The sequence below is a fragment of the uncultured Methylovirgula sp. genome, from assembly GCF_947646745.1.
Lineage (GTDB): Bacteria > Pseudomonadota > Alphaproteobacteria > Rhizobiales > Beijerinckiaceae > Methylovirgula.
Window position 1 is genome coordinate 1 of record NZ_CANSHK010000023.1, and the last position, 52015, is coordinate 52015.

Consider the following 52015-nt stretch of genomic DNA (forward strand, 5'->3'; position numbering starts at 1 on the left):
CCCTCGATAGGGCTTTACAACCCTATAACGGTTTAGCAAACCGCCGCCTTCAGCCTCTCGGCCACGTCTCCAAAGCGGTGCCGGTCCATATGCCCGAGGCGAGCGCATATGGCAAGGCGGCGGGGTCGGGCGGAGCCCGATTTCCAAACCTCAGCCCTTGTCCGCCTCGGCGACGAAGGCCGCGATCCGGGCGATCGTCGCCGCATCCGCCAGCAAAGGCGGATGGCCCTGGCCTTCGACGACATGCGTCGCGCAATTTCTGTGGCGGCGGGCCATTTCGACGAAAGTTTCCTGCGACAGGACATCGGAATTGCTGCCGCGGATGACGAGCAAGGGCACGTCGGCGAGCGCTTCGAACAAGTCCCAGGATTGCGGCAGCGGTTCGTCGAGGCGCAGCTTGTCGAGCGGCTTCACCAGATTGGGGTCGAAGGTGGCGCCGAACGTGCCGTCGAGCTTTTGAAACGAGGCGCGCGCATAAAACTCGAAATCGGCGTCGGAGAGCGCCGGAAACTGCGCGCTCATCGCCTTGCGCACATAATCGATCGCGTCGGGGAGCGAATTCGGCGCCGCGGGGTGGCGCAGATATTGGCGGATGCGGGTCAACCCTTGCAGTTCAACGACGGGTCCGACATCGTTGAGCACCGCGCCGCGCACCAGCGCCGGCCGCGCTGCGGCGAGCGCCATCGCGTGAAAACCGCCGCGCGAGGTGCCGACGAAGATCGCCGCGTGAATCTCGACGGCCGCCAATTGGGCGAGAATGTCGGCGGCCTCGACGCTCAGGTCGTAGTGGCGCCAGTCCCGGTCAAAGTCCGATTCGCCGCGGCCGCGGTAATCGAGGGCGACGACGCGGCGCTTGCGGCCGGCCGCGCCCGCCGCCAAAGCCTCGGCCAGCGGGGCGAAATCGGCGCCATTGCGGGCGAGCCCAGGCAGACAGACGACGGGCAGGCCCGGATCGAGGGGGCTACCGTAATCGCGCAGATGCAGCCGCAGGCCGTCTTCGGCGCTGACGAACCAATCGACGAACGTGGCGGCAGGCGTCTTGGGGGCGTGAGTCATGGCGAGACCGGTCGAAAACGCTTCTTTTACCATGCTGCGGCAAACGGGGAACTTATCTCGATTTTTAGCGATTTCCCCGCCATGAGCACATTCGATCCGTCCCGCTGCCGCGTTCTGATTGTCGAGGACGAATGGCTTGTCCGCGAGATGATGGCCGATGTGCTGGAAGAGACGGGCTTTACGGTCAGTCTGGCGGCGTCTGCCGCAGAGGCGTTACGCGTCTTGCGGCGCGACCCCCCGATCGATCTCGTCGTCAGCGATATCGAAATGCCGGGCGTCCTCGACGGCGTTGATTTGGCGCGGCTTCTGCGATCGCAGCGGCCGGAGATCGGGGTGGTGATGGTCTCGGGATGCCGCCCGCGAACGCTGCCGCCGGGCGTGCTTTTTCTCGCCAAGCCCTTTGTCCCCGCGGAGCTCTTGCGGGTCCTGAGCGACCTTGCCGCGCCGGTCCGCGCCGCCTCATAAACCGGCTGACGCTTCGAGCATCGAATCGATGCGGACCGGCGCCGTCTTGGCGGACATGCCGCCGGACGTTCCTGGCTCGGCCTTGGCCGAGCGCAGCGCGGCGAAGCTTGCCTGATACATGGTCCAATTCTCCATCACCCGCTGCACATAATTGCGCGTTTCGGTGAAGGGGATGCGTTCGACCCAATCGATCGGATCGACGCCCGGCGTCCGCGGATCGCCGTGGGCGTCGATCCATTCCTTCACATGTCGGCCGCCGGCATTATAGGCGGCGAAAACGAGGATCGGCGAGCCACGCTGCTCGAGCAGCAATTGGCCGAGATGGGCGGCGCCGAGCTTGGCGCTGAAAGCCGCATCGCTCAACAGCCGGCCGGCGTCAAAATCCATCTTGATGTGATCGGCGGTGCGTTTTGCCGTTGCGACGATCATCTGCATCAGCCCGCGCGCGCCAGCGCCGGAAACCGCATGCGTATCGAATTCGCTTTCTTGCCGCGCGATGGCGTAGACGAGCGCCGGCGGCGCCGAATTTTCCGCCGGCGTATAAGCGGGAATGCCATAGGTCGGGAAGGCAAGCGCGTCGATCAGGATGCCGCGCTGGGCGAGAAGCTTGCCGATCACGAGAGCCTCATGGGCGTCGCGCTGCGCGGTGATGACATCGGCCAAAGCGGCGACCTGGGCCGGCTCGGTCAGGTGCTGCGCCGCGCAACTCGCGAGCGCCATGGCCAAATCCTTTTCACCCAGCGCGAAAAAAAGCTCGACGATCCGGACCGCTTCGTTGCGTGCCGCGCCGCGCGCGGCCGGGGTTGTGACACTGCGCGGCGCAAGGCCGTGGAGGCCAAGCCGGGCGCCCGCCAATTGGCCGTAATAGGTCGCGGCGCGTGCAGCGGCCTTTTCATAAAAGGCCTTGGCGCGCTGATCGGCGTCGTCGGCCTGCGAAACTTCCGCCGTGCGGCCCTGCCAATAAGCGATGCGGGCGATCGAGATCGGCGTCTGCGCCAGCGCCGCAGCGGTCGCGAAATGTTTGGCTGCCCGTGCCGGGTCGTTGAGGAAACGCAAGGCGATCCAGCCGGCGTGGAATTCCGCGTCGATCTTGGCTTCCGTCGATTCCGCCGTATGTTCGGCGCAAATCCGATAGGCGGTGGCGAGATCGCCGGCGTCAAGCAGTTTGCGCGCCAGGAGCCGGCGCTCCGTCCACCAGGCGTCGCCGTCGACGAGCAGGGCAGGGTCGCGCGGCGCGGCCAGCATCAGCGCCGCGGCTGCATCGTCCTTGTCTTCGTGGCGCAGTCTATGGATTCGGGCAAAGAGAAACGCCGGGTCGCTGCGCATATCCGGCGGCACGGCATCGAACATTTTGTCACTGGCCGCCTCGTCATTGATCGCCGCATGCAATCGGGCGAGCACGACGTAATCGGGATTGACCAACACCGCGTTGCGCAGGCCGCCGGCATTGTCGCCTTCATAGAGCAGGTGGTCGGCGCGGGCCTTATAGTCGGCGGCCGAAAGATAGGCGCCGAATTCGCCGCGCACATGCGTCTCGAGTGAGGCGGAAAGCTGCGAATGCCGCCAGACGTCGCGCACCAGTGCCTGCGCTTCGGCGTCCTTGCCTTCGCTCTTCAGAGCCCGCGCCTCGGCCAGCTTGCCGAGGGCCGTCTGCGGCGCGGCCGTGGCGAAGAAACTGTCGATCAGCGCCGGATCGGCATGAGCCTGATAAAACCCGTCTTCGATCCGGTGGACGAGGAAATCGCGCGCTGGCCAATCGGGATGCGCGACGAGAAAGGCATCATATCGGTCCCGGCCGGCGTCGCGCGAATCGCGCAGGGCGACCCATTCGAGAGCGGTGCGGACGATCGGGTCGCTCGCGCGCGCCGCCTGCACATCGCCTTGGCTCAGATCGCCGGCTTTATAATAGGGCAGAGCTTCCCGCAGTCCGGTCGGGTTCAGGCCGAGCGCGACGATCGGATCGACCGGCGGGCTGCCTGCGGTTTCGCCGCGGTTGGCAAGCTGCGGATGGGCGCGCCCGGATTGGAAAAAATGCTCCAGCTCGGACGTGGCGTCATTGAACAAGCCGGCGAGCCAGGACACCATATGCGCGCGGGCTGGCTCGCTGCCGTCGAAATCGGGCGCCGGCAGAACCGAAACAAGCGCGAGCGCCGCGACAAAGCCAAGCCCGAGGCCGCCGAAAAGCCAGGGAACGCGAAAGGCCCGACGCCGGGCGGCGGCCTTGCCAGTCTTGCGCGGCTTCGCGCTGGCGCGAGCCGGCGGGCTTCGCGGAGCTTTGCGCGGCTTTGTCATTCTGTCGGCCGATTCGTTAACAAGCGCGAATCCTTTCCGCGCGCCGCGGCGCGAGCAGGACAAAACGATCTCCGGACTTTTATAATCAATGGCTTGCCGGAGGTTGCGCACCGGCGCCCGCAGGCCTTGTGCAAACGAGCGGCAACACGCACATGGACTTGACGGGCTAATTGTCGGAAGAGACAGGTGCAAAACTAAGGCAATCCCCATTATCGAAGAAGGAATCGCCCAGATGGGCAAGAAGGCCGCTTTCAAGGGCTCGATCACCGCCCTGGTGACGCCATTCGCAGCGGGCCGGTTCGATGAAGGCGCCTATCGCGCCTTGGTCGATTGGCAGATCATCAACGGCACGCACGGCTTGGCGCCGGTCGGTACGACCGGCGAGAGCCCGACGCTCAGCCATGCCGAGCACAAACAGGTTGTCGAAGTTTGCGTCGCCGAGGCACGCGGCCGCGTGCCGGTGCTTGCCGGCGCCGGCTCGAACAATACGCAAGAGGCGATCGATCTTGCCCGCCATGCCGAAAAGGTCGGCGCCGATGGCGTGCTCGTCGTCGCGCCCTATTACAACAAGCCGTCCCAAGAGGGGCTTTACCGCCATTTCAAGGCGATCAACGACGCGATCGGCATTCCGATCATCCTCTATAATATTCCGCCGCGCTCGGTCGTCGATATCTCCGTCGATACGATGAAGCGGCTCTTCGAGTTGAAGAACATCGCCGGCGTCAAGGATGCGACCGGCAATGTGGCGCGCACTGCCTTGCAGCGTGACGCGCTCGGCGCCGATTTTATCCAGCTCTCGGGCGAGGACATGACCGCGCTGGCGGTTCTGGCGCATGGCGGCGACGGCTGCATTTCCGTCACCTCGAACGTCGCGCCAAGGCTGTGCGCCGATTTTCAGGAGGCGGGCCTCAAAGGCGACTTCAAGACCGCGCTTGCCATTCAGGACCGCCTGACACGGCTGCATGCGGCGCTGTTCGTCGATCCCAATCCGGCCGGGCCGAAATATGCCCTCTCGCTGCTGGGCAAGATCGCCAACGAACTGCGCCTGCCGATGCTGCCGGCCTCGCCCGCCGCGCAGGACGCGGTCGCGGCCGCCATGCGGCATGCCGGACTGTTGCCGAAGTAACGGGCGATCGCATTGGCAGAAAAGAAAGAGACGCGCTTCAAGGTCGTGGCGGACAACCGCCGCGCCCGTTTCGATTACGAGATCGGCGAGACGTTTGAGGCGGGACTGGTGCTGACCGGGACGGAAGTGAAGTCGCTGCGCACCGGCAAGGCTTCGATCGGCGAGAGCTACGCGAGCCTCGACAAGGCCGGCGAACTTTACCTCGTCAACGCGACGATCCCGGAATATCTGCAGGCGAACCGCTTCAACCATGAACCGAAGCGGGCCCGCAAACTGCTTCTAAACGCTCGCGAAATCACCCGTCTCGCCAAAGGCCTCGAACGCGAAGGCATGACCCTCGTACCGTTGAAGATTTACTTTAACGCGCAGGGCCGCGCCAAGCTTGAACTCGCGCTCGGCCGCGGCAAGAAATTGCACGACAAGCGTGACACCGAGAAGCAGCGCGATTGGAATCGGGAGAAGAGCCGCCTGTTACGCGACCGCGGCTGACGGCTCGATGCGCGCGTTCATGAACGGCGCGAAGTCTCGAGTTCGGCGCAGACCTCCTTGAAGAGCGCCGCGAACATGTCCGCCGTCAGGACGCCAGTGTTCGTGTTGTAGCGTGAGCAATGATAGCTGTCGAAGAGAACGAACCGCTGTGTCTTGCTGTGGAACCGGTGCCGGCGGCCATGCGCGAAAGGGCGGGCGGCGAGCTTTTCGCCTGCAGCCCGGACGACCTGGTCGTGGGCGATGCGGCCGAGTGCGACAATGACCGTGAGGCGCGGCATGGCCGCGATCGTCGCGGCGAGAAAACCGCGGCAATGGGCAATCTCCTCCGGCAACGGCTTGTTTTGCGGCGGCACGCAGCGCACGGCATTGGAGATTGCGCAATCGACAAGGCGGAGCGTGTCGTCGGGCCGCTGTTCGTAAATGCCGGTCGCGAGGCCGCAATCGAGCAAAGTCGCATAGAGCAGATCGCCGGCGAAATCGCCGGTGAACGGCCGGCCGGTCCGATTGGCGCCGCGCAGACCGGGCGCGAGGCCGACGATCAAAAGCCGCGCGTCGCGCCCGCCGAACGTCGGCACAGGGCCGTTGAACCAATCCGGATGGGCGATGCGGTTGTCGTTGCGGAAAGCCACCAGCCGTGGGCAACGCGGGCAGTCGTGATCAGGCGTATCCGGCGCCGCCACGCGGTCTAAATCTGGCTCTAGGACGCTCACCGGGCAGTCCTAAAACATCTGCGCCAAAAGGCAAACGCGGCCGGGACGAAATCCACGACGAGACCCTGCGAAGCGGCGCCGAATGGGTCCGGCGCCGCGTTTCACTCAATCGTCGAGGACGTCCTCGTCATAGCCTGCCGGCACCGTACTCGTCTGCCGGCGCTCCTGATGGAATTTCTGCGCCCGCTCGGGCCGCTCGTTCGGGTCGCGCCCGATCTTTGCGGCGAGATGGACGAGGTCGATGAACTCATCGGCCTGGCGGCGCAATTCGTCGGCAACCATCGCCGGCTGCGTCGTATTGGTCGAGACGACCGAGACGCGCACGCCCTTGCGCTGCACCGCCTCGACAAGCGAGCGGAAATCGCCGTCGCCGGAAAAGAGCACGACATGGTCGAGATGCTCGGCCATTTCCATGGCATCGACGGCCAGTTCGATGTCCATATTGCCCTTCACCTTGCGGCGGCCCAGCGAATCGACGAATTCCTTCGTCGGCTTGGTGACGACAGAATAGCCATTGTAATCAAGCCAGTCGATCAACGGACGGATCGACGAGTACTCTTGGTCCTCGACCAGCGCGGTATAATAGAAGGCGCGGACGAGCTTCCCCCGGTTTTGGAACTCCTTGAGCAGCCGCTTATAATCAATATCAAAGCCGAGGGACTTCGCGGTCGCGTAGAGGTTTGCGCCGTCAATGAAGAGCGCAATACGTTCCTGGTCTGCCATTAAGGTGTCTCATGCTTCTTGGTTTTTGGTTGCAACTGCACTAAAGCGGCACGCGACGCGACAAAAATGCCCTTAGTGTCGGTACGGTTAGCCCGCCTAGGCGGATAATCACTAGATGTGGTTTCCAACGCTCCTCGCGTCAACCCCGCCCCATTGAAATTGACGGATATGCTATCATATAACGCAGATTAACCTGTTTTAAGCAAAGTCGTATGAGTGCGCGCTCAGAATGGCCCGAGCGGCTAAGGCGGTTGATGAGACTCTACGTATTTTGTAGAAAAACCCAAACCCTTACGACGGCATTTCAAGGAGAGTTGAACAAATGGCACGCGTCACGGTTGAGGATTGCATCGATAAAGTCGAAAACCGATTTGATCTGGTGTTGATTGCCGCTCATCGCGCGCGGATGATCGCATCCGGTTCGTCGATCACGGTCGATCGCGACAACGACAAAAACGCTGTTGTCGCGCTGCGCGAGATTGCCGAAGCGACGCTTACGCCGGAAGATCTTAAAGAGGATTTTATTCATTCGCTGCAGAAGCATGTCGAAGTCGACGAGCCGGAGGCCGAGGCTGTGCCGGCGCTGACGCCGGCGGTCGAGAAGGTCCAATCCGATGCGCCGGGCGATGTACAATTCGATCGTATGACCGAAGAAGATCTGCTTCGCGGCCTCGAAGGTCTCGTCCCGCCGGCGGAGACGGAAGACGACAGCGACTGAGTTATCGGCAGCGGGGCCGAACCGAATATTGGCGACCTCGGTTAGCGAGATTGCCGGCGCGAGGCGCTGAGACGGCTTTGTTCAGGAGCGTGGCCGCGCATTGGCGCCGCCGCGCCGGACTTCATGGAATCGACCCGAACCATGATGCGGCAATACGAACTCGTCGATCGCGTCCGGCGCTACAATCCGCATGCCGACGAGGAACTGCTGGACCGCGCCTACGTCTATGCGATGAAGGCGCACGGGGTCCAGAAACGCGCATCCGGAGATCCGTACTTTTCCCATCCGCTGGAAGTCGCCGCGATCCTGACCGACCTTAAGCTTGACGATGCGACGATCGTCGCCGCGGTTTTGCACGACACGATCGAAGATACCGGCTCGACACGCGAAGAGATCGACAAATTATTCGGCGCCGACATCGGCCGTCTCGTCGAGGGCCTGACCAAGCTCAAGCGGCTCGATCTCGTCTCTAAACGTGCCGTGCAGGCGGAGAATTTCCGCAAGCTGCTGCTCGCGATCGCCGATGACGTGCGCGTGCTGCTCGTCAAGCTCGCCGACCGGCTGCACAATATGCGCACGCTGCAATTCGTCCCGCCCGAAAAACGCGAGCGCATCGCGCAGGAGACGCTCGACATCTATGCGCCGCTGGCCGGGCGCATGGGCATGCAGAACATGCGCGATGAGCTCGAGGATCTCGCCTTCCGGCATCTGATGCCGGAGGCAAGCGCCTCGATCAGCAAGCGGCTCAACGAACTCAAAAAGAAGAACGGCAAGATCATCGCCAAGGTCGAGCAGGAATTGCGCGATCTGTTGTCGGCGCAGGGTATCGAGGCGACGGTCGAAGGCCGCCAGAAGCAGCCCTATTCGGTCTGGCGGAAGATGGAGCGCAAGTCGGTCGCTTTCGAGCAATTGTCCGATATTTTCGGCTTCCGCGTCTATGTGAATACGATCGAGGAATGCTACCGGGTCATCGGCGTCGTTCACACCAAATGGCCGGCCGTGCCGGGCCGGTTCAAGGATTATATCTCGACGCCGAAGGAGAACGATTACCGCTCGATTCATACCACCGTCGTCGGGCCGGGACGCCAGCGCGTCGAGCTTCAGGTGCGCACCCACGAGATGCATAAGATCGCCCGCTACGGCATTGCCGCGCACGCGCTCTACAAGGACGGCAAGGTCGATGACCGGGAGACTTTGGCGAGCGAAAGCCGCGCCTATCAATGGCTGCAGCGTACCATCGATATGCTGGCCGAGGGCGACTCGCCGGAAGAATTCCTCGAGCACACCAAGCTCGAACTGTTTCACGATCAGGTCTTCTGCTTTACGCCGAAGGGGCAGCTCATCGCCCTGCCGCGCGGCGCGACGCCGATCGATTTCGCCTATGCGGTGCATACGAAGATCGGCAATTCCTGTGTCGGTGCCAAGATCAACGGCCGCGCCGCGCCACTCGCTGCGCCGCTCGAAAACGGCGACGAGGTCGAGATCATTCGCGCCGAAGGCCAAGTGCCGCCGCCGGTCTGGGAGAGCCTGGTGATGACCGGCAAAGCGCGCGCCGCGATCCGTCGGGCGACGCGCGATGCCGTGCGCGCGCAATATACCGGGCTCGGGCGGCAGATTGTGGTGCGCGCCTTCGAGCGCGCCGGCAAGCCCTTCGCCGAGGACAAGCTGAAAGCCGCCTTGCCGCGCTTGGCGCGCGCCAGCGTCGATGATGTTCTGGCGGCGGTCGGCCGCGGCGAGATTTTCTCCGGCGACGTGGTGAAATCGGTTTATCCGGACTTTTCCGAAGAGCGCAAATTGGGGCCGCAGCCGCCTCTGCCGCCGCCAAGCGAATCCGGCTGGTTCGGCCTGCCGAAGGCATCGAGTCTTGTGTTCAAGTTTCCGGAACGCGGCGAAGCCGATGGCCGGCCGATGCCGATCTATGGCTTGCGCGGCGATTTGCCGGTGCGTTTCGCGCCGAACGGCGGTGCGGTGCCGGGCGACCGTATCGTCGCGATCCTGACGCCGGGCGAGCATATCACCATTTATCCGATCCAATCGCCCGACCTGACCGCGTTCGACGATCAGCCGGAACGCTGGCTCGACGTGCGCTGGGACCTTGACGCCGGCAAGCGCAATCTGTTCCCTGCGCGTATTCTGGTGACGGCCATCAACGAGCCGGGCACTTTGGGGCTCATCGCCAGTACGATCGGCGAAATGGGGGCGAACATCGATACGATCTCGATCAATGCCATCTCGCCTGACTTTCGCGAGATTACTGTCGATCTCGAAATCCCGGACCTGAAACATCTGAACGGTCTGATTACCGAATTGCGCACCAAGCCGGTCGTCAGCAAAGTCGAGCGGGTGAACGGATGAGCGCTCCGGCTCCGCGGCTTGGCGTCAACATCGACCACGTCGCGACATTGCGAAACGCGCGCGGCGGCGGCGCACCCGATCCGCTGCGCGCGGCGCAGATGGCGATCGAAGCCGGGGCTGACGGCATCACCGCGCATTTGCGTGAGGATCGCCGCCATATCCGCGATGACGACATGGCGCGGCTCAAGGCGCATATTGCCAAGCCGCTGAATTTCGAAATGGCTGCGACGGGCGAAATGCTCGATATCGCGTTGCGGACAAGGCCGCATGCCGCCTGCCTCGTGCCCGAACGCCGCGAAGAGCGCACGACCGAGGGCGGCCTCGACGTGATCGGCGGCCATGATCATCTGAAGCCTTTCACCGCCGAATTGTCGCGCGCCGGGATCGTCGTCGCGCTGTTCATAGAGCCCGAGGGCGATGCGATCGAGGCGGCGCGTTCGATCGGCGCCCCCGCGGTCGAATTGCATACCGGCGCCTGGTGCAATGCCGTGGCCGGCGGCCATCATGCCCAGGCCGAGGCCGAGTTTGCCCGGTTGAAGGCGGCGGCGGCGAAGGCCGTGGCGCTCGGCATCGAATGCCACGCCGGCCACGGCCTCGATTATGAGACGGCGCGCCAGATCGCGGCGCTGCCGCAGATCGTTGAACTCAATATCGGCCATTTCCTCATTGCCGAGGCGATTTTCGTCGGCCTCGAAGCCGCGATCCACAAGATGCACGCCGCAATGGCCGCCGGCCGGGCCGGGGCGCTCGTTCTATGATCCTCGGCTTCGGCATCGATCTTTGCGACATCCGCCGGGTCGAGCAGCTTCTGGAGCGGCACGGCGAGCGTTTCGTGCTGCGCTGCTTTACCGAGGCCGAGCGCGACAAGTCGGAGGCGCGCGCCGCGCGCGCGGCCTCCTATGCCAAACGATTTGCCGCCAAGGAGGCCTGCGCCAAAGCCCTGGGGACGGGCCTCGCCCGCGGCGTCTTTTGGCGCGACATGGGTGTCGTCAATCTGCCGTCCGGCAAGCCCAGCCTGCTGCTTACGGGCGGCGCGGCGGTGCGCTTGGCAGGACTGGTTCCGGCCGGTCACGATGCCGTTATCCATTTGACTTTGACCGATGAATATCCTTTCGCGCAGGCGCAGGTGATCATCGAGGCGGTAAAAATTTCAGCCGCGAACACGGAACTGCCCTGATTGCCCGTCAAGCGGGAGGGTGGGGCAAAGGCGTCCGCTCGCGTGCTTTTCATGACGAAACCGACACTTCACCCTCTCCCGGGCGCATGCTAAGGAGCCCGGCTCCCGAGTGCCCGCGCTCGACCGCGAGCTGAAAGAAACGGTCCATGACGACGACGGATGAAAAAGGCTACGGTGCAATGGAGCAGGGCAAGAAGGCCGGCGCTTTCGGCGAGTTTTTTAAGGTCATCATCCAAGCGGGCCTTATCGCGCTCGTCGTACGGACCCTGCTGTTCCAGCCGTTCAATATTCCGTCCGGCTCGATGATCCCGACCTTGCTGATCGGCGATTTCCTTTTCGTTTCCAAATATTCCTATGGCTATTCGAACCATTCGCTGCCGTTTAGCCCGCCTTTGTTCAAGGGCCGTATCTTCAGTTCGCCGCCGAAGCGCGGCGATGTCGTCGTCTTCAAACTGCCGCGCGATGGCCAGACCGATTACATCAAACGCGTTATCGGCCTGCCCGGCGACACGATCCAGATGAAAGACGGTCGGCTTTACATCAACGGCACGATCGTGCCGCGCGATCCCATCAGCAAGGTCAAGACGGAAGACCTATTCGGCCATGTCCGCGAAGTGCCGACCTATATGGAAACTTTGCCGGGCGGCGTGAAACATACGATCATCGAGATCGAGGGCGATACTGGCTTTTATGACAACACCGGCATCTACAAAGTGCCGCCCGACAATTATTTCATGATGGGCGACAATCGCGACAATTCGACTGACAGCCGCGTCCCGCCCGACCAGAACGGCGTCGGCTATGTGCCGTCGGAAGATCTTGTCGGTCGCGCCGAGATGATCTTCTTTTCCATCAAGCCGGATACGCCGGCCTGGGCGTTTTGGGAATGGCCGTGGACCGTGCGTTGGGACCGGCTGTTCAAACCTGTCAGATAATGGCGGGCAAGCTCGGCGACATCGCCGCGCTCGAAGCGAGCCTCGGGCATCAATTCGCCAATCGCGGGCTCGTCCAATTGGCGCTGACCCATGTCAGCGCCTCGGCGGCGCGTCACGACAGCTATCAGCGGCTCGAATTTCTGGGCGACCGCGTGCTCGGCCTCGTCGTGGCGGAGATGCTCTATGACAACTTTCCCGCCGCAGACGAGGGAGAATTGTCGCGCCGGCTCGCCGATCTCGTGCGGCGCGAGAGCTGCGCCGAGGTGGCGCGGGAATGGGGCCTCGAAAGCCACGTCCGGCTCGGCGACAGCGAGCGCCAGGCGCGCGGCACGGCCAAGGATGCGATCCTCGCCGACGCCTGTGAATCGGTCATCGGCGCGATCTTCCTCGATGCGGGCTATGAGGCGGCGAAAACGGTCATCAGCCACGTCTTCGCGCCGCGCATGCGAACACCGCGCCGGCCTCTGCGCGATCCCAAGACTGCTTTGCAGGAATGGGCCCAGGCACGCGGGCTTGAGACGCCGCTCTATCGCGAAACGGGCCGCACCGGGCCGCATCATGCGCCGGAATTCACTGTCGAAGTGGCCGTGACAGGTTTTGCGCCGGCCGCGGCGAAAGGCAGTTCGAAACGCAGCGCCGAGCAGGCGGCGGCGCTTGCCTTTCTGAGCCGCGAAGGGATTGGCGATGAACGAGCCTGAAGCGGCCGAGGCACAAAGACGCTGCGGTTTTGTCGCGCTGATCGGCGCGCCGAATGCCGGCAAATCGACACTGCTCAATCAGCTCGTCGGCGCCAAGATCTCGATCGTCTCGCGCAAAGTGCAGACGACGCGCATGCTCGTGCGCGGCATTGCCCTTGAAGGCGAGGCGCAGATCGTCTTCGTCGATACGCCGGGCATTTTTGCACCGCGCCGGCGGCTCGATCGCGCCATGGTGGCCTCCGCCTGGGGTGGGGCCGCCGATGCCGACGTCGTCGCGCTGCTTGTCGATGCCCGCAAGGGCCTCGACGGCGATGTTTCAGAGATTCTCCGCGCGCTCGAAAACGTCAAAGCCAAGCGCGTTCTGATCTTGAACAAGATCGATCTCGTCGCCCGTCCGGCCCTGCTCGAACTTGCGGCCGCGGTGAACGACAGGCTCGGCTTCGCCGAGACGTTCATGATTTCGGCGGCGACGGGCGATGGCGTTGCGACGCTCAAAGAGCATCTTGCGGCCATGATGCCCGCCGGCCCCTGGCTTTACCCCGAGGACCAGATTTCCGAAGCGCCGATCCGGGCTTTGGCGGCCGAGATCACCCGCGAAAAAATCTTCGAACGCCTCCACGACGAATTGCCCTACCAATCGACGGTCGAGACACAATCCTGGGAAGAGCGGCCGGACGGCTCGGCGCGGGTCGAGCAGACGATCTATGTAACCCGCGAGGCGCACCGCAAGATCGTGCTGGGCGAGGGCGGGCGCACGATCAAGGCTATCGGTACCGCGGCGCGCAAGGAGATCGCCGAAGCCGCCGAGCAGACGATCCACCTCTTTCTCTTCGTCAAAGTGCGCGAGAACTGGGTCGACGATCCGGAGCGCTATCGCGCCATGGGGCTCGACTTTCCGAAGAATTGAGACCCGGCAGGGGCGCCTTCGACGCGGATATAAAAAAGCGGCGGAGAAACTCCGCCGCTTGAACTTCTCGATGCTGTCCCGGCGATGAGGCCGGAAGGATAATCAGAACTCGCTCGACTCGTAAGCGGTGACTTCCATGCCGACGCAGACTTCGCAGATCGTGGGGGTCGTCCAAGCCATGGTTCTCTCCTATCTGACTTCCAAGCTGCCGGAGGCAGCCGCGAAACTTACAGGTTGGAAGATAGGTCATCGGGCGCCGATTTGGTCAGAGATTGGCAAGATCGATGTAAGAATTTTGTCAGGACCGCCGTCTTGGATCGTTTTTGCGGTGCAATAAGCGCCGCCGCTACCAACCGCCACCCGCGCCGCGCGGAAAATGCTAAAGATTCGGCATGAGCCTTGATCTCTCCCGGCGCCGCGCTTTCAGCCAGGGCCGCACGCAGCGGCCCGCCGCTTCGCGCGGACTTTTGTGGTTTGCGATCCTGCTCGCGTTGCCCTTGGCGATCTTCGGCGTGTTCGCTTTCTATCTGTTTGGCGCCGATTATGCGGTCACCCGGACGCGCGAGGCGGCCCAGGCCGAGCGCCAGGCCGCCGATCTCGGCGATGTGGCGAGCGCCACGCTCGAATCGAAGGCGGACGGCGCCATTGCGCAGATCGCCGCCGCTCTGGCCAAAGGCGGCCCGAACCTGTTGCGCAATCTGCGTGTCGCAAGTTTCGTCAACGAGGTGCGCTTTCTGCTGGTGCACGACAGTAACGGCCATGTCGTCCCGATCGCGACGGGCACGGTTGAATCCGAAAACGACTTCCTGCAGCGATACGGCGGTCTGCTTGCGACGCTGCGGGGGCAGTTGGGCGCCGCGGGCGCGCCGTGGAAAATCGGCATCTGGACCGTCGGCGAGACGCAGATTTCCTATGTCCGCTGCCAACGCCTCAACGACACGCGCGACATCTGCATCATCTTCGACGAGATCACGCTCGATCCGGTACTCGAAGAGGCGCTCGACAAGGCCAGCGCCAAACTCAACGACCGGCTGTTGATTTTGCGCGATCCGGTCGGCCGCGCTTTGTGGAGCCACGGGCCGACCAATCTCAGCACATCGGCGATCTCGGATCTCTCCGGCTCGATGCGCGGCTGGCGCATGGAGACGTCGACGCCGGCCAGCGCGCATCATGGTTTGCTGCCGTTGCTCGCGATCACCGTGCCGCTGATCGGCTGCTGGCTGCTGCTGATCTGGTATATGTATCGCAATCAGCAGGCTCGCCTGCTCGAGAGCGCATTCCGCAGTGAAATGACCGCCAAGCTCTCGCACGATCTGCGCACGCCGATCGCCAATCTGCGGCTCTATACCGATCTGCTGCTGCGCCGCAGCGGTGACGAGGCTGCGGTCAGCCGCTATGGCGCGGTGATGCGGGCGGAGGTCGAGCGGCTCGCGCTTTTGGCCGACAATACGATCGTCTATGGGCGCACCGCCGCGCCGGCGCCGGTGCGGCTCGAAAAGGCGGTGCCCGATGTCGTCGTAGACGCGACCATCGCGCGCTACGAAAATCTGTTTGCCGCCGGGGGCTCGACCATTGAGGTCGCGCATAACGCCGCGCGCGCCGGATTTTTCGATCGGATGAGTTTCGAACGCATTCTCATCAACCTCATCGACAACGCCAATAAATACGCGCCGGGCCGCATTCTCGTGGCGACCGGCGAAGCGGACGGAATGCTGACCTTGACGGTGCGTGATTTCGGCCGCGGCCTCGATCCGGCTGCGCAGGCGAAATTGACGGCGCTGGTGCAGCCGGGCGGCGGCGCCAAGGATGGTTTCGGCCTCGGTCTCGTCGTGGTGCGCGAACTTGCCGAGTCAAACGGTGGGCGCGTAACAATCGAGAATGCCGATCCCGGGCTGCGCGTGACAGCGACGATGAAGATCAAGGAATCGGCGAAGGAGGCCCCATGTCCATCTTGATCGCCGAGGACGATCAGCATCTGCGCGACGGCATCGTCGACCTTCTGACGCTCGAAGGTTTCACCTGCCGCGTTGCCGGCGACGGCGCCAAGGCGCTGGCTTTGTTCCGCGAGGAAAAGCCGGAGATCTGCGTCTTCGACGTGATGATGCCGGTGATGGACGGGCTGAGCCTGCTGCGCCACGTGCGCAAGCTCGATGCGGCCGTGCCAATCCTGCTCCTGTCCGCGCGCGGCGAAGAGGGTGATCGCGTGGGGGGGCTCGAAATCGGCGCGGACGATTATATCGCCAAGCCCTTCAGCGCCCGCGAACTCGTGGCGCGCATCAAGGCGGCGCTGCGGCGGACCAAGGCGCAGACGCCCGCGCAGGATGGCGAAGGCCGCATCCATATGGGCGATATCGTCATCGACCCGAAAGCCATGCGCGCCTTCCGCGGCGATCAGAAGATCGATCTGACCAATCGCGAAGTGGCGATTCTCGCCGCGCTCTATGAACGGCGCGGCCAAGCCGTCTCGCGCGACGAATTGTTCGATCTCGCCTGGGGCCGCGATTATATGCCGAACAGCCGCGCGCTCGACCAATATGTCTCGGCCTTGCGCAAGAAGATCGAGATCGATCCGGCGGCGCCGCGCATCATTCGCACGGTGCATGGCGTCGGCTACCGCCACGACGTCGACGAGGCCTGAACCGCGGATGGAGTGGCACGACGAGGGACTGATCCTCGGCCTCAAAAAGCACGGCGAAACGAGTGTCATCCTCGAAGCGATGACGCCGGCGCATGGGCGCCATCTCGGACTGGTGCGGGGCGGCCGTTCGAAGCGCTGGCAGCCGCTTTTGCAGCCGGGCAATAGCGTCGAACTCGTCTGGCGCGCCCGGCTCGACGAACATCTGGGCCTTTATGCCGTCGAAGTGACCAAGCCGCGTGCCGGGCAAGTAATGACGAGCGCCCTGGCGCTGCATGGCCTCAATCATCTCGCCGCTTTGCTGCGGCTGCTCGCCGAGCGCGATCCGCATCCGGCGCTCTACGAGACGGCTTTACTGATCGCCGATCATCTCGGCGATGCTCGCGTCACTCCGGCGGCGCTGGTGCGCTTTGAGCTCGCGATCCTTGCCGAACTCGGCTTCGGCCTCGATCTGTCTTGTTGCGCGGCGAGCGGGGTGCGGGACGACCTGATCTATGTGTCGCCGAAGAGCGGCCGCGCCGTCTCGCGGCTCTCCGGCATCGCCTATCAGGATCGCTTGCTGGCCTTGCCGGATTTCCTGCGCGACGCCAATGCCGAGGCCGATGCGGAGGCAATCGCGCAAGGCTTCCGGCTCACGGGGTATTTTCTGGAGCGCGATATTTTTGCGCCGCGCGGCGTCCGAATGCCGGACGCGCGGCACGCCTATCTGGCCGAGCTCAGCCGATTGCGCTGAAGGCCTATTCCACGCTCGCACAGACGTGGCGGGCGATCTTGCGGCTCACGCCATAGCCTTCATCGAGCGCGAATTCCTCGATATGGCAGCCGGAGGAAACGCCCGGCTGCGCCTCGCGGGCGGCCAAGCCACCACCGGCCGGCGCGCCGATCAAAGCCACCGCGAAAATCGCCGCGCCAATGACCACACCCAGGAACAGAACGATTTTTCCGATCACGCTCTTGTCACCCGAAGCCCAAGCCTTCATTACACCGCGCATGCGGCCGAACCACAGTGCGCCGACGCACCCGCCAACGCGAATCGCGGCCCCCTTTTAAGGGGGCCGCCGCCCGTGCGGCTAGTGCAGCAAGGCAACAGCGCCTGCCTTCGTACGGCCAAGCAATTTGCGACGACTCAATTTGCGGCGACTCAATTCATCCTCTAGACCATCGGTCCCGCCTCTGAGGGCGGGCCGGGCAGACCCTAAAAGGCAATCGCATGGCCAAAAATGTCGCTCCGCCCCCGGCGCGCGAGCCTGAACCCGTCAATCTGCGCGAAGCGCTCGAAGAGCGCTATCTCGCCTATGCGCTCTCGACCATTATGGGCCGGGCGCTGCCCGATGCGCGCGACGGGTTGAAGCCGGTGCACCGGCGCATCCTTTACGGGATGCGTATCCTGCGCCTCGACCCCGGCACCGCCTTCAAGAAATGCGCGAAAATCGTCGGCGACGTGATGGGCTCGTTTCATCCGCACGGCGACCAGGCGATCTATGAGGCGCTGGTGCGCCTTGCGCAGGATTTTTCCTCGCGCTATCCGCTGGTCGACGGGCAGGGCAATTTCGGCAATATCGACGGCGATGGCGCCGCCGCCTACCGCTACACCGAAGCGCGGATGACGGAAGTCGCGCGGCTTTTGCTCGAAGGCATCAGCGAGGATGCGGTCGATTTCCGCGACAATTACTCCGGTGACCAGACCGAACCGGTCGTACTGCCGGCGGCCTTTCCCAATCTGCTCGCCAACGGCTCGCAGGGCATTGCGGTCGGCATGGCAACATCCATTCCGCCGCACAATGTCGCCGAGCTTTGCGACGCCTGCCTGCATCTCATTGCGCACAAGACTGCGAGCGATGCAGACCTGATGAAATTCGTGCCGGGACCGGATTTCCCGACCGGCGGCATTATCGTCGATTCGAAAGAACAGATCGCCGAGACTTATCGCACCGGCCGCGGCTCCTTCCGGGTACGCGCCAAATGGGCGCGCGAAGAGGGCGGCCGCGGCACTTACAACATCGTGGTCACCGAAATCCCTTACATGGTCCAGAAGTCGCGGCTGATCGAAAAGATCGCCGAGCTTCTGGCCGAGAAAAAGCTCCCGCTCGTTGCCGATATCCGCGATGAATCGGCGGAGGATGTACGCATCGTCATCGAGCCGCGTTCGCGCACCATCGATGCGGAACTGATGATGGAACAGCTCTTCAAGACGACCGAGCTTGAGAGCCGCTTCCCGATGAATATGAACGTGCTCGTCGACGGCGTCGTGCCGCGCGTCGTTTCGCTGAAAGAAGCGTTGCGGCAATGGCTCGACCATCGCCGGGTTGTGCTGCAGCGGCGTTCGCGCTTCCGGCTCACCGAAATCGCGCACCGGCTCGAAGTCTTGGCCGGCATGCGCATCGTCTTCCTCAACCTCGACGAGGTGATCCGCATCATCCGCGAGGAAGACGAGCCGAAGACGGCGCTGATCGCGGCTTTCGAACTGACCGAAGTTCAGGCCAATTACATTCTCGATACAAGGCTGCGCAGCCTGCGCCGGCTTGAAGAGATGGAACTGCGCCGCGAGTTCGACGAGCTCACCAAGGAGAAAGACGACATCGACAAATTGCTCGCCGACGAAGCCAAGCAATGGAAAGTCATCGGCGTCGAGCTGCGCGATCTGAAAAAGAAATTCGGCCAGGATACGCCGCTTGGCAAACGCCGCACGCAATTTGCCGAAGCGCCCGAGCTCGGCGATGTCGATCTCGCAGCGGCGATGATCGAGCGCGAGCCGATCACCGTCGTCGTATCCGAAAAGGGCTGGATCCGCGCACTCAAGGGCCATGTCGAGGATTTGTCGGGCTTGCAGTTCAAGGGCGACGACCGGCTGAAGCAGAGTTTCTTCACCGAGACGACAGAAAAGATTCTCGTCTTCGCCACCGACGGCCGCATCTTCACGCTTGAGGCTTCGAAATTGCCCGGTGGACGCGGGCAGGGCGAGCCATTGCGGCTCATGGCCGACATCGGCGAGGGCGAGGATATCGTCTCGGTCTTCCCCTATGTCGCAGGCGAAAAGATGCTGGTCGCGTCGAGCGACGGGCGCGGCTTCATCGCGCCCTGCGACGACATGGTCGGCGGCACGCGCAAGGGCAAGATTCTCCTCAATCGCGATCTGCCGGCGGAGGCCTCGATCGTCACGCCGGCAGCCGGCGATTATGTCGCCGTCATCGGCCAGAACCGCAAACTGCTCGTCTTTTCCGCCGAGCAAATGCCTGAAATGACGCGCGGCAAGGGGGTAAGGCTGCAACGCTATCGGGAAGGCGGCATTTCCGATGCCAAGGTCTTCAGCAAATCCGAAGGCCTGACCTGGCGGGATTCCGCTGGCCGTACCTTCACCGTGGCAATGCGCGACTTGCGCGACTGGATCGGCAATCGCGCCGAAGCCGGACGCCTGCCGCCCAAGGGCTTTCCCAAGAACAACAAGTTTAGCTGAGGCGGGACAGTCCGGGGCAAGCTCTCGGTCCTAGACCTTCAAGGCGCACAGAGGCGCAAGGAGGTCTCATGCAGATCGAACTGCCGGAAGCATCAGCGATCAGCGCGGCGCTGACGACATGGCGTGCCGCCAATTCGCTTCTCGATCGCCTGTGTGTCCGCTATGCGCAGCCACAGGACGCGCTGCGGCATCTGGGTCTGACCCTCCTTACCCAGGGGCAAGTCGATCCGGCGCTCGGCTTTCTCAAAGCCGCGCTGGCCTTGGCGCCGCAGGACACGGTCCTCTGGAACGAGCTCGCTGGGGCCTTCTATCGGACCGGCCAGCAGGCGGAAGCCTGTGCTGCGCAGCGCGCCTCGCTGGCTCTCGACACGGCACAGCCGCAAGCCTGGCTGCTGCTCGCCGCGATCGAAAGCAATCTCGGTGACGATACGGCGGCGGAATCGCATTATCTCACCGCGCTCGCGCTCGATCCGCATCTGGCCGAAGCGGCCTTCGGCCTCGGCGTGATCGCGTTTCAGCGCCGCCGTTTTACCGATGCGGTGAAGTGGCTGCGCCAATCCATTGCCGACGGCGGACATAACATGGGCCTTTACGTCTGCCTCGCGCAGGCGCTCTTTCTGCTCGGTGATTTCGCCCAGGCTCTCATCGCTTTGCAGACGGCGGCAAGCTTTCCCGCTTGCGACGGCATCGTCATCGAGAAACTGGCCCAATTGCGGCTCATCGAAACCTGCATACGCGAGGGCGCCGAACCGGCGCTCGCGGTCTATCGCGAGGTGGCGGGACCGCATGCACGCGACATCGATAAAGTCGCGACGATCGCCTTTCAATTCCTCAGCGGCTTTGGCTATGGCGAGGCGGCGATCAAGCTCGGTCAATGGCGGCTTGCCCGCAATCCGGACGATGTAACGCTGCGCTATCTGCTTGCGGCGCTGCGCAGCGAGCCCTTGGCCCGCGCGCCGGACGATTACCTCGTTGCTCATTTCGATGGTTTCGCGGACACGTTCGAATCGAAGCTCGTCGGCAGCCTTGCCTATCGCGTACCGGAAAAGCTGCATGCCCTGCTGGCAAAGACCGGCCGCCACTTCGGCGCGATCCTCGATCTCGGCTGCGGCACCGGGCTTTGTGCGCCGTTTCTGAAACAGATGGGCGATCGCCTGACGGGTGTCGATCTTTCCCGGCGGATGCTGGAAAAGGCCGGCGCGCGGGCGATTTACGATGATCTGGTCGAGGCGGAAGCCGGCGATTTCCTCGATCACGCCAAGGCGCGGTTCGATCTCGTCGTGGCCTCCGATTCCATTATTTATTTCGGCGATCTCACGGCAATTTTTGAGAAAATTGCGCGGGTGCTCGAACCGGGTGGGCTGTTCGCGTTCAATACCGAAGCGGCAGAGGCGGGCTTCCACGTTCGGCCATCGGGCCGTTTCGCGCATGCGGCGAGCTATGTCGAGACCGTCGCAGCGCGGGATTTTACGGTGGTCGAAATGCAGACGGCCGTATTGCGCCTGGAGGCGGCGCAGCCGCTCGACGGCGTTCTGGTTCTCTTGCAGCGGCGTTAGAAAAGCGGGGACCGGACACGCTTTCAGTCTTTTCGCGGCGCGCCGGATTCCGCGCCGTGCTAGCCGACCCGCTGCCAGCCGTCCATGCCGAGCCGCTCCTGCGGCAGGAAGCGCGCTTTGTAGGCCATTTTCTTCGAGCCCTCGACCCAATAGCCGAGATAGACATGCGGCAGGCCGAGCCGGCGCGCACGCTCGATATGATCGAGGATGATATAGGTGCCGAGCGAACGCTTCTCTTCCTCGGGCTCGTAGAAGGAATAGACCATCGAAAGCCCGTCGGCGAGGAAGTCGGTCAGGCAGACGCCAAGGAGCGGGTTGTTCTCGTCCGGATTGATCAGCCGATATTCGATCAGCCGGCTTTCGACATGGCTGTCCTCGATCATCATCGAATAGTCGAGCACGGTCATGTCCGCCATGCCGCCGTCGCCGTGGCGGGCGTCGAGATAACCGCGAAACAGCGAATATTGTTCGCTCGTCGGCTCGGTCCGCAGCACGGCGGCGATGAGATCGCCATTGGCGCTCAGCACGCGGCGCATGTTGCGCGACGGTTCGAACTCGTCGACCTTTACCCGCACGGAGACACAGGCACGGCAATTTTCGCAAGCCGGGCGATAGGCGATGGTCTGCGAGCGGCGAAATCCCGATTGCGTCAGCGTATCGTTCAGCGCCGTCGCGCGGCGGCCGACGAGATGCGTGAAGACCTTGCGCTCTTCCCGTTTCGGCAAATAGGGGCAGGGCGAAGGCGAAGTGAGATAAAATTGCGGCGCGTCGCGCAGTTCTCGCGTCAAACCTGCCTCTCAGAGCGTCGGTCAGCGGCGTCCGGGCTGGCGAAGCAGCCCGCAAAGGAAGGCTAACGCCTCCGCCGCCGCGTGCCTAGAAAAATGTCAGGCAAAATTCCGCACGCGGCGGGTCACGACGACGCCGGCGAGCATGTCGTGCAGGCAGCGCTTGTCGTCGGCCAAGAGCGAAACAAGCAGAATCGGCGGAAACATCCAGCTTACGTAGAACAGAACCGCATGGACCGCGGCATAAAGGAACGGCACGCGCGTCCCGTCGGTGCGGCGGATTTCGAGATCCATGAGCTGCATGCCAGGCGTGGCCATCCGCCAGCCGGAGACCGTCAACCCATTGTAGAAGAAGGCGACGAAGGGGAAGAGCGGCGGCAGGAGCACCAATGACAGGCCGAGCGTCGCCACCAACAGCACCAGCCATAGGACGAAGGCGATCACCGAAACCACGACGAAATCGATGGCGACGGCCAGAATCCGGCGGGTCCGCACACCGGCCAGCGCCTCGGGCGGCAAGGCAAGACTGCGGAAGATCGGCTGCGGCGCGGTCTGGAACTGATCGGTCTGGCTCATCACGGGCTCCCGCTGCAGGATTGGCAGCAAGAATGTGGCCCTCGATTCGTCGCAACACAAGGGTGATCGCCGCGATCGGGCACAACCCCGAAGTCGCGCTGGACGCCTAGGCGACGCGGCGAAGCCCGATGCTACGGAACATCGGCCTTCCTGCGACGTTCTCGGTTGAGTGCCATTCCGGCGCTCCTGCCCACGAAACGATTTCAACAGGCCGATTTCCATGCAAAAGGTCAAATATCGTCTGGTCGATCCGCGGCTTCGTCCCCGGCAAACCCGGCTCGAAGTGCCGGGCTGGGGCGGCAAGAAAGAGCCGCGCGCCGATGGTTCGCAAGAATATGCTTGGCATTGCCTCCCGTTCACCGAGGGGGCGCAATACGGGATCGAGATTTTCTATCCGTACGATCACGAGCTCCGCGTGACGATGCGCGGCGGCGAGCCGGTCTTCGAAGGTGATCTCGGACTGCCGCCGCAGCCGGACATCCTCTGGCCGCCGTTCAGAAACTTCGGGCGCATCTATTACACCTTTCAGCTTCTGCTCGACCTCAAGGTCGGGCCGGGCTTTGCGGTGCGATTCGAGCCGCATCCGCGATTCTACACGGATACGACGGGCACCGCTCCCATCGCCGTCCCGGCGCTCATCCGCAATTGGTGGCCGATGACGTTTTTCCTCGTCTTCAAATCGCCGGCGGAAGGGCAGACGCATATCTTCCGCGGCGGTGAACCTTTCGCCCAAGCGCTCGTCATTCCGGAAGACTGCAAATTGGCGCTTGAGGAAATGACCGCGGAGGAGGCTGCCGAACGAGAAATGCAATCGCGCCGCATCTATAAAAGCCGCAGCACTTTGTCGGCGGAGACGAAATGGACCTCCGCATCGAATACGGTTTTCGACGGCACCTATCGGCTGATCCTTGGCGCAGCAAAGTCAAAAGGCCGCCGCTCTTCGAACGAATAGGCTGTGGCCGACTGGGTAGACGGCATGCCGTTCATGGCCGGCATGCCGTCGCATACATTGCAATCAATAATGATGATGCCAATGATGATGCCACCAGTGATGATGGTGATGGTGATGATGGTGGTGGTGGTGATGATGATATTGGGCGAGCTGAACGTCGGCGTTTTCATCGTTCGCCTGCGTGCTGCCGCTCGTTAGATCGTCAGCCCGGAGCATCGCGACGGCGTTCGGCACCGGCGCCAGCAGGTCGGCATAGTCCTGCGTCTGCATGACATTATCGAGTTCGGCGACGGTCGCCGCGTTCACGTGCGCCGTCGTCGTCATCAAGGCTGTCAGGGCGCCCACCGCCGCACCGAAAAGGCCGAGCGTCGTGGTTTTAAAAGGCATTCTGGTTCTCCCTTCCGGCTTAAGTCTCGCAGTCATCCGGGTTGACGGGCGGTTTCGGCCGTCGTGCCCCGTTCAAAAATTGACTAAGCCGCTCGCCAACGCGGCAACCGAAGCTGAAGTTCCGGCCGGGCGCGCAGGTCGCGATGGCGACGGCTCCTGGCGGGCGAGGCGAGGCATGACTATGTATAAACCCGGTGAGACAATTGGCGCGCTTCGCAGGCTTTTGTTAAACCGCTAAGGCTAACCTCTTCTTTCACCAAATATTTCGACTGCCGATCGACATGCCTGACGGGACTGCCACCGCACATCTTTACCGCCCGAAGCTGATCACCGTCCTGGACGAGGGCTATTCCCTCGATGCCCTCCGCCGCGATGGGCTTGCTGCGCTCACCGTGGCGATCGTCGCCCTGCCGCTGTCGATGGCGATCGCCGTTGCCTCGGGCGTGTCGCCGGAGCGCGGTCTCTATACGTCGATCATCGGCGGCTTCCTCGTCTCGGCCCTGGGTGGCAGCCGCTTCCAAATCGGCGGCCCGGCCGGTGCCTTCATTGTCCTCGTCGCCGCCACCGTTGCCAAATTCGGCGTCGAGGGCCTGCTGCTCACCGTCCTTCTCTCCGGCGGGTTGTTGACGCTGCTTGGCGCCTTACGGCTCGGCTCGCTGATCCGTCATATTCCCCATCCGGTGACGATCGGCTTCACTGCCGGCATTGCCGTCACGATCCTCGCGAGCCAGCTCAAGGAGCTGGGCGGCCTCACACTGACCGTCCCGGAGCCGGGCGCGCTGATCCCCAAGCTCGTCGTCTTGGGCCACGCCCTGTCGACGCTCAACCCCGCGGCTTTGGGCATCGGCCTCGGCTCTGCGGCGCTGATCTTTCTGATCAAGCGCGTGCGGCCGAGCTGGCCAGGCATGTTGATTGCTGTGACTTTGGCGTCGCTCCTCGGCTGGCTTTTGCATTTGCCGGTCGAGACGATCGGCACGCACTTCGGCGCGCTGCCGCATGGCCTGCTGCCGCCGGCGCTGCCCAATCTCTCGCCGCATCTCATCGCCGAGGTTTTCCCGGCGGCCCTGTCGTTTACCTTGCTCGGCGGCATCGAAAGCCTGCTCTCGGCGAAGGTCGCCGACGGTATGACCGGCCGCAAGCACCGCGCCAATATGGAGCTCGTTGCGCAGGGTATCGCCAATATGGCCTCGGCCCTGTTCGGCGGCATCAGCGTGACCGGCACGATCGCCCGCACCGCGACCAATATCCGCGCCGGCGCCCGCAGCCCCCTGTCGGGGATGATGCACGCGGGCTTTCTTTTGTCGTTCATGCTGGTGGCGGCGCCGCTTGCGAGCTTCGTGCCTTTATCGGCGCTGGCCGGCGTACTGGTCGTCGTCTGCTGGAACATGGCGGAGAAGGGCGAATTCCTCCGCCTTCTGCGTCAATGGCAGCCGGCAAGCGTGCTGCTCGTCACGTTCGGCGTGACCCTTTTGAAGGACTTGACCTTCGGCATCGCCGGCGGCTGCTTGCTGGCGGTCGCCTTCGCGCTCTTCGGCCGCCACATCGCCGAAGAAGGCGAATAGAACAGGCCCGCTTAAAACATTTCGCGCAGCTTCTTCGCCACGCGCGGCGCGAAATAAGTGAGCACGCCGTCGGCGCCGGCACGTTTGAAGGCGACGAGACTTTCCAGCATGGCGCGCTCGCCGTCGAGCCAGCCGTTCTGCACGGCTGCCATGATCATCGCATATTCGCCGGAGACCTGATAGGCGAAGGTCGGCACGCCGAAATTCTCCTTCACCCGCGCCAGAATATCGAGATAGGGCAGGCCGGGCTTGACGATCAGCATGTCGGCGCCTTCCTCGAGGTCGATGGCGACTTCGCGCAGCGCCTCGTCGGAATTGCCGGGATCCATCTGATAGGTCCGCTTGTCGCCGGCGAGCGTTACATTGGTGCCGACCGCCTCGCGGAACGGGCCGTAAAAGGCCGAGGCGTATTTCGCCGCATAGGACATGATCTGCACGTTCTCGAAGCCGTGCGCGTCGAGGCCGGCACGGATGGCGCCGACGCGGCCGTCCATCATGTCGGAGGGTGCGATGATATCGGCGCCGGCTTGCGCCTGATTGAGCGCTTGCGCGACGAGCACGCCGACCGTCGCATCATTGACGATTTCGTTGCCGCGCAGAATGCCGTCGTGGCCGTGGCTCGTATAGGGATCAAGCGCGACATCGGTGATGATGCCGATCTCCGGCACTGCGCGCTTGATCGCCCGCGTTGCGCGGCAGACGAGGTTTTGCTCGTTCAGCGCTTCGCGGCCCTCGGCGTCGCGCAAGGCCGGCTCGGTGTTTGGAAACAGCGCCAGCGCGGGAATGCCCAATCGCGCCGCGGCCTCCGCCTCGCGCACTGCGACATCGACGGAAAAGCGCTCGACGCCCGGCATCGCCGCGACGGCTTCGGTCTTGCCTTCACCTTCGACCAGAAAAATCGGCCAGATCAGATCGTTGACCGAAAGCTGATGTTCGCGCACCAGCCGGCGAGACCAGTCGGCCTTGCGATTGCGCCGCAGCCGTACGGCGAGATCAAGCTTGGTCGCAAGAGGATCGGCTTGGGGCTTCGGGCGCGCCGGCGCGGACATCGTTAACTCCTTGAATTGCTCGGATCTCTTAACATGGCCTCGGGGTAAGAGGCGAGCGCATTGACGCCGCCGGCTCGGCGCGGTTAATCGAGCGACATGAGCGCTCCGGAGATCATCAGCACGAAGATCGGTCATTGCGGCCTCATCACGCTCGACCGACCCAAAGCCCTCAATGCGCTGACGCAGGATATGGTCGCGGCGATGGCGGCGGCGCTCGACGATTTCGCGCGCGACCCGGCCATCCGCACCGTTGCCGTGCGTAGCACAAGCGCGCGCGCCTTCTGCGCCGGCGCCGACATCCGCCGCGTCTATGAATGGGGCAAAGACGGCCGGCATGATGCGCAGCGCGCCTTCCTGCGGGACGAATATCGCAATTGCTATCGGATAAAGACCTATCCGAAGCCCTATGTCGCACTGATGGACGGCATCGTCATGGGCGGCGGCGCCGGCATTGCCGTCAACGGGGCGTATCGCGTCGCCGGCGACAGCATCACCTTCGCCATGCCTGAGACGGCGATCGGCTTTTTTCCGGACGTCGGCGCGACCTTCTTTCTGCCACGTCTGGCGGACAGGATCGGCGCTTACTTGGCGATGACCGGCGCGCGCATTGATCTCGGCGATGTGCTGGCGCTCGGTCTTGCCAATGCGCATGTGCCGTCGGCGCGTTTCGATCGCCTGATCGGAAAATTTGCAGACGGCGAAGATGCAGCGCAAGCGATCGCGGCGGAACGCGTCGCGCCGCCGCCGTCGGGCCTTTTGAAGGAGCGCGAGTTGATCTCGCGTGCTTTCGCTTTCTCAAGCGCGAAACGAATAGTCGCCGCGCTCGCCGACGCGGCGCATCGCGACTCGGCTTTTGCCGAAGCGACGCTGGGCGATCTCCATGCGCGCTCCCCGTCGAGCGTTGCCATTGCGCTGAAGCAGATGCAAATTGGCGGCGCGCTCGATTTCGCCGAGGCGCTGAAGGTCGAGTTCCGGATTGCTGCAAGAATTCTGCACAGCCATGATTTCTACGAAGGGGTTCGCGTGACGCTGATCGACAAAGGCGATCATCCGGATTGGCGCCCGGATGGGCTCGACGCGGTGAGCGCGGGCAAAATCGACGCTTATTTTGCGCCGCTCGGCAACGACGACCTGATCTTCGAAGGGGACGGCGCATGAAGTTTTTGACGCGCAGCGAACGCGAGGAGCGCCCGCCGGAACCAGGCGGCGCGATCAAGCTCGGCGTCAAGCCACAGGCCGCGGCGGCACAAGCCCAATGGGGGCTGATGCTCGTCATCTTCATGCGCGTGCTGGCAGGCCTGTGGATCTGCCAGGGCTTGGCGGAATGGGCGCTCGTGCTCATGCCGGAGCGATCGGTGCTTGAAGCGTTGCCTGCCGCCATGGCGGCTGCGGTGATCTTCTTTGCCATCGCCGATCTCGTTGCCGCGGTCGGTCTCTGGCTGGCGACGCCGTGGGGCGGTGCGCTCTGGCTCTTCGCGGCGAGTTCGCAAATCTTCATCGCGCTCGCGATCAAGAACTCGATCTCGATGGTTTGGGTTGCGATCGACATGGTTTTGATCGCGCTCTATTTCTTTCTCACGTTCAATGCCGGGCGCGCCAACGCGCAATATGCGGAGTGAATTTTACGCCAGCGGCTTTCGTCGAAAAAATTCCGCGCGAAATTAAATGGCTTTTCGGCCGCAATCGCGTTCATGCTTATCGCATTCTTGCCAATTTTCGCGCAGCCCCGGCCGCACACCGCGCGGTGTGCCATCGCGCGACATAACGCACAGGCTTAACAGGCGCTAAAAATCGGCCGCGTGCGTTAAGTTTTACAGGCGCTGTTCAGCCAAAGCTCTCTCCGGATCATTTCAATTTGTGGTTTCCGCGTAAGACATTCGTAAGTTAAGAAAACCGGCGTCCGCCGAGCGGCATCGTAAAAATCGAATTTATTTCAAGATTGATTCACCCCAATCGCTAAACCTCTGATTCAGTTTGTTACTTAAACTCGTTTTCATTGGCGCTACTTATAGCTCATTGCTCATTGAGCCCGCGGCGTAGAGGAGGCTCGTTGCTTGGAAGGGATGGGTCATGAACAGCGTTTTGAAATCTGAAGTCATGCCGGCGCGCAGCAACCGAAGCGACGTGAAGCCGGTCTATATCGAGGCGCTCACGCTTGTCGAGCGTCTGCATCGTCGCCTGCTCGACGTCATCAAGGATGAGTTCGATCGGCGCGGCCGCTGCGATGTGAATTCCGTGCAGGCGTTGCTGCTCTACAATATCGGCGACAAGGAATTGACCGCCGGCGAATTGCGCACGCGCGGCTATTATCTCGGCTCGAATGTTTCTTACAACGTCAAGAAGCTCGTCGAGATGAACTATCTTCATCATGCCCGTTCGCGGCTTGACCGGCGCTCGGTGCGCATCAGCCTCACGCCGAAGGGCAAAGAGGTGCATGACGTCGTCGCCGCGCTTTACGACAAGCACGTCCAAACGGTCGAGCAGATCGGCGGCATCTCCGTCGACGAGTTCAGCCGGCTCAACAATTCGCTCAATCGCCTGGAGCGTTTCTGGACCGACCAGATCCGCTTCCGCCTGTAAGCTCATCCAACGACGCCGCGTTTCGGAACGGCCCCGTTCCGGTGAAAAGCGGCGCTCTGGTCCTCCGCGCCGGGGACCGGGGCGCCGCTTTCCTTTTGGGCACGCGCCCACCCTGGACGCCACAAAAACGCCGCCCATTTGGTGCCATTTGGCAGAATGATTTGGCTGGGCTTCGGGGTGGGCCAAGGAATGGTCCAAGGGCGCGGGGCCGCGCCAGGCTCGCCGACGGCGGACGACAGCAGACGGCTTGGAGACGTGCTTTGCCAGGACTTCCTTTTCGGTTTTTGAGCTTCGGGCTTTTGGGTGCGGCGTCCGGGCTGATTCTGGCCTTCGGTCTGCCGGGCCAAGCTGCGGCGGGTGACGACGGCTTCGATCAGGCCGAATGGGCGCAAGGCTATGATGCCGACGAGCATCTCGCCGTCCACCGCTCCACCACCCCGGTCCTCTCGCAAGCGACCTTCGACGCGACCGAGCAGGCAATCTCCCGCTATCAGGCGCTGGTCTCGGCCGGCGGCTGGCCAACCGTGCCGGCGCAGCGCGTCCTGCGGCTCGGCTCGCAGGGCGATGTCGTGACGGTGTTGCGGCGCCGGCTTGCCGCCTCCGGCGATCTTGACGCCAATGCCGGCGATTCGCCGGTCTTCGATTCCTTCGTCGATGCGGCCGTCCGGCATTTCCAGGCCCGCCATGGGCTCCAGCAGACGGGCGTCGTCGATCGGGACACGCTCTCGGCGATGAACGTGCCGGCCGACGTGCGGCTGCGCCAATTGCAGATCAACATCGTCCGGCTCAAGGCCTTCTCGGGCAATCTCGGCAATCGGTTCGTGATGGCCAACATCCCGGCCGCGGCGGTCGAGACCGTCGAAAACGGCGTCGTGGCCACCCATCACGTGGCCGGCGTCGGCCGCTTCGACCGCCAGTCGCCGGTCATGATGACCAAAGCGACCGATATCGATTTCAATCCGTTCTGGACCGTCCCGGCCTCGATCACCCGCAAGGACCTGATCCCGCGCATGCAGGCCGATCCGAATTATCTGACCGAGCATAAGATCCGCATCTTCGACAAGGCCGGCAACGAGGTGCAGCCCAGCCAGATCGACTGGAACTCGGATCAGGCGGTCAATTACATGTTCCGCCAGGACCCGGGCTCAGACGTCAATGCCCTCGGCGTGGTGCGGATCAATATTCCCAATCCCTATGGCGTCTATATGCACGACACGGCCGAGCGCGGCCTGTTCGGCGACGATTTCCGTTATATTTCCTCGGGCTGTATCCGCGTCCAGGACGTGCGCGACTATGTCGCCTGGCTGTTGAAATATACGCCGGGCTGGGACCGCCAGCACATCAACGACGTCATCAATTCCGGCCAGCAGGTCAAAGTGCAATTGAACCCGCCGGTGCCGGTCTATTGGGTCTATATCACCGCTTGGGCGACGCCCGACGGAATCGTCCAGTTCCGCGACGACATCTATCAACGCGACGGTCTCGGCTCAGTCGCCTCGGACGAGATGCAGCCGTCGCAGCTGCTGAAGGAAGAGCAGGCCCTGTCGCAATCCCAGGCGCATGCCGCGCCGTCCCAGCCGGGCGTCGATCGCACTGCCCTTCCGGCGCAGAACCTGCCGGAGATGGACGAGCAATAAGCGTCGCCGCTTCGCGGTTGCGTGCGCCGCAGCAATCGGCGCCCGCAACCTTCGCGGGTGCTCTTGTCGCAGCCCGTCGAACCGCCTTTCCGCAGCGAATATGTCATGCTAAGGCCATCGGCCAAGCCGCGCGCTGCCGCGGCGTTTTGTTGCCAATCGTCTTTCAGGAAGCGTGCTTATGACCCCTTCAGATGCCGAAGCCAGCGCCCACGCGGCTCATAATCCGTTTTTCTCCGCCTCATTGCACGCGGCCGATCCGGAGATCGCCGCGGCGATCGACAAGGAGCTTGGTCGCCAGCAGCACGAGATCGAGCTGATCGCTTCCGAGAACATCGTCTCGAAGGCGGTGCTCGAGGCGCAGGGCTCGGTCCTGACCAATAAATATGCCGAGGGTTATCCGGGCCGGCGCTATTATGGCGGCTGCCAATTCGTCGATATCGTCGAGACCCTGGCGATCGAGCGCATCACGCGCCTCTTCGATTGCAAGTTCGCCAATGTGCAACCGAATTCCGGCAGCCAGGCCAACCAGGCGGTGTTTCTCGCGCTGATGCAGCCGGGCGATACGTTCCTCGGCCTCGATCTCGCCGCCGGCGGACATCTGACGCATGGCTCGCCGGTCAATCTCTCAGGCCGCTGGTTCAAGCCGGTGGCCTATGGCGTGCGCCGCGACGACAACCGCGTCGACATGGAGCAGGTCGCCCGCCTTGCTGCGGAACATAAGCCGAAGCTGATCATTGCCGGCGGCTCGGGCTACCCACGCTTCTGGGACTTCGAGAAGTTCCGCCAGATCGCCGACTCGGTCGGGGCTTATTTCATGGTCGATATGGCGCATTTCGCCGGCCTCGTGGCAGGCGGCGTGCATCCGTCGCCGTTCCCGCATGCGCATGTCGTCACCTCGACGACGCATAAGACCTTGCGCGGCCCGCGCGGCGGCCTCGTGCTGACCAACGATGCGGACATCGCCAAGAAGATCAATTCGGCCGTCTTCCCCGGCTTGCAGGGCGGCCCGCTGATGCATGTCATCGCCGGTAAGGCCGTTGCTTTCGGCGAGGCGTTGAAGCCCGACTTCAAGGTCTATGCGCGCCAGATCGTCGAGAACGCCAAGGCGCTCGCCGCGACGCTGGTCGGCGGCGGCTATGCCATCACCTCGGGCGGCACCGACAATCATCTGATGCTGGTCGATCTGCGGCCGAAGAACCTCACCGGGAAAGCGGCTGAGCAGGCGCTCGGCCGGGCCCACATCACCTGCAACAAGAACGGCGTGCCCTTCGATACGGCGAGCCCGATGGTCACCTCCGGCATCCGCCTCGGCACCCCGGCGGGCACATCGCGCGGCTTCGGCGTCGCCGAGTTCAAGAAGATTGGTGAATTGATCATCGAGACGCTCGACGGTCTCGCCAAGAATGGCGATGCCGAGAACGGCGCGGTCGAAGCCGCGGTCAAAACGCAGGTCGCGGAGCTGACGCACCGCTTCCCGATCTATTAACAGAGCGTTTTCGAGCGAAGTGGACACCGGTTCGCGTGAAGAAAACGCGTCGAACTCAAATCTCGTAGAGAACGCCGATGCGGTGCCCGTATTGCGGCAGTCTTGAAACGCAGGTGAAAGATTCGCGGCCGACGGAGGATGCTGCATCCATCCGCCGGCGGCGGGTCTGCCCTGATTGCGGCGGCCGCTTTACCACGTTCGAGCGCGTGCAATTGCGCGAGCTCACCGTCATCAAGAAGACCGGCCGGCGGGTGCCCTTCGATCGTGACAAGCTGATGCGCTCGGTCGAAGTCGCGCTGCGCAAGCGCCCGGTCGATGCCGAGCGTGTCGAGCGCATGGTCTCCGGCATCGTTCGCCAGCTTGAGAGCCAGGGCGATGCCGAGGTTCACAGCGACAAGATCGGTGAACTGGTGATGGAGGGGCTGCGCTCGCTCGACAGCGTGGCCTATGTGCGCTTCGCCTCGGTCTACCGCAATTTCCGCGAAGCGCGCGACTTCCACACGCTGATCGACGAACTGGCCCAAGGCGATCCCGACGAGCCGCCGCCGCCCAAGCCGAAATTATCGACGCGCGCATGAGCGCGCCGCCCGGCGTTGCCGATATCATTGCCGAGGATCGGCGCTTCATGGCGGCAGCGCTGAATTTCGCCCGCCGCGGCCTCGGGCGCGTCGCGCCCAATCCCGCAGTCGGCGCGCTTATCGTCAAGGACGGCATCATCATCGGCCGCGGCGCGACTGCACAAGGCGGACGACCGCATGCCGAAGTCCTCGCATTGCAAGAAGCTGGCGCCGCGGCGCGCGGCGCAACGCTCTACGTGACGCTCGAACCCTGCAGCCATTTTGGCCGCACGCCGCCTTGTGCCGATGCCGTCATCGCAGCGGGAATTGCCCGCGTCGTCTCGGCGCTCGACGATCCCGATCCGCGCGTCGCGGGGCAGGGCCATGCGCGGCTGCGTGCGGCGGGGATCGACGTCGCAACCGGCGTCCTTGCTGTTGCGGCGCGGCGTGCCAATCTCGGCCATATCTTGCGCGTGACCGAAGGGCGGCCGATGCTGACTTTGAAACTGGCCGAAACGGCCGACGGTTTCGCTGCCGGGCCCGTCGGCGCGGCGCGCCTCAAGATCACCGGCGAAGCCGCCAATGGCCGCGTGCATATGCTGCGCGCGCTGCACGATGGCGTGATGGTCGGCGTCGGCACGGCGCTTGCCGACGACCCGCAATTAAGCGTGCGGCTGCCCGGTCTCGAGGATCGCAGGCCCTTGCGCATCGTGCTCGATTCGCATTTGCGGCTGCCGCCCACGGCGCAGCTCGCCGCGACGGCGCAAGATTATCCGACGCTGGTCATCGCGGCCGAAGGTGCTGCGCAGGAGGTCGAGGCGCGCCTTGTCGCGCAAGGCGTCGACGTCGTCCGCGTCAAAGCCGATGCGGCCGGTCATGTCTCGCTCAATGCGGCGCTCGCCTTGCTCGGTGCGTGCGGACTGACGCGCATTTTCTGCGAAGGCGGCCCGTATCTCGCGGCGGCGCTGATCGAGCAGCGCCTCGCCGATGAGGTCATAATATTTCAAAGTTCGCTCTCGCTCGGCAAGGCGGGCCTGCCGGCGCTCGACGCCGCAAGCCGCGCGGCGCTCGCGGAGGCGACGCGCTATCGCGAACTTGCCCGCGGCCATGCGGGCGAAGACAGTTTTGTCGAATACGAACGGATCATCTGAATGTTCACCGGGATCATCACGGACGTCGGTACGGTCGAATCCGTTGTGCCGGAGGGCGCGCTGAAGCGGGTGCGTGTAAGCTGCGCCTATCCGGCGGAGACGATTGCGATCGGCGCGTCGATTGCAACGGGAGGCCCGTGTCTCACCGTCACGGCGCGCGGCAGCGCGAATGGGCGCACCTGGTATGATGTCGATGTCGGCGCCGAGACGCTCGAGCGAACCACGGCGGGCTCATGGAAGGTCGGCACCAAGCTTAATCTCGAACGTGCTTTGAAAATCGGCGACGAGCTCGGCGGTCATCTCGTGACCGGCCATATCGACGGCGTTGCCAGTATCGTGTCGGTCGAGCCTTTCGACGGGATGAGCCGCTTCGTCATTGCGGCGCCGGCTGCATTGGCGCGATTCATCGCGGAAAAGGGCTCGGTCGCACTCGATGGCACGTCGCTGACGGTCAATAGCGTCGACGGCAGGGAATTTTCCGTCCTGCTCATTCCGCATACGCTGGCTGAGACGACCTGGGGCGCACGGCGGCCGGGCGATACCATCAATCTGGAAGTCGATCTCATGGCGCGCTATGCCGCGCGCCTTGCCGAGGCGAAATAGGATCACCCGTGCTGGCGCATTGGCGGATGTTTGCGGGTTACAACGCGTGGGCGAATGCGCTCGTCTACGACGAGGCGGCCAAGCTCAGCGACGCTGATTATCGCGCCGACCGCGGCGCTTTCTTCAAGTCGATCCACGGGACGCTCAATCACCTGCTCGTCGCCGATCGCATCTGGATGCAACGCTTTACCCGTAAGGGCGAGGCGACGTACCAACTCGATGCCATTCTGCATGAGGCCCTTGCCGATCTGCGCGCCGCCCGGGTGCGCGAGGACGCGCGCATTTCGGCGTTCATCGACGGTCTCGACGAAGCGGAGCTCGCGCAGCCGATCTTCTATCGCGCTATCGCGAAGCCGGCCGAGATCGAACAGACGTTGGGCACGGCGCTGGCGCATTTCTTCAATCATCAGACGCATCACCGCGGCCAGCTGCATGGCCTACTGACCGGGCTGGCCGGCGTCGCGCCGAGCCTCGACCTCGTCGCTTACCAGCGGCAAATCGGGCTGAGCCGAAGCGCGCCGGTCTAAGACCGCGGAAGGGTTGTAAAATATATTTTAATAAACGATTTTTTATTTCCAGTATATTTATAGACTAAGTCATTATTCGGGGGTTCGTTTGCCGGTTCCTTTGCGAAGCGCGCGTCGTCAGCGCCACTTCCTCCATCCATGGCTCGTCGCAGCCTGCCTTCTTACTCCGCTTCTCGGGCAATCCGCGAAGGCGCAATATTTTTCGCTCGGCAAAGGCGGCTCGCCGCTCGAATTCTACGATATCGATTACAGCTATCTCGCCGATCCGGCGAAGCGGACCGGTCCGCTCGACGCGCTGCATTACATCGGCCTCGGCGGCGACGCCTATCTCTCGCTGGGCGGCGAGTTTCGCGAGCAGGCCTGGGCGCAGAACAACGAGGCCTATGCCTTGCGGACGCCGACGCGCAACGCCTACGACCTGCAGCGCGAACTGGTCGATTTCTATCTGCATATCGACCGCCATTTGGCGATCTTCGCCCAGGTCGGTCGCTTCGACTCGTTCGGCAAGATCAATCCAAGCACGACCGACAGGGACTACGGACGGCTCCAGCAGGGTTTTGTCGAACTGAAAGAGCCCGCCGGCCCGGCACAAGTCACGGCCCGCATCGGCCGGCAGGAGATTGCACTCGGCTCAGCCCGCTTCGTCTGGGTGAACGATAGCTCCAACGTGCGCACGACGCATGACGCGGTACGCATTCACAGCGATGTCCAGAACAACGTTGCGCTCGACTTCATCTATTCGCGGCCTGTCGTCTCGCAGCTCCAAGCCTTTTCCGATTTCGATACGCATAACGGTGTTTTCGGCGCGGTCTATGCGAGCGAAGCTCTGATCCCGAACATCTTCCATGTCGACGAATATTATTTCTACCGGCGCAATCTCGGCGCGCAATATCTCAAACTGACCGGCAACGAGGACCGCGACACGCTCGGCGGGCGTTTCTGGGGCGATTACGGGCCGTTCAAGTTCGACACCGATTTCGCCTATCAGTTCGGTACGTTCAACGGCGCGCCGATCTCGGCCTTCGGTACATCGACCCGCGTGCTTTACACGTTCGAGCGCGTCGTCTGGCAGCCGGGCCTGCAATTCCAGGGAAGCTATTTCAGCGGCAGCGGCGGCGGCAAAACCATCGGCACCTTCAGCGCGCCTTTTCCGCGGCCGACCTTGCTGAATTACATCGGCTTGAACACGCTCGAGAACGTGATCGAGGCCTATCCGGCCCTCGTGCTCAATCCGACGAGCAATTTCGCTTTCCGCCTGGGACCGGAGGTGCTCTGGCGTGCTTCCGTCAACGATGCGGTGTATATTTCTCGCGCAACGCCGCTGACGGCGACATTGTCCGCCAACGACAAAGCGAGCTATATCGGGACGAATCTGATCGCGACCGCGCAATGGCGCCCGGTCAGCACTGTCACGGTTTTCGGCGAATATTTGCACCAGCTCGCCGGTCCGGCGATCACCTTGGCGGGCGGCCGCCCGGCTGATGCGGGCGTCATTCAGGTCGATTTCAACTTTTAACCGTCCCGGCAGCGCCTTGGAACGGAACCCCGTGCTTGCCGCGGGCGCCGCGGCTTGTTAGTCAGCCGCTCGCGACAACGAGGTGAAGATGGCCGAAGCGCATCGTCCGAAGACATCCAAGAGCGAGCCCGGCGTCGACGGCGCGCGTTTCCTCATTGTCGAGGCGCGGTATTATGAGACGGTCGCGGCGCATCTGCTCGACGGCGCGGTGGCCGCGTTGAAGGCGGCCGATGCGCGCTATATCTGCTGGCAGGTGCCGGGCGCGCTCGAAATTCCGATCGCCGCGAAGATTGCGCTCGATATGGCGCGAACCGCCGGCGCGCCGTTTCAGGGTGTCATCGCGCTCGGCTGCGTGATCCGCGGCGAGACGGCGCATTTCGATATTGTCGCGGGCGAAAGCGCGCGGGCTCTGATGGACCTCGCAATGGCTGACATGCTGCCGCTCGGCAACGGCATTCTGACGGTCGAAAATAACGAGCAGGCTTTGGAACGCGCCGACCCGCAACAAGGCGACAAAGGCGGCGACGCGGCGCGCGCCGCGCTTGCCCTTTACCGCCTTCGGGCGGGGCAGGGAGCGCTTTGATGGCGCTCGCCCCGCAACGCGCCGCCGCGCGGCTCGCCGTCGTCCAGGCGCTTTATCAGATGGAGGTATCCGGCAAGGGCCTCGCCGAGACGCAGAGCGAGTTCGAGTCGTTCTGGATCGGTAATGAAATCGAAGGCGCGCAATATGAAGAGGCGGAGATCGCCTTTTTCCGCGACATTCTGGCCGGGGTGCTCACCGATCAGGGCCCGATCGACCGCGCGATCGACCGGACGCTTGCGAAGGGCTGGCCGCTGGTGCGCGTCGATGCCGTGATGCGCGCCATTTTGCGCGCCGGCAGTTACGAATTGCTTCGCCGCAAGGATGTTCCGGCGCGGGTTGTCATCAAGGAATATGTCGATGTCGCCGGCGCCTTTTTCGAACGCGACGAGGCCGGCATGATCAATGCCGTGCTCGACGCGTTGGCGCGGCAATATCGGTCCGAGGAGTTTCAAGAACGGGCCTGAGGATGCACCATGCCCCTGCCGCGTCCCAGCGAAGATGAGATCATCCAAAGACATTTCGCGCCGCTCGCCGGCCCCGCGGCGCTTGGGCTGCTGGATGATGCTGCGGCCTTCGCGCCGCCGCCGGGGGATCTGGTCGTCACCAAGGACATGCTCTGCGCCGGGGTGCATTTCTTCGCCGACGATCCGCCGGGCGCCATTGCCCGCAAGGCGCTGCGCGTCAATCTCTCCGATCTCGCCGCCAAAGGCGCCGCGCCGCTTGGCTTTCTCTTAGGCCTTGCGCTGCCGGACGATTGGACGCCGGATTGGCTTGCGGCTTTCGCGGCGGGCCTCGCGGAAGACGCTGCGGTCTATCAATGTCCGCTCTTCGGCGGCGATACGGTGAAGAGCCCGGGTGCTTTGACGCTCTCGATCACCGCGCTCGGCAGCGTGCCGAAGGGAACGCGGCTCATTCGCGCCAATGCGGCTGCGAACGATTTCCTCTATCTGTCAGGGACGATCGGCGATGCGGCGCTGGGACTTCTGCTGCGCGACCTGCCGGTGCCGGTTTGGAGCCATGGGCTCGGCGCCGAATCACAGGTTTTTCTGCGCGAGCGCTACCTGCTGCCGCAGCCGCGGCTCGGGTTGCGCGCGGCTCTGCTCGGCTGCGCCGATGCGGCCATGGATATATCGGACGGATTGGCCGGCGACCTCGCCAAAATGCTGCAGGCGAGCGGCCTGACGGCACAGATCGCCGTGGCCGACCTCCCGCTCTCGGCTGCGGCGCGCGAGGCCTTGGCGCAAGAGCCCGATCTGATTGAGACGCTGCTCAGCGGCGGCGACGATTATGAAATTCTCGCCGCAGTCGCGCCGGGCAAGGCCGCGGTCTTCGAGCAGGCCGCAGGCGCCGCCGGAATTCCTGTTCGCCAGATCGGCCGCGCGCAGGCGGGGGCAGATCCGGCAGTTTTCCGCGCCGCCGATGGCCGACCTCTGTCCCTGAAATCATTTTCCTATCGCCACTTTTAAGGCGCGGCGGACCTGTGCCTCTCCTCCTGCCGCAGGATTGCGCAACGCCGCGCTTTCGATCATGGTGCGGTGCGGGCGGCGCGCTGCCCGTTACGGGGGTGAACTGGAAGGGCGGCCGTTCGGCCAGGCCTTTGCAATTGCCTCCTCCTGCGCACGAACGATAAGCCGGATAAAAATCCGGCAGCGCGATCATAAACGAAGGGCGGAAATCGATGCTTGCAATTTGGATCATTATCGCTGCGGGGGTCTTGGCCGTCGCATATGGAGTTTGGACCGCGACGGAACTGCTGAAAGCGGACCCCGGCTCGCCACGAATGCAGGAGATCGCCGCTGCGATCGCCGAAGGCGCTCAGGCCTATCTGAAGCGGCAATATTCCACCATTGCGATTGTCGGCATTGTCATTTTCATCGTCCTCGGGCTCTTGTTGTCTTGGACCGTTGCGGTCGGTTTCCTGATCGGCGCCGTTCTGTCCGGCGCTGCCGGCTTCATCGGCATGAACGTTTCGGTGCGCGCCAATGTGCGCACGGCGCAGGCGGCAGCCAAATCGCTCGGCGCGGGGCTTGATATTTCCTTCAAGGCGGGCGCCGTCACGGGCATGCTCGTCGCCGGTCTCGCACTGCTCGGCGTCTCGGTCTATTTCGGCATTCTGACGGGGCCCCTGAAGCTAGAAGTCAACAGCCGCGAAGTCGTCGATGCGCTTGTGGCGCTCGGCTTCGGGGCTTCGCTCATTTCGATTTTCGCCCGCCTCGGCGGCGGCATCTTCACCAAGGGCGCCGATGTCGGCGCCGACCTCGTCGGAAAGGTCGAAGCCGGTATCCCGGAAGACGATCCGCGCAATCCCGCGACGATCGCCGATAATGTCGGCGACAATGTCGGCGATTGCGCCGGCATGGCCGCGGATTTGTTCGAGACCTATGTCGTGACGGTCGTCGCGACCATGGTGCTCGCGGCCATCTTCTTCGCCGGCACAAGCGCGCTGACGCGGACCATGCTTTATCCGCTCGGCATCTGCGCGGCCTGCATCGTCACCTCGGTCGCCGGCACCTTCTTCGTCAAGCTCGGCCCGACCAATTCGATCATGGGCGCGCTTTATAAGGGCCTGATCGCTACCGGCCTCCTCTCCATCGTCGGCCTCGCCATCGCGACGCAATTTTCGGTCGGCTGGGGCGCGATCGGCACCGTGAACGGGCTCACGATCACCGGCCTGCATCTCTTCATCTGCGGCCTGCTCGGCCTCGTTGTGACGGGCCTCATCGTCGTCATTACGGAATATTATACCGGCACCGGCAAACGCCCGGTCGTCTCCATCGCCCAAGCTTCGGTCACGGGACACGGGACCAATGTCATCCAGGGCCTTGCCGTTTCACTCGAAGCCACCGCGCTGCCGGCGCTGGTGATCGTCGGCGGCATCATCTTTGCCTCGCAGCTCGCCGGTCTCTTCGGCATCGCCATTGCGGTAACGACCATGCTCGGCCTTGCCGGCATGATCGTTGCGCTCGACGCGTTCGGCCCGGTCACCGACAATGCCGGCGGCATTGCCGAAATGTCCGGCCTGCCGAAGGAAGTGCGTCATTCGACCGATGCGCTCGACGCGGTTGGCAATACGACCAAGGCTGTCACCAAAGGCTATGCGATCGGTTCGGCGGGCCTCGGCGCGCTCGTGCTCTTTGCCGCCTATACGAATGACATCAAGCATTTCGCCGAGAGCGGCGTCGCCTATTTCAAGGATATCGGCACGGTCAATTTCGACCTTTCGAATCCTTATGTCGTGGCGGGGCTGATCTTCGGCGGCATTATTCCGTATCTCTTCGGTGGCATCGCCATGACAGCGGTCGGCCGCGCCGCAGGCTCGGTCGTCGAGGAAGTGCGTCGTCAGTTTCGCGATAAGCCCGGCATTATGGCGGGGACCGACCGGCCGGACTATGGCCGCGCCGTCGATATGCTGACGCGAGCCGCGATCAAGGAGATGATCATACCATCACTGCTGCCGGTGCTGGCGCCGCTCGTCGTTTATTTCGGCGTTCTGCTCCTATCCGGCTCCAAGGCTTCGGCGCTGGCAGCGCTCGGCGCCTCGCTTCTCGGCGTCATTGTCAATGGATTGTTCGTGGCGGTGGCGATGACCTCGGGCGGCGGCGCTTGGGATAATGCCAAGAAGAGTTTCGAGGACGGCTTCGTCGACAAGGACGGCGTCAAGCACATGAAGGGCAGCGAGGCGCACAAGGCCTCCGTCACCGGCGATACGGTCGGCGATCCTTACAAGGATACGGCCGGTCCCGCGGTCAATCCGGCGATCAAGATCACCAATATCGTCGCGCTACTGCTGCTCGCGATCCTCGCGCACTAAAGCATCGGACCGAAAAGTGCGCAGCGGTTTTCGGATGAACCCGATGCGGCGAGAGGGACTAATCGGACCGAAAAGTGCGCAGCGGTTTTCGGATGAACCCGATGCGGCGGGAGGGACGCATCGGACCGAAAAGTGCGCAGCGGTTTTCGGATGAACCCGATGCGATTCTTCAAAAGAAAACGGCCGGAGCGATCCGGCCGTTTTTTCATGCGATCATCAATTAAATCGCAAGAGCGATTTGAACATGCCGCTCAAGAGGCTCGAGTCGGCGCCGCCCGTCGGCGTCGTCCGCGAAATGAAGTCGTAGAGCTTGCCGTCTTTCATGCCATAATTGGCAAGCCGGGTCACCTTCTTGTCCTTGTCGAAATAGATCGCGAGGACATGCTGATCGGTGATCTTCTGATCCATAAAGGCATATTGGCGATCGGCCTTCTGGCTGATGTAATACCAGGCGCTGCCGCCGACCGTCGAGGTCGTCGACGGTGTGCCCATCACGACCAGCACTTGTTCCGCCGACGAGCCGATCTTGATCTGATTGAGCAGGCTGGGGTCGAGCTGATAGCCGTGGACGATGTCACCGTCATAGCCAAGACAGCCTGACACGCCTGCGGCCAGCGCCGCACAGAGGCCGAGCCGAAGAAGCAGGCTCAGGGCTATTGTTCTACGGGGTGCGGCCGTCTGTTCTTCTTCTGCGGCCGCCCTGAAAAAAATCATTCTTCGAAACTCCAGCCCCTTTAGTTCACGACGCATTCGGGTCGATTCGGTCTCAATGCGTAGACGTGATCGTTTCTGATACGTTAGAGGGGGACAGGCGGATAAGTCCACGCCATTTGCACAGACTTGATGGCGTTGAAAAACCGCTATCCACTTTTCGTCCCGCTCTTGTTGCCAAATGTGCATTGGCTGGCAATTCTTGGTGATGCGGAGCCGAACGATGCCTATCTTCCGCTCAGGCGGATATCAAGATCGCGGCTCGCCCCGCTCAAGCCGCGTGCAGGGATTCTAAAGTCATGATTTTTGGGCTTTTCCGGGGCAGAAGCAATGCCCGGCTGATCGAGCGGCTGCACGGAGAGGTCATCGCTGCGGCGCGCGACCCGGTTTTGTTCACGGATTACGGCATTGCCGATGACCTGGACGGACGCTTCGAGTCGATTGCTTTGCATGCGGCTTTGGTGCTGCGCCGCCTGCAGCACTTGCCGTCCCCGGGACCGGACATCGCCCAGGATCTCGCCGACGCGGTCTTTCGCCATTTCGACATCGGCTTGCGCGAGATGGGCATCAGCGACACGGGTGTGCCGCGGCGGATGCGCGATCTCGCCGAAGCATTTCTCGGCCGCGCCAATGCCTATAATCAGGCGCTCGCGCAGCCGGAGGAGACGCGGCTTCAAGAGCTTGCCGCGACCTTGTCGCGCAATGTTTTTGCCGGCCGCCAGGATGGCGCGCGGCTCGCTCGCTATGCCGGCTGTCTCGATGCCGCTTTGCAGCAAATGCCGCTCGCACAATTTCTCGAAGGCCCTATATTCGGCGGCGGGGCCGCCGTGAATGCAAGAGAGGTGCTGTGATGAGTAAAACCTACCCCCACGCGCCGCCAAAAATCTTTTCGCATCCCGTGCTTGTCGACGAAGTGCCGGAGCAGGGGCTCGATGTTACGCTCAGCGCCGATGCGCCCACCCGCGACGCTTTGGCCAAGGCCGATGGTCTCGCCGCGCTTGCCGCCCTGGAGGCGGATTTTCATGTCGCGCGACAGGGGCTTGCCCGCTTCAATGTCACCGGCACGGTGCGTGCGAAGATTACCCAGATCTGTGTGCTGACGCTGGAGCCGTTCGATAGCGATCTCGTCGAAGAGGTCGATGTCGATTTCGCCGAGGCTTCCGTTGCGGCCAAAGCGGCCGCCGAAGCCGATGCCCTGGTGGATGCCCAGCCGGCCGAACGCGATCCGCCCGATCCGATCGAGGACGGGACGATCGACCTCGGTGCCCTGGCGGCGGAATTCCTCGCCTTGGGCCTCGATCCCTATCCGCATAAGCCGGGGGCGGAGTTTGCCCCCGTCTCCGACCCGCATGACGTGACCGAGCGGCCCTTCGACGTTTTGAAAAAGCTCACCGATCAGTCTTGATCTTGCTCCGCTTGCGGGGCGGCCCGCTTTGGCTTAGCGGATCAGGCCGCAGTGTGACGGTCCGGCGAGACCGCCATTTTGCGTTTTGATGGATTCGTCAAAACGAGAACAAAATGGTGAATTCAAAAGCTTAGGGCATGTTTTTCGGAAAGCCGCGCGCATTTTTCGCCGCGTGCCCAAGGCGCGAGGAGCTTTTATGACGCAATCGGTGTGCATCGCGATCGATGCCATGGGTGGCGATCACGGCCCGGAGGTGATCCTCCCCGGTGCCGCGCTGGCGCTCGCTCGGCACGCCGATCTTAAGTTCATCTTCTTCGGCGATCAGGTGCGGCTGAAGCCCTTGCTTGCCGCCGATCCGCGTTTGGCTGCGGTCTCGAGCCTCCGGCATACGGACGTCGAAATCCGCATGGACGACAAGCCGAGCCAGGCTCTGCGCAACGGCCGGCGCACCTCCTCCATGTGGCAGGCCCTCGAAGCGGTCAAACGCGGCGAGGCCGATGCGGCCTTTTCGGCCGGCAACACCGGCGCGCTGATGGCCATGGCAAAAGTTTGCCTGCATATGATTCCGGCCATCGACCGGCCGGCCATCGCCGTGCTTTGGCCGACGCTGCGCGGCGAGTCGATCGTGCTCGATGTCGGCGCTTCCATCGGTGCCGATGCGCAGCACCTCGTCGATCTCGCGATCATGGGTTCGGCGATGGCGCGTATCGTGTTCTCGCTGCCGCGGCCGACGGTCGGCCTGCTCAATATTGGCGTCGAAGAGGTCAAGGGCATCGAGGAGGTCAAGGCGGCGTCGCGAATCCTGCGCGAAACGGAATCGGCCGATTTCGATTATCGCGGCTTCGTCGAAGGCGACGATATCGGCAAGGGCGCCGTCGATGTGGTGGTGACGGAAGGGTTCTCCGGGAATATCGCGCTGAAGACGGCCGAAGGCACCGCGAAGCAGATCAGCGCCTACCTGCGCGAAGCGCTGCGCGGCAGCGTCGCCTCGAAGCTCGGCTATTTGCTGGCGCGGCCGGCCTTCCGCGCGCTGGCGGACAAGATGGATCCGCGCCGCGTCAATGGCGGCATCCTGCTCGGGCTCGAAGGCGTTGTCATCAAGAGCCACGGCGGCTCCGATGCCGTCGGTACCGCCCGGGCGCTCGAGATCGGCTACGAAATGGTCCGCGACGAGCTCCTGCGCAAAATCCAGGATTCCTTAAGCGAACGCGCCGAGCCGGCGGCTGCCCGAGTCGCCGACCCGGAGGATATTGTGCGCTCCTGATCGGGGAGGGCGGCAAGTTCGGGCTTCTGCCGCAGCGAAAAATGCTCTAGAGCGGGGCGCCGAAGGCGGATATCGGTTTTCCCCCCAAAGTTCCGCTCTAAGCCCTTAGAATCGATCACGTTCATGATTTTGGGTCGAACCGATCCAAGCCGTCGTGGTCGCAGCCGGCCGATCGGCAATTTGGATAGGAAAAGCTGTTGACCCGACCGCAAAATGCCGTTCTCCGCTCCGTCGTCATTGGCCTCGGGTCGTATCTTCCAAAGCGGATCTTGAGCAATGCCGACCTCGAGAAAATGCTCGACACCAGCGATGCCTGGATCACCCAGCGCACCGGCATCAAGCTGCGCCACATCGCGGCGGACGATGAGCGAACCTCGACGCTCGCGACCCATGCCGCGCGGGCCGCGCTCGCCGAGGCGGGGCTCGAAGGCAAAGACATCGATCTCCTGATCGTTGCGACGACGACGCCCGACTACACCTTTCCGTCTGTCGCGACGCAGGTCCAGGCCGCGATTGGCATGACCGGCGGCGTCGCCTTTGACCTGCAGGCTGTCTGCTCGGGTTTCATCTTTGCGCTGACGACGGCCGACAAGTTTCTGACCGCAGGTTCGCACAAGCGGGCTCTCGTCATCGGCGCCGAAATTTTCTCGCGGCTGCTCGATTGGAAGGATCGCGGCACCTGTGTGCTGTTCGGCGACGGCGCCGCGGCGATGGTCCTCGAAGCACAGCCGGGCGGCGGCACGACTGCGGATCGCGGAGTCTTGACGGCGCATCTGCGCTCCGATGGCCGGCATTTCTCGAAGCTTTACGTCGATGGCGGCCCGTCTTCGACGCAGACCGCTGGCCATATCCGCATGGAAGGGCGCGAAGTCTTCAAGCTAGCCGTAACCATGATTACCGATGTGGTGGAGGCGGCCTTCGCGGCGACTGGGACGACGGCGGAGGATCTCGATTGGTTCGTGCCGCATCAGGCCAATGCAAGAATCATCGACGCTTCTGCCGAAAAGCTCAATATCGCTCCGCAAAAGGTCGTGAAGACTGTCGCCTTTCACGGCAACACGTCGGCGGCTTCGGTGCCGCTGGCGCTTGCGGCGGCGCGTGCCGACGGGCGGATCAAGCCTGGCGATCTCGTGATGCTCGAAGCGATGGGCGGCGGCTTCACCTGGGGCGCAGCGCTTGTTCGTTGGTAGATGCGGCGCCTCCGCAACATCGGCGAACTTTATTCGCATCGGCGTCGGTGCGGGGCCAATCCTTTCAAACTATTGCGTTGACTTATGTTTTGCGTCAAGTTTAAGCAAGTAAAAGCGATGAGCGCCGTTTTGCGTGCGGGGGGATTGCAGGGACCAATCAGATGGTTAGGAGAATTTCCTCTGGTCCGGGATGGCGGTTTTTTTGTGCCGCGTTTTTCTGCAATGAGTTTGCGTGATTGCTAAGAGACTGCATCATTATCGCCGCTGATACGAAGTCATCCATTCAAAAATTATCGAGTTCCAAAATGGGCAAAAGTGAATTGTCGACAACAATTCCGTTCCCGGAAAATGTGCCGGGCGTTATCGCCGATGCCAAAAATCCGGATGGCTCGCGAACGGTGACGCGTGTCAATCTTGCCGAGGCCGTCTATCAGCAGGTCGGTTTGTCGCGCAAGGAATCGGCGGCGCTCGTCGAACAGGTTCTCGATGAGATCACCGAGCGCTTGATTGCCGGCGAATCCGTGCGGCTTTCATCGTTCGGCTCGTTCAGTGTGCGCCATAAGGGTCAGCGCGTCGGCCGCAATCCCAAGACCGGGGTCGAAGTGCCGATTAAAGAGCGGCGCGTGCTCGTATTCAAATCGTCAAATCTGCTGAAAGCCCGAATCAACGGCGTTCCCGGCAAGCCTGATTCCGAGTAATCTGATTCGCTACATACGGCGCGATTCGGCGCAACACGGGCCGCTTGGTTGAGGCGTCAGTGTTTGCAGCGCGATAGGCGTTAACGACGCGCCGGAATTTGGAGCGATCGGAACATGGAAAAGACGGCCGATGCGTTCAGAACGATCAGCGAGGTCGCCGAAGACCTCGATTTGCCGCAACATGTCTTGCGTTTTTGGGAAACGCGGTTTTCGCAGATCCGCCCGCTGAAACGCGGCGGCGGCCGCCGCTATTACCGGCGCGAAGATATCGCCCTTCTGCGCGCCATTCGACAGCTTCTCTACGGCGAGGGCTATACGATCAAGGGCGTGCAGAAAATCCTGAAGGAGCAGGGCGTGCGCGGCGTCGTGGCTGCCTGGCGCGGCGAGGCCGAGATCGTCCCGGAGGAGGAACTGCCGGTCGAAGTGGCGCTGCCGAATGCGATGGCCGAACCGGCCCGGCCGAGGCCCGCCTCCGGCGCCGCCGCGCAGAGCTTCGCGTTCGAAGGCTTTGAAGAGAGCTTTGTTGCGCCGCCGGCAGGGGGCGAAGGCACAGGGCTGGGGCCTGCCGATTACAAGGTTTTGGAGACGCTGCTCGCCGAGCTCAGCGAATGCGAGCGGCTGCTCGGCAATGCCCGCCGGCCGGCCAATCCGCAATAACGCCGCCGCTGGTTAGGCGGCGGATTTTGCCGCGCCGGCAATGCGCGTTGCGGGGCCTTGGCGCTTTCTCTATAAGGGCCGCAGTCGGAGTGTAGCGCAGCCCGGTTAGCGCACTAGTCTGGGGGACTAGGGGTCGTGGGTTCGAATCCCGCCACTCCGACCATCCTGCCGCGCCACCGTTCGGCATCGCTTGGCGCGACCCTATCGATGTGAACCATTTCTCAGCTTACGCCGATTGGTATCGGCGAGTGAGCGGAAGGAGAGACGATGATTTCCGTGACATTTCCCGATGGCGCGGCGCGCCAGTATCCGGCCGGCATCCGCGGCAGCGAGATCGCCAAGGGCATTTCGCCCTCGCTCGCCAAGCGCACCGTCGCCATGGTGCTGAATGGTGAGCTCGCCGATCTGGCCGACCCGATCGAGCATGACGTCAAACTCGAGTTCATCGACCGCGAGGACCCGCGCGCGCTGGAACTTATCCGCCACGATGCCGCGCATGTGCTGGCCGAGGCGGTGCAATCGCTCTATCCCGGCACGCAGGTGACGATCGGCCCGGTGATCGAGAACGGCTTCTATTACGACTTCTTCCGCAATGCGCCGTTCACCCCCGAGGATTTTCCGGCCATCGAGAAGAAAATGGCGGAGATCATCGCGCGGGATAAGCCCTTCACCAAGGAAGTCTGGTCGCGCGAACAGGCGAAAGCCTGGTTCGAGGAGCATGGCGAGGCCTTCAAGGTCGAACTCGTCGACGCGATCCCGGAAGATCAGGATCTCAAAATCTATAAGCAGGGCGAGTGGCTCGATCTCTGTCGCGGGCCGCACATGACGTCGACCGGCAAGATTGGCAACGCCTTCAAGCTGATGAAGGTCGCCGGCGCCTATTGGCGCGGCGATTCCAACAAGCCGATGCTGCAGCGCATCTATGCGACGGCCTTTGCGAAACAGGCCGAGCTCGACGCTTATCTCAAGCAGATCGAGGAGGCGGAGCGGCGCGACCATCGCCGTCTCGGCCGCGAGATGGATCTGTTCCATTTCCAGGAAGAAGGGCCGGGCACGGTCTTTTGGCATCCGAAGGGCTGGACCCTGTTTCAGACGCTGATCGCCTATATGCGCCGGCGCCAACAGGCGGCGGATTATGTCGAGGTCAACACACCGCAAGTGCTGGACCGTGCGCTGTGGGAAACGTCCGGTCATTGGCAGACCTATCGTGAAAACATGTTCACGACGATCACCGAGGACGAGCGCGTCTTCGCGTTGAAGCCGATGAATTGTCCGGGGCATATCCAGATCTTCAAGAACGGTTTGAAGTCCTATCGCGATCTGCCGCTGAAGATCGCCGAATTCGGCATCGTGCATCGCTATGAGCCGTCCGGCGCCATCCATGGCATCATGCGCGTGCGCGCCTTCACGCAGGACGATGCGCACATCTTCTGCACCGAAGACCAGATCATGGATGAAGCGCTGAAGATCAACGATCTCATCCTGTCGATCTACGCAGACTTCGGCTTCGACGATGTCGTGGTGAAACTCTCGACGCGGCCGGATAAGCGGGTCGGCTCGGATGAGGCCTGGGACAAAGCCGAAGCCGCTTTGCAGCAAGTGCTCGATGTGCTCACGGCGCGCGGCCTGAAGACGCAGATCAGTCCCGGCGAAGGCGCCTTCTACGGGCCAAAGCTCGAATATACTTTGCGCGATGCCATCGGCCGCGAGTGGCAATGCGGCACGACCCAGGTCGACTTCAATCTGCCGGGCCGTTTCGGCGCCTTCTACATCGGTGCCGACAGCGAAAAGAAGACGCCGGTGATGATCCACCGCGCGAGTTTCGGTTCGCTGGAGCGCTTCACCGGCATTTTGATCGAACATTATGCCGGCCATCTGCCGCTCTGGCTGTCGCCGGTGCAGATCGTCGTCGCCACCATCACCCAGGATGCCGACGACTATGCCTATGATGTCGTGACGCAAGCACGCAAGCTCGGCCTGCGCGCCGAATTCGATCTGCGCAACGAGAAGATCAACTACAAGGTGCGCGAGCATTCGCTCGCCAAAATCCCGGTGCTGCTCGTCGTCGGCAAGCGCGAGGCACAGGAGCGCACCGTCTCGGTGCGCCGTCTCGGTACGCAGGATCAGGTGAGCCTGCCGCTCGATGCGGCGCTGGCGGCGCTGGCCGGCGAGGCGACGCCGCCGGATTTGCGCCGGCTTGCATCCGTCGAGGCGCCGGCGCTCGCGCCCGATATCGGTTGAGCTTAAGCTCTCGGCTAAGGGAATTATCCGGTTCTTAACCCTGGCTTTGCCTTTTCATTGCCGCAAGATCGCGCCAGAAAGAATGGCGGCAGAGGGGCAAAGCCTGAGTCATGCGGCACGGGCTTTGCGGCGTGTTAACGGGTCGTTACCCGGCATCGGATAAATCGACCGAATGATCCGACGTCCTGATGTGCCGAGGGGTATTTGTCCGGCAGCGTGCCGGCGGGGGAGGGGAGCCTTGGTGGCGCCGATCCTGAGCGCCGTGTTGTGTCTTGCGGGCGCCCTCATGCTTGCCGGCTGTTCCGGCTCCGTGCCTGATACTGAAGTCTATCCGACTGCCGCCGATTTCGAAATCCACGGCATCGATGTGTCGCGCTACCAGGGCGACATCGATTGGAATGCGGTGCGCAGTTCCGGCGTGCGTTTTGCCTGGATCAAGGCGACCGAAGGCGGCGACCGCGTCGACGCGAAATTCGATCAGAACTGGATGGAGGCGAAGGCCGCGGGCATTCCGCGCGGCGCTTATCATTTCGCCTATTGGTGCCGCCCGGCAGAGGAGCAGGCCGCCTGGTTCATCCAGCACGTGCCGAGCGATCCGCAGGCGCTGCCGCCGGTGCTCGATGTCGAATGGAATCCCGTTTCGCAGACTTGCCCGGTGCATATTCCGCGCGAACAGGCGCTGGCGATGATGAAGACCATGCTCGAGGCCATGGAACACGCCTATGGCAAACGGCCGATCATCTACACCTCGGTCGATTTCTATCGCGACGTGCTGTCGGACGGCGCCTTTGTCGATTATCCGATGTGGGTGCGCAGCGTGAAATGCTATCCCGACGTCAAATATGCCGGCCGGCATTGGAATTTCTGGCAGCATACGGCCCAGGGCCGCGTGCCCGGCATCCGCGGCTATGTCGACCGCAATGCGTTCTACGGCTCCTCGCAGGACTGGCACACTTGGCTCGTTGCCGAGGCGGTCGAAGGCGGCTGATGCGACGCGCTCAGGCGTCGGCACGGGCCGGGCGCCGCGGTCCCGTCGGCGCCGCGTGCATGCCGATCTCGCTTGGCAATCCCTGCAATTCGGCGCGCTGCTTCGGCAAAGCGCCGGGATAGTTCTCTTGCAAAAAAGCGATCAGCTTTTCGCGAATTTCGCACCGCAAGTCCCAGACCTCTTGCGAGTTCTCCGCACTCGCCAGGGCCCGAAGCTCTATGCAGCGGTCTGACGCATCCGTCACTTGCAAATTGACGACACGCCCGTCCCACAGCTTCGAAGCCTTGACGATCTCCGTCAGCTGCTGCCGGACCTGTTCGACCGGCGTCGTGTAATCCACCCACAGCAAGACGGTGCCGATGAGCTCGGACGAAACGCGCGTCCAGTTCTGGAACGGGGTTTGGAGAAAATAGGAAAGCGGCACGATCATTCGCCGCCAATCCCAGATTTGGATGACGACATAAGTCCCGTTGATTTCTTCGACCCAACCCCATTCATTTTCGACGACCACCGCATCGCCGATACGGATTGGCTGCGTTATGGCGATTTGGACGCCGGCGATGAGGTTGGTGAGCACCGGGCGGGCTGCGAGACCGACAATGATCCCGGCGGCGCCGGCAGACGCGATCAGGCTGACGCCGAACTGGCGGACCTGCGGAATGCTCATCAGGGCGACGGCGATGGTGATCATAATGACCACCGTCTCCGTGGCGCGGCGCAGCACGCGCACTTGCGTCAGATGTTTGCGCGCAAGCAGATTGTTCGCGACGTCGATCCGGAAACGTCTGATGTAAAAATCGCCGGCCAGTTCGATGGCCATGAGCGCCGCCCAGCCGGTCAGCAGGGTGAAGCAGATGGCGAGGATTTGCGCGATCAGCAGTGCCGTTGCGTGCGAAAGCGGTGCGATTGGCAAAGCCAGCGCCACAGCTGCCAGGACGAGCGCGAAACGCGTTGCGCCGAAGACGCGTGAGATCAGCGATTGGACGAACAGGTGATCGGCGCCGATCAGGCGACGGATCAGCCGCATGATCGTGCGATGGAAGAAGAGCGCCAACGCCGCCGCCGCCGTAAGCACGACAAGGCTGATCAACCAGCCGGGCAGGTAGTGCCCGAGGTCGCGTATCCACCAGGGAAGACGTGCGGCTGCGGTCATCGCGCTTTTCCTTTACGCGATGAATGCGCGGCGATTTTCTCCGGTTCCTTAGATCGTTCGCATCTGCGAAAGCGGCGCCGAACTGGCGCCGCTTGACGGGAATGTTCGCCCTATCTAGCCGCCGAGGCTGGCCTTGGCGCGCTGCCACCAGCCGGTTCGCTTCGGCCGGTTCGGCTCGGGCTCAGCCGGTTCGGCCACCTCCACGGCGGGTTCGGCGGCGATGGCGGCCGGGGCCGGGATAGGGGCAAGGGGCTCGCTTGGATGCGGCGTTGCCGGCGGCAAAGCCTCAGCCGCAAGCGGCTGCGGCGCGTCGTAGGCTCGGGTCTCGCCCGGCGCCGACTCGCGGACGAAGAAATCGTCGTGCTCGACCGAGCCGAAGTCCTCCGCCGGTTCGCCTACACCGGATCCCGCCGCCGTCTCTGCACCGTTTTCCGCGTGAAGAGGTTGCGCCTCCGGCCGCTCGGCGCCGCCGCGGCCTCTACGCCGGGAGCGCCGCCGCCGTGGCCGGTCGCTGCGCGGCGGCAGAAGCTCGTTTTGCTCCTCGTCGCCCTCGGCCTCGTCGGTTCCGCCGGCTTCGGCTTCCGGCTGAGCGTCGATGCCGGCGACATAGGCAAGCGCATCGTCCGAAGGCTGTGGCGCATTGGCCGGGA

50 protein-coding genes, 1 tRNA gene and 2 pseudogenes are annotated in these 52015 nt (G+C 63.1%); 40 read left to right on the plus strand and 13 right to left on the minus strand.

Annotated elements, in window-relative coordinates:
* Nucleotides 1-150: 150 nt before the first annotated feature.
* The gene (locus Q0025_RS08305; RefSeq protein ID WP_297297892.1) at nucleotides 151-1056 is read right to left on the minus strand and encodes an alpha/beta hydrolase; all 906 of its coding nucleotides are present in this window, start codon (nucleotides 1054-1056) and stop codon (nucleotides 151-153) included.
* A gap of 81 nt (nucleotides 1057-1137) precedes the next feature.
* Here Q0025_RS08305 and Q0025_RS08310 point away from each other — a divergent pair, with 81 nt between their 5' ends.
* Nucleotides 1138-1521 carry a response regulator gene (locus Q0025_RS08310; RefSeq protein ID WP_297297894.1) on the plus strand — a complete coding sequence of 128 codons (384 nt, stop codon included), beginning with the start codon at nucleotides 1138-1140 and terminating at the stop codon, nucleotides 1519-1521.
* Here Q0025_RS08310 and Q0025_RS08315 read toward each other — a convergent pair.
* Complete coding sequence (locus Q0025_RS08315) at nucleotides 1516-3813, minus strand: lytic transglycosylase domain-containing protein (RefSeq protein WP_297297896.1); 2298 nt, start codon at nucleotides 3811-3813, stop codon at nucleotides 1516-1518. The genes Q0025_RS08310 and Q0025_RS08315 overlap by 6 nt on opposite strands.
* Nucleotides 3814-4045: 232 nt before the next feature.
* Between Q0025_RS08315 and dapA the strand changes: the two genes are divergently transcribed.
* Both dapA and smpB read left to right on the plus strand, forming a co-directional pair.
* Nucleotides 4046-4939 carry a 4-hydroxy-tetrahydrodipicolinate synthase gene (gene dapA / locus Q0025_RS08320; protein WP_297297898.1) on the plus strand — a complete coding sequence of 298 codons (894 nt, stop codon included), beginning with the start codon at nucleotides 4046-4048 and terminating at the stop codon, nucleotides 4937-4939.
* Nucleotides 4940-4951: 12 nt separating this feature from the next.
* Complete coding sequence (gene smpB / locus Q0025_RS08325) at nucleotides 4952-5428, plus strand: SsrA-binding protein SmpB (RefSeq protein ID WP_297297900.1); 477 nt, start codon at nucleotides 4952-4954, stop codon at nucleotides 5426-5428.
* A gap of 17 nt (nucleotides 5429-5445) precedes the next feature.
* Here the strand turns inward: smpB and Q0025_RS08330 are convergent, their stop codons facing one another.
* Both Q0025_RS08330 and Q0025_RS08335 read right to left on the minus strand, forming a co-directional pair.
* Entirely contained in the window at nucleotides 5446-6108 is a 663-nt protein-coding gene (locus Q0025_RS08330; protein WP_297297902.1) for a uracil-DNA glycosylase, read from the minus strand.
* Between the two features lie 135 nt (nucleotides 6109-6243).
* Nucleotides 6244-6861 (minus strand): NYN domain-containing protein, encoded by a 618-nt coding sequence (locus tag Q0025_RS08335; protein ID WP_297297904.1) that lies wholly within the window; start codon nucleotides 6859-6861, stop codon nucleotides 6244-6246.
* Between the two features lie 322 nt (nucleotides 6862-7183).
* Here Q0025_RS08335 and rpoZ point away from each other — a divergent pair, with 322 nt between their 5' ends.
* The 7 genes from rpoZ to era all read left to right on the plus strand — a co-directional run bounded on the left by rpoZ (nucleotide 7184) and on the right by era (nucleotide 13651).
* Nucleotides 7184-7579: a DNA-directed RNA polymerase subunit omega gene (gene rpoZ / locus Q0025_RS08340; RefSeq protein ID WP_297297906.1), complete on the plus strand. Its 396-nt coding sequence runs from the start codon at nucleotides 7184-7186 to the stop codon at nucleotides 7577-7579.
* Nucleotides 7580-7720: 141 nt separating this feature from the next.
* A complete protein-coding gene (locus Q0025_RS08345; protein WP_297297985.1) occupies nucleotides 7721-9934 on the plus strand; it encodes a bifunctional (p)ppGpp synthetase/guanosine-3',5'-bis(diphosphate) 3'-pyrophosphohydrolase in 2214 nt (737 codons plus the stop codon).
* Complete coding sequence (locus tag Q0025_RS08350) at nucleotides 9931-10692, plus strand: pyridoxine 5'-phosphate synthase (protein ID WP_297297908.1); 762 nt, start codon at nucleotides 9931-9933, stop codon at nucleotides 10690-10692. The genes Q0025_RS08345 and Q0025_RS08350 overlap by 4 nt, the downstream gene beginning before the upstream one ends.
* Nucleotides 10689-11111 carry a holo-ACP synthase gene (acpS, locus tag Q0025_RS08355; protein WP_297297911.1) on the plus strand — a complete coding sequence of 141 codons (423 nt, stop codon included), beginning with the start codon at nucleotides 10689-10691 and terminating at the stop codon, nucleotides 11109-11111. Before Q0025_RS08350 ends, acpS begins: the two co-directional genes overlap by 4 nt.
* Nucleotides 11112-11290: 179 nt before the next feature.
* Nucleotides 11291-12046 (plus strand): signal peptidase I, encoded by a 756-nt coding sequence (gene lepB, locus Q0025_RS08360; protein ID WP_297297987.1) that lies wholly within the window; start codon nucleotides 11291-11293, stop codon nucleotides 12044-12046.
* Nucleotides 12046-12744, plus strand: a complete 699-nt coding sequence (gene rnc / locus Q0025_RS08365) for a ribonuclease III (RefSeq protein ID WP_297297913.1) — start codon at nucleotides 12046-12048, stop codon at nucleotides 12742-12744. Before lepB ends, rnc begins: the two co-directional genes overlap by 1 nt.
* A complete protein-coding gene (era, locus tag Q0025_RS08370; protein ID WP_297297916.1) occupies nucleotides 12731-13651 on the plus strand; it encodes a GTPase Era in 921 nt (306 codons plus the stop codon). Before rnc ends, era begins: the two co-directional genes overlap by 14 nt.
* A gap of 102 nt (nucleotides 13652-13753) precedes the next feature.
* On the opposite strand, the gene pqqA is transcribed toward era, so the two are convergent.
* Entirely contained in the window at nucleotides 13754-13831 is a 78-nt protein-coding gene (gene pqqA / locus Q0025_RS14940) for a pyrroloquinoline quinone precursor peptide PqqA (protein WP_115837109.1), read from the minus strand.
* A gap of 212 nt (nucleotides 13832-14043) precedes the next feature.
* Here pqqA and Q0025_RS08375 point away from each other — a divergent pair, with 212 nt between their 5' ends.
* Genes Q0025_RS08375 through recO form a run of 3 tightly spaced genes read left to right on the plus strand, consistent with a single transcriptional unit; the run spans nucleotide 14044 to nucleotide 17019 of the window.
* Nucleotides 14044-15606: a HAMP domain-containing sensor histidine kinase gene (locus Q0025_RS08375; RefSeq protein ID WP_297297918.1), complete on the plus strand. Its 1563-nt coding sequence runs from the start codon at nucleotides 14044-14046 to the stop codon at nucleotides 15604-15606.
* Nucleotides 15594-16289: a response regulator transcription factor gene (locus tag Q0025_RS08380; protein WP_297297920.1), complete on the plus strand. Its 696-nt coding sequence runs from the start codon at nucleotides 15594-15596 to the stop codon at nucleotides 16287-16289. The genes Q0025_RS08375 and Q0025_RS08380 overlap by 13 nt, the downstream gene beginning before the upstream one ends.
* Before the next feature lie 7 nt (nucleotides 16290-16296).
* Nucleotides 16297-17019 carry a DNA repair protein RecO gene (gene recO / locus Q0025_RS08385; protein ID WP_297297922.1) on the plus strand — a complete coding sequence of 241 codons (723 nt, stop codon included), beginning with the start codon at nucleotides 16297-16299 and terminating at the stop codon, nucleotides 17017-17019.
* A gap of 4 nt (nucleotides 17020-17023) precedes the next feature.
* Here recO and Q0025_RS08390 read toward each other — a convergent pair whose 3' ends face one another.
* Nucleotides 17024-17266 (minus strand): hypothetical protein, encoded by a 243-nt coding sequence (locus tag Q0025_RS08390; protein ID WP_297297924.1) that lies wholly within the window; start codon nucleotides 17264-17266, stop codon nucleotides 17024-17026.
* A gap of 230 nt (nucleotides 17267-17496) precedes the next feature.
* On the opposite strand from Q0025_RS08390, the gene parC reads away from it, so the two are divergent.
* Both parC and Q0025_RS08400 read left to right on the plus strand, forming a co-directional pair.
* On the plus strand, nucleotides 17497-19740 hold the full coding sequence (parC, locus tag Q0025_RS08395) for a DNA topoisomerase IV subunit A (protein ID WP_297297925.1): 2244 nt from the start codon (nucleotides 17497-17499) through the stop codon (nucleotides 19738-19740).
* A gap of 68 nt (nucleotides 19741-19808) precedes the next feature.
* Nucleotides 19809-21296 carry a methyltransferase domain-containing protein gene (locus tag Q0025_RS08400; protein WP_297297928.1) on the plus strand — a complete coding sequence of 496 codons (1488 nt, stop codon included), beginning with the start codon at nucleotides 19809-19811 and terminating at the stop codon, nucleotides 21294-21296.
* 59 nt (nucleotides 21297-21355) lie between these two features.
* Here Q0025_RS08400 and Q0025_RS08405 read toward each other — a convergent pair whose 3' ends face one another.
* Together Q0025_RS08405 and Q0025_RS08410 are read right to left on the minus strand one after the other, a co-directional pair.
* Nucleotides 21356-22084, minus strand: a complete 729-nt coding sequence (locus tag Q0025_RS08405) for an arginyltransferase (RefSeq protein ID WP_297297930.1) — start codon at nucleotides 22082-22084, stop codon at nucleotides 21356-21358.
* Between the two features lie 96 nt (nucleotides 22085-22180).
* Nucleotides 22181-22657, minus strand: a complete 477-nt coding sequence (locus Q0025_RS08410) for an RDD family protein (RefSeq protein WP_297297932.1) — start codon at nucleotides 22655-22657, stop codon at nucleotides 22181-22183.
* A gap of 220 nt (nucleotides 22658-22877) precedes the next feature.
* On the opposite strand from Q0025_RS08410, the gene Q0025_RS08415 reads away from it, so the two are divergent.
* Nucleotides 22878-23609, plus strand: coding sequence for a hypothetical protein (locus tag Q0025_RS08415; RefSeq protein ID WP_297297934.1), 732 nt, complete (start codon nucleotides 22878-22880; stop codon nucleotides 23607-23609).
* 63 nt (nucleotides 23610-23672) lie between these two features.
* On the opposite strand, the gene Q0025_RS08420 is transcribed toward Q0025_RS08415, so the two are convergent.
* Nucleotides 23673-23996: a hypothetical protein gene (locus tag Q0025_RS08420; RefSeq protein WP_297297936.1), complete on the minus strand. Its 324-nt coding sequence runs from the start codon at nucleotides 23994-23996 to the stop codon at nucleotides 23673-23675.
* Nucleotides 23997-24277: 281 nt separating this feature from the next.
* Here Q0025_RS08420 and Q0025_RS08425 point away from each other — a divergent pair.
* Nucleotides 24278-25489, plus strand: a pseudogene (locus Q0025_RS08425) (SulP family inorganic anion transporter); the annotation flags it as partial.
* A gap of 80 nt (nucleotides 25490-25569) precedes the next feature.
* Here Q0025_RS08425 and hemB read toward each other — a convergent pair.
* Entirely contained in the window at nucleotides 25570-26607 is a 1038-nt protein-coding gene (gene hemB, locus Q0025_RS08430; RefSeq protein ID WP_297297938.1) for a porphobilinogen synthase, read from the minus strand.
* A 96-nt stretch (nucleotides 26608-26703) separates the two neighbouring features.
* Between hemB and Q0025_RS08435 the strand changes: the two genes are divergently transcribed.
* The 14 genes from Q0025_RS08435 (at nucleotide 26704) to Q0025_RS08500 (ending at nucleotide 41058) form a co-directional block, all read left to right on the plus strand.
* A complete protein-coding gene (locus tag Q0025_RS08435) occupies nucleotides 26704-27765 on the plus strand; it encodes an enoyl-CoA hydratase/isomerase family protein (RefSeq protein ID WP_297297940.1) in 1062 nt (353 codons plus the stop codon).
* Nucleotides 27762-28226: a hypothetical protein gene (locus Q0025_RS08440; RefSeq protein ID WP_297297942.1), complete on the plus strand. Its 465-nt coding sequence runs from the start codon at nucleotides 27762-27764 to the stop codon at nucleotides 28224-28226. The genes Q0025_RS08435 and Q0025_RS08440 overlap by 4 nt, the downstream gene beginning before the upstream one ends.
* A 451-nt stretch (nucleotides 28227-28677) precedes the next feature.
* The gene (locus tag Q0025_RS08445) at nucleotides 28678-29187 is read left to right on the plus strand and encodes a winged helix DNA-binding protein (protein WP_297297944.1); all 510 of its coding nucleotides are present in this window, start codon (nucleotides 28678-28680) and stop codon (nucleotides 29185-29187) included.
* Between the two features lie 317 nt (nucleotides 29188-29504).
* The gene (locus Q0025_RS08450) at nucleotides 29505-30824 is read left to right on the plus strand and encodes a L,D-transpeptidase family protein (RefSeq protein WP_297297989.1); all 1320 of its coding nucleotides are present in this window, start codon (nucleotides 29505-29507) and stop codon (nucleotides 30822-30824) included.
* A gap of 178 nt (nucleotides 30825-31002) precedes the next feature.
* Entirely contained in the window at nucleotides 31003-32310 is a 1308-nt protein-coding gene (glyA, locus tag Q0025_RS08455) for a serine hydroxymethyltransferase (RefSeq protein ID WP_297297946.1), read from the plus strand.
* 77 nt (nucleotides 32311-32387) lie between these two features.
* A complete protein-coding gene (gene nrdR / locus Q0025_RS08460) occupies nucleotides 32388-32888 on the plus strand; it encodes a transcriptional regulator NrdR (RefSeq protein WP_297297948.1) in 501 nt (166 codons plus the stop codon).
* Nucleotides 32885-34018 carry a bifunctional diaminohydroxyphosphoribosylaminopyrimidine deaminase/5-amino-6-(5-phosphoribosylamino)uracil reductase RibD gene (ribD, locus tag Q0025_RS08465; RefSeq protein ID WP_297297950.1) on the plus strand — a complete coding sequence of 378 codons (1134 nt, stop codon included), beginning with the start codon at nucleotides 32885-32887 and terminating at the stop codon, nucleotides 34016-34018. Before nrdR ends, ribD begins: the two co-directional genes overlap by 4 nt.
* A complete protein-coding gene (locus Q0025_RS08470) occupies nucleotides 34019-34621 on the plus strand; it encodes a riboflavin synthase (RefSeq protein ID WP_297297952.1) in 603 nt (200 codons plus the stop codon).
* Nucleotides 34622-34629: 8 nt separating this feature from the next.
* On the plus strand, nucleotides 34630-35148 hold the full coding sequence (locus Q0025_RS08475) for a DinB family protein (protein ID WP_297297954.1): 519 nt from the start codon (nucleotides 34630-34632) through the stop codon (nucleotides 35146-35148).
* Nucleotides 35149-35236: 88 nt separating this feature from the next.
* Nucleotides 35237-36664, plus strand: a complete 1428-nt coding sequence (locus tag Q0025_RS08480) for an alginate export family protein (RefSeq protein ID WP_297297956.1) — start codon at nucleotides 35237-35239, stop codon at nucleotides 36662-36664.
* A gap of 88 nt (nucleotides 36665-36752) precedes the next feature.
* Nucleotides 36753-37247 (plus strand): 6,7-dimethyl-8-ribityllumazine synthase, encoded by a 495-nt coding sequence (gene ribH / locus Q0025_RS08485; RefSeq protein ID WP_297297958.1) that lies wholly within the window; start codon nucleotides 36753-36755, stop codon nucleotides 37245-37247.
* Nucleotides 37247-37711: a transcription antitermination factor NusB gene (gene nusB, locus Q0025_RS08490; RefSeq protein WP_297297960.1), complete on the plus strand. Its 465-nt coding sequence runs from the start codon at nucleotides 37247-37249 to the stop codon at nucleotides 37709-37711. Before ribH ends, nusB begins: the two co-directional genes overlap by 1 nt.
* A 9-nt stretch (nucleotides 37712-37720) precedes the next feature.
* On the plus strand, nucleotides 37721-38713 hold the full coding sequence (gene thiL, locus Q0025_RS08495; RefSeq protein ID WP_297297962.1) for a thiamine-phosphate kinase: 993 nt from the start codon (nucleotides 37721-37723) through the stop codon (nucleotides 38711-38713).
* Nucleotides 38714-38925: 212 nt separating this feature from the next.
* On the plus strand, nucleotides 38926-41058 hold the full coding sequence (locus tag Q0025_RS08500) for a sodium-translocating pyrophosphatase (protein ID WP_297297964.1): 2133 nt from the start codon (nucleotides 38926-38928) through the stop codon (nucleotides 41056-41058).
* A 216-nt stretch (nucleotides 41059-41274) separates the two neighbouring features.
* Here the strand turns inward: Q0025_RS08500 and Q0025_RS08505 are convergent, their stop codons facing one another.
* Nucleotides 41275-41772, minus strand: a complete 498-nt coding sequence (locus Q0025_RS08505) for an outer membrane protein assembly factor BamE (protein WP_297297966.1) — start codon at nucleotides 41770-41772, stop codon at nucleotides 41275-41277.
* A gap of 296 nt (nucleotides 41773-42068) precedes the next feature.
* On the opposite strand from Q0025_RS08505, the gene Q0025_RS08510 reads away from it, so the two are divergent.
* The 9 genes from Q0025_RS08510 to Q0025_RS08550 all read left to right on the plus strand — a co-directional run bounded on the left by Q0025_RS08510 (nucleotide 42069) and on the right by Q0025_RS08550 (nucleotide 50212).
* Complete coding sequence (locus tag Q0025_RS08510) at nucleotides 42069-42620, plus strand: ubiquinol-cytochrome C chaperone family protein (protein ID WP_297297968.1); 552 nt, start codon at nucleotides 42069-42071, stop codon at nucleotides 42618-42620.
* A complete protein-coding gene (locus tag Q0025_RS08515; protein ID WP_297297970.1) occupies nucleotides 42620-43174 on the plus strand; it encodes a DUF177 domain-containing protein in 555 nt (184 codons plus the stop codon). Before Q0025_RS08510 ends, Q0025_RS08515 begins: the two co-directional genes overlap by 1 nt.
* 196 nt (nucleotides 43175-43370) lie before the next feature.
* Nucleotides 43371-44438, plus strand: coding sequence for a phosphate acyltransferase PlsX (plsX, locus tag Q0025_RS08520; RefSeq protein ID WP_297297972.1), 1068 nt, complete (start codon nucleotides 43371-43373; stop codon nucleotides 44436-44438).
* 197 nt (nucleotides 44439-44635) lie between these two features.
* Nucleotides 44636-45628, plus strand: a complete 993-nt coding sequence (locus tag Q0025_RS08525; protein WP_297297975.1) for a beta-ketoacyl-ACP synthase III — start codon at nucleotides 44636-44638, stop codon at nucleotides 45626-45628.
* Between the two features lie 305 nt (nucleotides 45629-45933).
* Nucleotides 45934-46326, plus strand: a complete 393-nt coding sequence (locus Q0025_RS08530; RefSeq protein WP_297297977.1) for an integration host factor subunit alpha — start codon at nucleotides 45934-45936, stop codon at nucleotides 46324-46326.
* A gap of 114 nt (nucleotides 46327-46440) precedes the next feature.
* Nucleotides 46441-46983: a MerR family transcriptional regulator gene (locus Q0025_RS08535; protein ID WP_297297979.1), complete on the plus strand. Its 543-nt coding sequence runs from the start codon at nucleotides 46441-46443 to the stop codon at nucleotides 46981-46983.
* An 85-nt stretch (nucleotides 46984-47068) separates the two neighbouring features.
* Nucleotides 47069-47146: transfer RNA gene (locus tag Q0025_RS08540), tRNA-Pro, on the plus strand.
* A gap of 104 nt (nucleotides 47147-47250) precedes the next feature.
* Complete coding sequence (gene thrS / locus Q0025_RS08545) at nucleotides 47251-49224, plus strand: threonine--tRNA ligase (RefSeq protein ID WP_297297981.1); 1974 nt, start codon at nucleotides 47251-47253, stop codon at nucleotides 49222-49224.
* 241 nt (nucleotides 49225-49465) lie between these two features.
* Nucleotides 49466-50212, plus strand: coding sequence for a GH25 family lysozyme (locus Q0025_RS08550; protein ID WP_297297991.1), 747 nt, complete (start codon nucleotides 49466-49468; stop codon nucleotides 50210-50212).
* Nucleotides 50213-50222: 10 nt separating this feature from the next.
* On the opposite strand, the gene Q0025_RS08555 is transcribed toward Q0025_RS08550, so the two are convergent.
* Both Q0025_RS08555 and Q0025_RS08560 read right to left on the minus strand, forming a co-directional pair.
* Nucleotides 50223-51365 carry a mechanosensitive ion channel domain-containing protein gene (locus tag Q0025_RS08555; RefSeq protein ID WP_297297983.1) on the minus strand — a complete coding sequence of 381 codons (1143 nt, stop codon included), beginning with the start codon at nucleotides 51363-51365 and terminating at the stop codon, nucleotides 50223-50225.
* Between the two features lie 114 nt (nucleotides 51366-51479).
* A pseudogene (locus Q0025_RS08560) lies at nucleotides 51480-52015 on the minus strand (ribonuclease E/G); the annotation flags it as partial.

Bases quoted from the DNA above. Each gene is read 5' to 3' on its own strand.
- lepB (WP_297297987.1), top strand. From the start codon at position 11,291: ATGGAGCAGGGCAAGAAGGCCGGCGCTTTCGGCGAGTTTTTTAAGGTC.
- Q0025_RS08400 (WP_297297928.1), top strand. From the start codon at position 19,809: ATGCAGATCGAACTGCCGGAAGCATCAGCGATCAGCGCGGCGCTGACG.
- rnc (WP_297297913.1), top strand. From the start codon at position 12,046: ATGGCGGGCAAGCTCGGCGACATCGCCGCGCTCGAAGCGAGCCTCGGG.
- nrdR (WP_297297948.1), top strand. From the start codon at position 32,388: ATGCGGTGCCCGTATTGCGGCAGTCTTGAAACGCAGGTGAAAGATTCG.
- Q0025_RS08510 (WP_297297968.1), top strand. From the start codon at position 42,069: ATGATTTTTGGGCTTTTCCGGGGCAGAAGCAATGCCCGGCTGATCGAG.
- Q0025_RS08500 (WP_297297964.1), top strand. From the start codon at position 38,926: ATGCTTGCAATTTGGATCATTATCGCTGCGGGGGTCTTGGCCGTCGCA.
- rpoZ (WP_297297906.1), top strand. From the start codon at position 7,184: ATGGCACGCGTCACGGTTGAGGATTGCATCGATAAAGTCGAAAACCGA.
- Q0025_RS08440 (WP_297297942.1), top strand. From the start codon at position 27,762: ATGAAGTTTTTGACGCGCAGCGAACGCGAGGAGCGCCCGCCGGAACCA.
- Q0025_RS08415 (WP_297297934.1), top strand. From the start codon at position 22,878: ATGCAAAAGGTCAAATATCGTCTGGTCGATCCGCGGCTTCGTCCCCGG.
- thrS (WP_297297981.1), top strand. From the start codon at position 47,251: ATGATTTCCGTGACATTTCCCGATGGCGCGGCGCGCCAGTATCCGGCC.
- era (WP_297297916.1), top strand. From the start codon at position 12,731: ATGAACGAGCCTGAAGCGGCCGAGGCACAAAGACGCTGCGGTTTTGTC.
- Q0025_RS08345 (WP_297297985.1), top strand. From the start codon at position 7,721: ATGATGCGGCAATACGAACTCGTCGATCGCGTCCGGCGCTACAATCCG.
- Q0025_RS08380 (WP_297297920.1), top strand. From the start codon at position 15,594: ATGTCCATCTTGATCGCCGAGGACGATCAGCATCTGCGCGACGGCATC.
- dapA (WP_297297898.1), top strand. From the start codon at position 4,046: ATGGGCAAGAAGGCCGCTTTCAAGGGCTCGATCACCGCCCTGGTGACG.
- Q0025_RS08335 (WP_297297904.1), bottom strand. From the start codon at position 6,861: ATGGCAGACCAGGAACGTATTGCGCTCTTCATTGACGGCGCAAACCTC.
- nusB (WP_297297960.1), top strand. From the start codon at position 37,247: ATGGCGCTCGCCCCGCAACGCGCCGCCGCGCGGCTCGCCGTCGTCCAG.
- Q0025_RS08470 (WP_297297952.1), top strand. From the start codon at position 34,019: ATGTTCACCGGGATCATCACGGACGTCGGTACGGTCGAATCCGTTGTG.
- parC (WP_297297925.1), top strand. From the start codon at position 17,497: ATGGCCAAAAATGTCGCTCCGCCCCCGGCGCGCGAGCCTGAACCCGTC.
- thiL (WP_297297962.1), top strand. From the start codon at position 37,721: ATGCCCCTGCCGCGTCCCAGCGAAGATGAGATCATCCAAAGACATTTC.
- Q0025_RS08420 (WP_297297936.1), bottom strand. From the start codon at position 23,996: ATGCCTTTTAAAACCACGACGCTCGGCCTTTTCGGTGCGGCGGTGGGC.
- Q0025_RS08305 (WP_297297892.1), bottom strand. From the start codon at position 1,056: ATGACTCACGCCCCCAAGACGCCTGCCGCCACGTTCGTCGATTGGTTC.
- plsX (WP_297297972.1), top strand. From the start codon at position 43,371: ATGACGCAATCGGTGTGCATCGCGATCGATGCCATGGGTGGCGATCAC.
- Q0025_RS08375 (WP_297297918.1), top strand. From the start codon at position 14,044: ATGAGCCTTGATCTCTCCCGGCGCCGCGCTTTCAGCCAGGGCCGCACG.
- Q0025_RS08535 (WP_297297979.1), top strand. From the start codon at position 46,441: ATGGAAAAGACGGCCGATGCGTTCAGAACGATCAGCGAGGTCGCCGAA.
- Q0025_RS08310 (WP_297297894.1), top strand. From the start codon at position 1,138: ATGAGCACATTCGATCCGTCCCGCTGCCGCGTTCTGATTGTCGAGGAC.
- Q0025_RS08390 (WP_297297924.1), bottom strand. From the start codon at position 17,266: ATGAAGGCTTGGGCTTCGGGTGACAAGAGCGTGATCGGAAAAATCGTT.
- Q0025_RS08530 (WP_297297977.1), top strand. From the start codon at position 45,934: ATGGGCAAAAGTGAATTGTCGACAACAATTCCGTTCCCGGAAAATGTG.
- glyA (WP_297297946.1), top strand. From the start codon at position 31,003: ATGACCCCTTCAGATGCCGAAGCCAGCGCCCACGCGGCTCATAATCCG.
- pqqA (WP_115837109.1), bottom strand. From the start codon at position 13,831: ATGGCTTGGACGACCCCCACGATCTGCGAAGTCTGCGTCGGCATGGAA.
- Q0025_RS08350 (WP_297297908.1), top strand. From the start codon at position 9,931: ATGAGCGCTCCGGCTCCGCGGCTTGGCGTCAACATCGACCACGTCGCG.
- acpS (WP_297297911.1), top strand. From the start codon at position 10,689: ATGATCCTCGGCTTCGGCATCGATCTTTGCGACATCCGCCGGGTCGAG.
- Q0025_RS08315 (WP_297297896.1), bottom strand. From the start codon at position 3,813: ATGACAAAGCCGCGCAAAGCTCCGCGAAGCCCGCCGGCTCGCGCCAGC.
- Q0025_RS08515 (WP_297297970.1), top strand. From the start codon at position 42,620: ATGAGTAAAACCTACCCCCACGCGCCGCCAAAAATCTTTTCGCATCCC.
- hemB (WP_297297938.1), bottom strand. From the start codon at position 26,607: ATGTCCGCGCCGGCGCGCCCGAAGCCCCAAGCCGATCCTCTTGCGACC.
- Q0025_RS08445 (WP_297297944.1), top strand. From the start codon at position 28,678: ATGAACAGCGTTTTGAAATCTGAAGTCATGCCGGCGCGCAGCAACCGA.
- ribH (WP_297297958.1), top strand. From the start codon at position 36,753: ATGGCCGAAGCGCATCGTCCGAAGACATCCAAGAGCGAGCCCGGCGTC.
- Q0025_RS08435 (WP_297297940.1), top strand. From the start codon at position 26,704: ATGAGCGCTCCGGAGATCATCAGCACGAAGATCGGTCATTGCGGCCTC.
- Q0025_RS08410 (WP_297297932.1), bottom strand. From the start codon at position 22,657: ATGAGCCAGACCGATCAGTTCCAGACCGCGCCGCAGCCGATCTTCCGC.
- ribD (WP_297297950.1), top strand. From the start codon at position 32,885: ATGAGCGCGCCGCCCGGCGTTGCCGATATCATTGCCGAGGATCGGCGC.
- recO (WP_297297922.1), top strand. From the start codon at position 16,297: ATGGAGTGGCACGACGAGGGACTGATCCTCGGCCTCAAAAAGCACGGC.
- Q0025_RS08555 (WP_297297983.1), bottom strand. From the start codon at position 51,365: ATGACCGCAGCCGCACGTCTTCCCTGGTGGATACGCGACCTCGGGCAC.
- Q0025_RS08505 (WP_297297966.1), bottom strand. From the start codon at position 41,772: ATGATTTTTTTCAGGGCGGCCGCAGAAGAAGAACAGACGGCCGCACCC.